Annotated in this window: 57 protein-coding genes (2 of these 57 running past the window's edge); 37 read left to right on the forward strand and 20 right to left on the reverse strand. The window is 57.9% G+C overall.

The genetic code is table 11. The features are described from left to right. From QWI16_RS18365 to QWI16_RS18440, 16 genes are all read left to right on the forward strand, one after another. Positions 1-700: the end of a FimV/HubP family polar landmark protein gene (locus tag QWI16_RS18365; protein WP_302715455.1), read on the forward strand. The gene continues 2,408 nt to the left of window position 1, outside the view; only the last 700 of its 3,108 coding nucleotides appear in the window; the start codon falls outside the window, past its left edge; its stop codon occupies positions 698-700. Between the two features lie 143 nt (positions 701-843). Continuing rightward, positions 844-1,680 (forward strand): tRNA pseudouridine(38-40) synthase TruA, encoded by an 837-nt coding sequence (gene truA / locus QWI16_RS18370; RefSeq protein WP_370659945.1) that lies wholly within the window; start codon positions 844-846, stop codon positions 1,678-1,680. Between the two features lie 47 nt (positions 1,681-1,727). Next, on the forward strand, positions 1,728-2,339 hold the full coding sequence (locus tag QWI16_RS18375) for a phosphoribosylanthranilate isomerase (protein WP_302715612.1): 612 nt from the start codon (positions 1,728-1,730) through the stop codon (positions 2,337-2,339). A gap of 19 nt (positions 2,340-2,358) precedes the next feature. Then, complete coding sequence (trpB, locus tag QWI16_RS18380) at positions 2,359-3,582, forward strand: tryptophan synthase subunit beta (RefSeq protein WP_302715460.1); 1,224 nt, start codon at positions 2,359-2,361, stop codon at positions 3,580-3,582. A gap of 21 nt (positions 3,583-3,603) precedes the next feature. Then, entirely contained in the window at positions 3,604-4,413 is an 810-nt protein-coding gene (trpA, locus tag QWI16_RS18385) for a tryptophan synthase subunit alpha (protein WP_302715462.1), read from the forward strand. Positions 4,414-4,461: 48 nt separating this feature from the next. Then, on the forward strand, positions 4,462-5,328 hold the full coding sequence (gene accD / locus QWI16_RS18390; protein ID WP_302715464.1) for an acetyl-CoA carboxylase, carboxyltransferase subunit beta: 867 nt from the start codon (positions 4,462-4,464) through the stop codon (positions 5,326-5,328). Positions 5,329-5,336: 8 nt separating this feature from the next. Then, a complete protein-coding gene (folC, locus tag QWI16_RS18395) occupies positions 5,337-6,587 on the forward strand; it encodes a bifunctional tetrahydrofolate synthase/dihydrofolate synthase (RefSeq protein WP_302715467.1) in 1,251 nt (416 codons plus the stop codon). 51 nt (positions 6,588-6,638) lie between these two features. Next, positions 6,639-7,283 (forward strand): SPOR domain-containing protein, encoded by a 645-nt coding sequence (locus QWI16_RS18400; protein ID WP_302715469.1) that lies wholly within the window; start codon positions 6,639-6,641, stop codon positions 7,281-7,283. A 94-nt stretch (positions 7,284-7,377) separates the two neighbouring features. Beyond that, on the forward strand, positions 7,378-7,884 hold the full coding sequence (locus tag QWI16_RS18405) for a CvpA family protein (protein ID WP_302715472.1): 507 nt from the start codon (positions 7,378-7,380) through the stop codon (positions 7,882-7,884). A 102-nt stretch (positions 7,885-7,986) separates the two neighbouring features. Beyond that, complete coding sequence (gene purF, locus QWI16_RS18410) at positions 7,987-9,528, forward strand: amidophosphoribosyltransferase (RefSeq protein ID WP_302715474.1); 1,542 nt, start codon at positions 7,987-7,989, stop codon at positions 9,526-9,528. Positions 9,529-9,540: 12 nt separating this feature from the next. Further along, entirely contained in the window at positions 9,541-10,743 is a 1,203-nt protein-coding gene (locus QWI16_RS18415; RefSeq protein WP_302715478.1) for an O-succinylhomoserine sulfhydrylase, read from the forward strand. A gap of 33 nt (positions 10,744-10,776) precedes the next feature. Continuing rightward, positions 10,777-11,697, forward strand: a complete 921-nt coding sequence (locus tag QWI16_RS18420) for an AAA family ATPase (protein WP_302715481.1) — start codon at positions 10,777-10,779, stop codon at positions 11,695-11,697. A gap of 120 nt (positions 11,698-11,817) precedes the next feature. Next, positions 11,818-12,657 (forward strand): hypothetical protein, encoded by an 840-nt coding sequence (locus QWI16_RS18425; RefSeq protein ID WP_302715484.1) that lies wholly within the window; start codon positions 11,818-11,820, stop codon positions 12,655-12,657. Positions 12,658-12,715: 58 nt separating this feature from the next. Then, positions 12,716-13,684 (forward strand): DUF58 domain-containing protein, encoded by a 969-nt coding sequence (locus QWI16_RS18430; protein WP_302715487.1) that lies wholly within the window; start codon positions 12,716-12,718, stop codon positions 13,682-13,684. Then, positions 13,684-15,675: a transglutaminase TgpA family protein gene (locus QWI16_RS18435; RefSeq protein WP_302715489.1), complete on the forward strand. Its 1,992-nt coding sequence runs from the start codon at positions 13,684-13,686 to the stop codon at positions 15,673-15,675. Before QWI16_RS18430 ends, QWI16_RS18435 begins: the two co-directional genes overlap by 1 nt. A gap of 376 nt (positions 15,676-16,051) precedes the next feature. Beyond that, positions 16,052-17,359, forward strand: a complete 1,308-nt coding sequence (locus QWI16_RS18440) for an ammonium transporter (RefSeq protein WP_302715491.1) — start codon at positions 16,052-16,054, stop codon at positions 17,357-17,359. Between the two features lie 37 nt (positions 17,360-17,396). Here the strand turns inward: QWI16_RS18440 and QWI16_RS18445 are convergent, their stop codons facing one another. The 7 genes from QWI16_RS18445 to QWI16_RS18475 all read right to left on the reverse strand — a co-directional run bounded on the left by QWI16_RS18445 (position 17,397) and on the right by QWI16_RS18475 (position 22,019). Next, positions 17,397-18,170 carry a TrmH family RNA methyltransferase gene (locus QWI16_RS18445; RefSeq protein ID WP_302715493.1) on the reverse strand — a complete coding sequence of 258 codons (774 nt, stop codon included), beginning with the start codon at positions 18,168-18,170 and terminating at the stop codon, positions 17,397-17,399. A gap of 42 nt (positions 18,171-18,212) precedes the next feature. Beyond that, a complete protein-coding gene (locus QWI16_RS18450; protein WP_302715495.1) occupies positions 18,213-18,629 on the reverse strand; it encodes a CBS domain-containing protein in 417 nt (138 codons plus the stop codon). A 47-nt stretch (positions 18,630-18,676) separates the two neighbouring features. Further along, positions 18,677-19,435 (reverse strand): pyridoxine 5'-phosphate synthase, encoded by a 759-nt coding sequence (locus tag QWI16_RS18455; RefSeq protein WP_302715497.1) that lies wholly within the window; start codon positions 19,433-19,435, stop codon positions 18,677-18,679. Then, complete coding sequence (locus QWI16_RS18460) at positions 19,432-20,073, reverse strand: peptidylprolyl isomerase (protein WP_302715500.1); 642 nt, start codon at positions 20,071-20,073, stop codon at positions 19,432-19,434. The genes QWI16_RS18455 and QWI16_RS18460 overlap by 4 nt, the downstream gene beginning before the upstream one ends. 8 nt (positions 20,074-20,081) lie before the next feature. Beyond that, complete coding sequence (locus QWI16_RS18465) at positions 20,082-20,783, reverse strand: TIGR04211 family SH3 domain-containing protein (RefSeq protein WP_302715503.1); 702 nt, start codon at positions 20,781-20,783, stop codon at positions 20,082-20,084. 149 nt (positions 20,784-20,932) lie between these two features. Next, positions 20,933-21,232, reverse strand: a complete 300-nt coding sequence (locus QWI16_RS18470; protein WP_302715506.1) for a YciI family protein — start codon at positions 21,230-21,232, stop codon at positions 20,933-20,935. A gap of 13 nt (positions 21,233-21,245) precedes the next feature. Then, the gene (locus QWI16_RS18475; protein ID WP_302715508.1) at positions 21,246-22,019 is read right to left on the reverse strand and encodes a VC0807 family protein; all 774 of its coding nucleotides are present in this window, start codon (positions 22,017-22,019) and stop codon (positions 21,246-21,248) included. 128 nt (positions 22,020-22,147) lie between these two features. Between QWI16_RS18475 and QWI16_RS18480 the strand changes: the two genes are divergently transcribed. The 5 genes from QWI16_RS18480 to QWI16_RS18500 all read left to right on the forward strand — a co-directional run bounded on the left by QWI16_RS18480 (position 22,148) and on the right by QWI16_RS18500 (position 26,358). Further along, positions 22,148-22,981, forward strand: coding sequence for a PHP domain-containing protein (locus QWI16_RS18480; RefSeq protein WP_302715509.1), 834 nt, complete (start codon positions 22,148-22,150; stop codon positions 22,979-22,981). A gap of 84 nt (positions 22,982-23,065) precedes the next feature. Then, the gene (locus QWI16_RS18485; RefSeq protein WP_302715511.1) at positions 23,066-23,692 is read left to right on the forward strand and encodes an L-threonylcarbamoyladenylate synthase; all 627 of its coding nucleotides are present in this window, start codon (positions 23,066-23,068) and stop codon (positions 23,690-23,692) included. 110 nt (positions 23,693-23,802) lie between these two features. Then, positions 23,803-24,672: a segregation and condensation protein A gene (locus tag QWI16_RS18490; protein ID WP_302715514.1), complete on the forward strand. Its 870-nt coding sequence runs from the start codon at positions 23,803-23,805 to the stop codon at positions 24,670-24,672. Positions 24,673-24,674: 2 nt separating this feature from the next. Continuing rightward, the gene (scpB, locus tag QWI16_RS18495) at positions 24,675-25,451 is read left to right on the forward strand and encodes an SMC-Scp complex subunit ScpB (protein ID WP_302715517.1); all 777 of its coding nucleotides are present in this window, start codon (positions 24,675-24,677) and stop codon (positions 25,449-25,451) included. 10 nt (positions 25,452-25,461) lie between these two features. Continuing rightward, positions 25,462-26,358 (forward strand): pseudouridine synthase, encoded by an 897-nt coding sequence (locus QWI16_RS18500; RefSeq protein WP_302715519.1) that lies wholly within the window; start codon positions 25,462-25,464, stop codon positions 26,356-26,358. 69 nt (positions 26,359-26,427) lie between these two features. Here the strand turns inward: QWI16_RS18500 and QWI16_RS18505 are convergent, their stop codons facing one another. From QWI16_RS18505 to QWI16_RS18515, 3 genes are all read right to left on the reverse strand, one after another. Further along, entirely contained in the window at positions 26,428-27,360 is a 933-nt protein-coding gene (locus tag QWI16_RS18505) for a GGDEF domain-containing protein (protein WP_302715522.1), read from the reverse strand. Positions 27,361-27,598: 238 nt separating this feature from the next. Next, positions 27,599-28,990, reverse strand: coding sequence for an ATP-binding protein (locus QWI16_RS18510; protein ID WP_302715525.1), 1,392 nt, complete (start codon positions 28,988-28,990; stop codon positions 27,599-27,601). After that, complete coding sequence (locus QWI16_RS18515) at positions 28,987-29,712, reverse strand: response regulator transcription factor (RefSeq protein ID WP_302715526.1); 726 nt, start codon at positions 29,710-29,712, stop codon at positions 28,987-28,989. Before QWI16_RS18515 ends, QWI16_RS18510 begins: the two co-directional genes overlap by 4 nt. Before the next feature lie 215 nt (positions 29,713-29,927). On the opposite strand from QWI16_RS18515, the gene QWI16_RS18520 reads away from it, so the two are divergent. Next, complete coding sequence (locus tag QWI16_RS18520) at positions 29,928-30,461, forward strand: flavodoxin (protein WP_302715527.1); 534 nt, start codon at positions 29,928-29,930, stop codon at positions 30,459-30,461. 26 nt (positions 30,462-30,487) lie between these two features. Here QWI16_RS18520 and cmoB read toward each other — a convergent pair whose 3' ends face one another. Together cmoB and cmoA are read right to left on the reverse strand one after the other, a co-directional pair. Next, positions 30,488-31,459, reverse strand: a complete 972-nt coding sequence (gene cmoB / locus QWI16_RS18525; RefSeq protein WP_302715530.1) for a tRNA 5-methoxyuridine(34)/uridine 5-oxyacetic acid(34) synthase CmoB — start codon at positions 31,457-31,459, stop codon at positions 30,488-30,490. After that, the gene (gene cmoA, locus QWI16_RS18530; protein ID WP_302715531.1) at positions 31,456-32,187 is read right to left on the reverse strand and encodes a carboxy-S-adenosyl-L-methionine synthase CmoA; all 732 of its coding nucleotides are present in this window, start codon (positions 32,185-32,187) and stop codon (positions 31,456-31,458) included. The genes cmoB and cmoA overlap by 4 nt, the downstream gene beginning before the upstream one ends. Positions 32,188-32,361: 174 nt before the next feature. Between cmoA and QWI16_RS18535 the strand changes: the two genes are divergently transcribed. The 6 genes from QWI16_RS18535 (at position 32,362) to QWI16_RS18560 (ending at position 39,071) form a co-directional block, all read left to right on the forward strand. After that, complete coding sequence (locus QWI16_RS18535; protein WP_302715532.1) at positions 32,362-34,113, forward strand: bifunctional diguanylate cyclase/phosphodiesterase; 1,752 nt, start codon at positions 32,362-32,364, stop codon at positions 34,111-34,113. A gap of 61 nt (positions 34,114-34,174) precedes the next feature. Then, on the forward strand, positions 34,175-35,815 hold the full coding sequence (locus tag QWI16_RS18540) for a tetratricopeptide repeat-containing response regulator (RefSeq protein ID WP_302715533.1): 1,641 nt from the start codon (positions 34,175-34,177) through the stop codon (positions 35,813-35,815). A 4-nt stretch (positions 35,816-35,819) separates the two neighbouring features. Next, positions 35,820-36,512: a sensor histidine kinase gene (locus tag QWI16_RS18545; RefSeq protein ID WP_302715535.1), complete on the forward strand. Its 693-nt coding sequence runs from the start codon at positions 35,820-35,822 to the stop codon at positions 36,510-36,512. A gap of 63 nt (positions 36,513-36,575) precedes the next feature. After that, positions 36,576-37,445, forward strand: a complete 870-nt coding sequence (locus tag QWI16_RS18550; protein ID WP_302715537.1) for an FHA domain-containing protein — start codon at positions 36,576-36,578, stop codon at positions 37,443-37,445. 147 nt (positions 37,446-37,592) lie between these two features. After that, positions 37,593-38,726 carry a DUF5610 domain-containing protein gene (locus QWI16_RS18555; RefSeq protein ID WP_302715540.1) on the forward strand — a complete coding sequence of 378 codons (1,134 nt, stop codon included), beginning with the start codon at positions 37,593-37,595 and terminating at the stop codon, positions 38,724-38,726. A gap of 102 nt (positions 38,727-38,828) precedes the next feature. Then, entirely contained in the window at positions 38,829-39,071 is a 243-nt protein-coding gene (locus QWI16_RS18560; RefSeq protein ID WP_302715542.1) for a glutaredoxin family protein, read from the forward strand. Here QWI16_RS18560 and QWI16_RS18565 read toward each other — a convergent pair. Beyond that, a complete protein-coding gene (locus tag QWI16_RS18565) occupies positions 39,049-40,296 on the reverse strand; it encodes an EAL and HDOD domain-containing protein (RefSeq protein WP_302715545.1) in 1,248 nt (415 codons plus the stop codon). The genes QWI16_RS18560 and QWI16_RS18565 overlap by 23 nt on opposite strands. A 184-nt stretch (positions 40,297-40,480) precedes the next feature. Between QWI16_RS18565 and QWI16_RS18570 the strand changes: the two genes are divergently transcribed. Then, positions 40,481-41,434 carry a chemotaxis protein CheV gene (locus tag QWI16_RS18570; RefSeq protein ID WP_302715548.1) on the forward strand — a complete coding sequence of 318 codons (954 nt, stop codon included), beginning with the start codon at positions 40,481-40,483 and terminating at the stop codon, positions 41,432-41,434. 45 nt (positions 41,435-41,479) lie between these two features. On the opposite strand, the gene QWI16_RS18575 is transcribed toward QWI16_RS18570, so the two are convergent. Next, the gene (locus QWI16_RS18575; protein ID WP_302715551.1) at positions 41,480-43,489 is read right to left on the reverse strand and encodes a transglycosylase SLT domain-containing protein; all 2,010 of its coding nucleotides are present in this window, start codon (positions 43,487-43,489) and stop codon (positions 41,480-41,482) included. A 324-nt stretch (positions 43,490-43,813) separates the two neighbouring features. Between QWI16_RS18575 and QWI16_RS18580 the strand changes: the two genes are divergently transcribed. Beyond that, positions 43,814-45,739 carry an ATP-binding cassette domain-containing protein gene (locus tag QWI16_RS18580; RefSeq protein WP_302715553.1) on the forward strand — a complete coding sequence of 642 codons (1,926 nt, stop codon included), beginning with the start codon at positions 43,814-43,816 and terminating at the stop codon, positions 45,737-45,739. 3 nt (positions 45,740-45,742) lie between these two features. On the opposite strand, the gene QWI16_RS18585 is transcribed toward QWI16_RS18580, so the two are convergent. Further along, on the reverse strand, positions 45,743-46,186 hold the full coding sequence (locus tag QWI16_RS18585; protein ID WP_302715555.1) for a universal stress protein: 444 nt from the start codon (positions 46,184-46,186) through the stop codon (positions 45,743-45,745). Between the two features lie 125 nt (positions 46,187-46,311). Here QWI16_RS18585 and QWI16_RS18590 point away from each other — a divergent pair, with 125 nt between their 5' ends. Beyond that, positions 46,312-46,812, forward strand: a complete 501-nt coding sequence (locus tag QWI16_RS18590) for a hypothetical protein (protein ID WP_302715557.1) — start codon at positions 46,312-46,314, stop codon at positions 46,810-46,812. Here the strand turns inward: QWI16_RS18590 and QWI16_RS18595 are convergent. Continuing rightward, complete coding sequence (locus QWI16_RS18595) at positions 46,779-47,555, reverse strand: hypothetical protein (protein WP_302715560.1); 777 nt, start codon at positions 47,553-47,555, stop codon at positions 46,779-46,781. The genes QWI16_RS18590 and QWI16_RS18595 overlap by 34 nt on opposite strands. 345 nt (positions 47,556-47,900) lie before the next feature. Here QWI16_RS18595 and topA point away from each other — a divergent pair, with 345 nt between their 5' ends. From topA to QWI16_RS18610, 3 genes are all read left to right on the forward strand, one after another. Next, positions 47,901-50,525 carry a type I DNA topoisomerase gene (topA, locus tag QWI16_RS18600; RefSeq protein ID WP_302715562.1) on the forward strand — a complete coding sequence of 875 codons (2,625 nt, stop codon included), beginning with the start codon at positions 47,901-47,903 and terminating at the stop codon, positions 50,523-50,525. A gap of 6 nt (positions 50,526-50,531) precedes the next feature. After that, positions 50,532-51,020 (forward strand): DUF6586 family protein, encoded by a 489-nt coding sequence (locus tag QWI16_RS18605; RefSeq protein WP_302715564.1) that lies wholly within the window; start codon positions 50,532-50,534, stop codon positions 51,018-51,020. Positions 51,021-51,156: 136 nt separating this feature from the next. Then, the gene (locus QWI16_RS18610; RefSeq protein ID WP_302715565.1) at positions 51,157-51,456 is read left to right on the forward strand and encodes a hypothetical protein; all 300 of its coding nucleotides are present in this window, start codon (positions 51,157-51,159) and stop codon (positions 51,454-51,456) included. 24 nt (positions 51,457-51,480) lie between these two features. On the opposite strand, the gene QWI16_RS18615 is transcribed toward QWI16_RS18610, so the two are convergent. Then, entirely contained in the window at positions 51,481-51,876 is a 396-nt protein-coding gene (locus QWI16_RS18615; protein ID WP_302715568.1) for a cell division inhibitor SulA, read from the reverse strand. Next, entirely contained in the window at positions 51,869-52,471 is a 603-nt protein-coding gene (lexA, locus tag QWI16_RS18620) for a transcriptional repressor LexA (protein WP_302715613.1), read from the reverse strand. Before lexA ends, QWI16_RS18615 begins: the two co-directional genes overlap by 8 nt. Positions 52,472-52,697: 226 nt before the next feature. Here lexA and QWI16_RS18625 point away from each other — a divergent pair, with 226 nt between their 5' ends. The 3 genes from QWI16_RS18625 (at position 52,698) to QWI16_RS18635 (ending at position 54,720) form a co-directional block, all read left to right on the forward strand. Next, positions 52,698-53,792 carry a mechanosensitive ion channel family protein gene (locus QWI16_RS18625; protein WP_302715571.1) on the forward strand — a complete coding sequence of 365 codons (1,095 nt, stop codon included), beginning with the start codon at positions 52,698-52,700 and terminating at the stop codon, positions 53,790-53,792. Beyond that, positions 53,789-54,316 (forward strand): hypoxanthine-guanine phosphoribosyltransferase, encoded by a 528-nt coding sequence (locus tag QWI16_RS18630; protein ID WP_302715572.1) that lies wholly within the window; start codon positions 53,789-53,791, stop codon positions 54,314-54,316. The genes QWI16_RS18625 and QWI16_RS18630 overlap by 4 nt, the downstream gene beginning before the upstream one ends. Positions 54,317-54,507: 191 nt before the next feature. Next, a complete protein-coding gene (locus QWI16_RS18635; RefSeq protein WP_302715574.1) occupies positions 54,508-54,720 on the forward strand; it encodes a cold-shock protein in 213 nt (70 codons plus the stop codon). Positions 54,721-54,754: 34 nt separating this feature from the next. Here the strand turns inward: QWI16_RS18635 and QWI16_RS18640 are convergent, their stop codons facing one another. Both QWI16_RS18640 and mfd read right to left on the reverse strand, forming a co-directional pair. Further along, positions 54,755-55,795, reverse strand: a complete 1,041-nt coding sequence (locus QWI16_RS18640) for a CsiV family protein (protein ID WP_302715575.1) — start codon at positions 55,793-55,795, stop codon at positions 54,755-54,757. 59 nt (positions 55,796-55,854) lie between these two features. Continuing rightward, on the reverse strand, positions 55,855-55,919 hold the final stretch of the coding sequence (mfd, locus tag QWI16_RS18645) for a transcription-repair coupling factor (RefSeq protein WP_302715577.1). The gene runs 3,388 nt beyond the window's last position; the window shows 65 of its 3,453 coding nt (coding positions 3,389-3,453); its start codon lies beyond the right edge, outside the window; the stop codon is at positions 55,855-55,857.

Consider the following 55,919-nt stretch of genomic DNA (forward strand, 5'->3'; position numbering starts at 1 on the left):
GTCTCTGGATGAGGCGCCGAGCGCTGAGAAAGATAAGGCGGAAGATGCCGGTGAAGTGGCCCTGAATGATGAGGCGCCTCTGCTGGATGAAGATCTCGATTTCAGCTTTGAAGAATCCACTGGCGAGGACGACGAACCAGAACTGGAAACCGCTTACTCAGAGCCGGAGCCCTACGCGCCCTCTGCAGCGCCATCCGGAGCTGACGAAGAGCCGGAGCCGCCCACGCTCGACCTAGCGGAAGACGATGCAGACGATTTCGATCTCGATCAGGCGATGGGCGATCTGGATCTGGAAGCACTGGATCGCGAAATGGCTGATTTGGACGCTCCGGAGCCCGAGCCTTTGGCTCAGCCCGAAAACGAGGCGCCACAGGCTAAGCCGCAATCCGACGCCGGTGCTGACGCCTTTGATGTCTCCGAAGACGATGCCTTTGATCAAGCGCTTGAGGGGGTAGATGACTCTCTGGAACTGGACGATCTTCCCTCGCCCGAATCAGTCAACGAGCCCGGCGATGATGACGAGGATCTGGACTTTTTGGCTGATGCCGACGAAGTCGCCACCAAGCTCGATCTCGCCCGTGCTTATATCGACATGGGCGATATGGACGGCGCGCGTGATATTTTGTCAGAGGTTACTGAAGAAGGTAACGAGCAGCAGCGTCAGGACGCCCAGGCTCTGCTGGAAAAAGTCGACAGCTAGCCGCTGCTTGTCTATCAAGGGCCTTGCGTGCGTCAGCGCGCAGGGCCTTTTTATTATTTGTCTGTCTATAGCGGAATACCAATTTGAGCTTTGAGTACACTCGCAACTGCGAAGTTTTAGCGGATACGCCCTGGCCGTCAGCCATGCGCCGGGTGGCCCTGGCTGTGGAGTACAGCGGCAGTGGGTTTCGCGGCTTTCAGGTGCAGCCTAGAGGCATCAGCACGGTACAGGGCGCGCTGCATAAGGCCCTGTCAGCGGTTGCCGATGAGCCGATTACCCTGGTGTGCGCCGGCCGCACCGATGCCGGCGTGCATGCCACCAATCAGATCGTCCATTTTGACACTCTGGCCGTCAGGCCCGAGAGAGCCTGGGTCAGAGGGGTCAGACCTCATTTGCCCGATGGTGTTGGCGTGCGCTGGGCACGTGAGGTTAAACCGCAGTTTCACGCGCGCTTCAGCGCCCGCTCGAGAGCCTACCGCTACCTCTTGACTGACGCCAGCGCTCGCCCGGCGCTGCTGCACGATCAGGTGACCTGGTCGCGCCGCGCCCTGAATGTCGAGGCGATGCGTGAGGCGGCCCAGGCGCTGGTCGGTGAGCACGACTTTACCTCTTATCGCGCGGTGCAATGCCAGGCTCGGTCACCCGTGCGCACCATAGAACACTTACATCTGGTGCGCCGCGGCGACCTGATTGTACTCGAGGTGAAAGCCAACGCCTTTTTGCACCATATGGTGCGCAACATCGTTGGCGTACTCATGGCCATAGGTGCTGGCGAAAAGCCTGTTGACTGGGCGGGTGAGGTGCTGCGGGCGCGAGATCGCCGCACGGGCGGCATGACGGCACCGCCTTTTGGTTTGTATCTCGTGGAAGTGGATTACGAGTCCGAGTTTGACCTGCCCAGGGCGCTGCCCGGCCCATTGTTCTTTCCCCAGCCAGTGGGCGCCTTGGGCGATTCTGACTCAGCGGTAAATTTCTGCTAAGATTCGCCCTCTCAAATTCAATAGACAGGGTAATCCCTTTGGCTGAGGTGCGCGTAAAAATCTGTGGTATGACCAGCGTCGCGCAGGCCGAGCAGGCGGTAGCAGCGGGCGCGGACGCTATTGGGCTGGTGTTTTATGAGAAGAGCCCGCGCCACGTGAACCTCGCCCTTGCGGCCGATATCGCCAGCGCCTGTGGCCCATTTGTGACGGTAGTGGGGCTGTTTGTCGATACGCCGCGCGAGCAACTGGATGCCATATTGCGAGCGGTTCCCCTTCACCTGCTGCAGTTCCACGGCAATGAGCCGGCCGAGATGTGCGAGGCCTACGGACGTCCCTACATGAAGGCGCTCAGAATGCGTCCGGAAATGGATGTGAATGGGGCACTTGTCCAATACCCCACGGCGGCAGGAGTGCTCCTGGATGCCTACCGGCCCGGTGTGCCCGGCGGCACGGGGGAGACCTTTGACTGGGAACGCTTCCCTGAAACAAGCCCGCGCCCTCTGGTCTTGGCCGGCGGCCTGACGCCCGACAATGTGGCAGAAGCTGTGGCGGTCACCCGCTGCTATGGTGTCGATGTCAGCGGCGGCGTCGAGTCCTCGCCAGGGGTTAAAGACCCGGCGCTGGTTGAGCAATTTATTACTAATGCCAAACGTGGCTAAGCCTTAAGTGAGTTGACCTGTGAATGATGTAAACAAGCAAACCGTGGATTACAGTGCTTTTCCCGATGAGCGCGGTCACTTCGGCCAGTTCGGTGGTCGTTTCGTGTCTGAGACATTGATCTACGCGCTGGATGAGTTGCAAGAAATTTATGCCGGCCTCAAGGATAACCCCGAGTTCCAGGCCGAGTTTGATCGTGATCTGGCCCACTATGTCGGCCGGCCGTCGCCGCTGTATCACGCCGAGCGCTGGAGCCGAGAGCTTGGCGGTGCGCAGATTTATCTTAAGCGCGAAGACCTCAACCACACCGGTGCTCACAAGGTGAACAACACCATCGGCCAGGCGCTCTTGGCGAAAATGACCGGTAAGAGCCGCGTGATTGCTGAGACCGGTGCCGGTCAGCACGGTGTGGCAACGGCCACTGTCGCTGCCAGACTGGGCCTCAAATGTCAGGTGTATATGGGCGCTGAAGATGTGCGCCGCCAGGCACTTAACGTCTATCGGATGAAGTTGCTCGGCGCCGAGGTGATTCCTGTCACCTCCGGCTCAAAAACCCTGAAAGATGCTATGAATGAAGCGCTACGCGACTGGTCCACCAACGTAGACGATACTTTTTATATTATCGGCACTGTTGCCGGCCCGCATCCCTATCCGCAGCTGGTGCGCGACTTCCAGGCGGTTATCGGCCGCGAAGCCCGGGCCCAGTGTCTGGAGAGGACCGGCAAGCTGCCTGACGCCCTGGTGGCCTGTGTGGGCGGAGGTTCCAACGCCATCGGCTTGTTTCACCCGTTTTTGCGCGATGAGTCGGTTGCCATGTACGGCGTTGAAGCCGGTGGTGACGGTGTTGATACGGGTCGCCATGCCGCACCATTGAATGACGGTATCCCTGGGGTCTTGCACGGCAACCGCACCTATTTGATGGAAGACGAGAACGGTCAGATTATCGAGACTCACTCGGTATCCGCGGGCCTCGACTACCCAGGCGTAGGCCCGGAACACGCCTGGCTCAAGGACCTCGGCCGGGTGAAATACGTGGCGATCAACGATGCCGAAGCTCTGGCGGCGTTTCGCAAGACAACGCGCACCGAGGGTATCATGCCCGCCCTTGAGAGCAGTCACGCTCTGGCCTACGCCGAAAAACTGGCACCGACCATGGATAAAGAGCAAATTATTATCGTCAATTTGTCCGGTCGGGGCGACAAAGACATTTTAACCGTTGCCGATATTGACGGCATTACGGTCTGACCGGGTGATGGAAAAGAATCAATGAGTCGAATCAGTCAGCAGTTTGAGCAGTTATCCAGCGCCGGTCGCAAAGCCTTGGTGGCCTACATTGTCAATGGCGATCCCGTGCGCGAAGCCACTTTGCCCACCATGCACAAAATGGTAGAGGCGGGCGTGGACATTATTGAATTGGGTGTGCCTTTTTCCGACCCTATGGCCGAGGGGCCTGTTATCCAGAAGGGCCACGAGCGAGCGTTGGTCCACCGTGTCAGCCTGACCGACACCATTGCCATGGTGGCTGAATTTCGCAAAACCAACCAGCACACGCCAGTGTTGTTAATGGGCTACGCCAACCCGGTCGAGCGCATGGGCTACGCCAGTTTCGCCGAGCGTGCGGCCAGCGCCGGAGTGGATGGTTTGCTCACGGTCGACCTGCCTCCCGAGGAGTTGGAAGGCCTCAAGCAAGAGCTGGCCAGCCGCGATATGGACAATATCTTTTTGTTGGCGCCCACCACCCGGGTAGAGCGGGCCCGCGAGATCGCCGCGCACGCCAGCGGGTTTTTGTACTATGTGTCACTCAAAGGGGTGACCGGGGCAGGGCACCTGGATATCGAGTCGGTCAAGCGCAAGCTGGACGAGTTCGGCAAGCTTACTGACCTGCCGATGTGCGTGGGTTTTGGCATCAAAGATGCCGCCAGCGCCAGCGCTGTGGCCAAGTTAGCCGATGGTGTGGTCATCGGCAGTGTGTTGGTTGATGCCATGGGCAAGATGGCTGGTCGCCCGGCGGGCGAGGTGGCCGATGCCGTAGGTGCTATTATCAGTGATATCCGCCAGGCGTTGGATAATCTGTAATTGGGGTAAGGTCGCCGCGCGCGGCTCACTAGATCGAGAGAGAGAACAATGAGTTGGCTTGAAAAACTGGTTCCCAGTGTTGTCCGCGCCGAAGGTAAAAAAGGCGCCAGCAAAGTGCCTGAGGGCCTTTGGAAGAAATGCGTGAAATGTTCTGCCGTGCTCTACCGGCCGGAGCTTGAGCGCAACTTGGATGTCTGTCCGAAGTGCGATCATCACATGCGTATCGGTGCGCGCCGTCGCCTGGATATTTTTCTCGATGAAACCGGCCGGCAGGAAATCGCTGCCGAGGTGGAGCCCATCGATCGTCTCAAGTTTAAAGACGTCAAAAAGTACAAGGACCGCCTGAGCAGTGCGCAGAAGTCCACTGGAGAGAAAGACGCCATCGTCGCTATGAAGGGTGAACTGAAAGGTATGCCGGTGGTGGCTGTGGCGTTTGAGTTTGCCTTTCACGGTGGCTCTATGGGCTATGTTGTGGGTGAGCGCTTTACCCGCGCGGCGAAAATCGCGCTGGAGGAAAACATCCCGCTGGTGTGCTTTCCCGCAACCGGTGGTGCTCGCATGCAGGAGGCTCTGATTTCTCTGATGCAAATGGCCAAAACCTCGGCGGTTATTGAAAAACTCAAGGGGCAGGGCACACCTTATTTTTCCATCATGACCGATCCGGTCTACGGTGGCGTTTCCGCTTCTCTGGCTCTGCTCGGGGATATCAACGCCGCCGAACCCGGCGCGAGGGCGGGTTTTGCCGGCCCGGCCATTATCGAGCAGACCATTCGCCAGAAACTGCCCAAAGGCTTCCAGCGCGCTGAGTTTTTGCTTGAACACGGCGCTATCGATATGATCATTCACCGCAGTGATATTCGCGATAAAGTGGCCGGCCTAATCGCCAAATTCACCCGGCGTGCGGAAGTGTCCTGACCACCTCAGTGAATCGTCAAAACCTTTGTGAATGGCTCGCTTGGTTAGAGCGGGCCCATCCCAGCGAAATTGACCTCGGTCTCGAGCGTATCCGCCAGGTGGCGGACAGACTCTCACTCGGCTCGGATGCCCGCGTTCTTACAGTCGCCGGCACCAATGGCAAAGGCTCGTGTGTGACCTTTGCCTCGGCGCTTATTCAAGGTAGTGGGCGCAAGGTCGGCACTTATACCTCTCCCCACATTCTCCACTACTGTGAACGGGTACGCATCGACGGTGTACCAGTGAGCGAGGCGCAGATGTGTGAGGCTTTCACCGCAGTGGATGAAGCCAGAGGAGAGGTGTCTCTCACTTACTTTGAGTTCGGTACCCTGGCGGCGCTCTGGCTGTTCGCGCGGCATCAGGTAGATGTGATGGTGCTCGAGGTGGGCCTGGGCGGACGATTGGACGCGGTCAATATCATTGATGCGGATGTGGCTGTGATCACCAGTATAGCGATCGATCACGAGGTCTGGCTTGGCTCTGATCGCGAAGCCATTGGCCGGGAGAAAGCCGGCATCGCCCGCAGCGGGCGCCCGCTGATTTGCGCAGACCGGGAGCCGCCCGAGTCCGTCCTGAGTGCTGCCCGTCACCTGGGCGCGCCTGTCGAGCGAATCGGTGTGGATTTTGAAATTACCGAGCAAGCCTCCGGCTACATGTTTTGCCGGGGCGATCGGCGCGTGAACTTGCCATCGTTGCACCTGCCCGCTGCCAGCGTCGCCGCCGCCATAGTCGCAGTAGAGACATTAGGCATTGCCATTGATGAGCTGGCACTGGTGCGCCTGGCGAATCAGACGCAGCTGCCTGGGCGCATGCAGCGTCTGCGCTCTGGGCGGGTAAGCTATATGTTGGATGTGGCTCATAATCCGGCCGCCACAGAGTATCTGGCAGCCAAACTCAGGGTTCAGCGACCGGCAGGTCGACTTCACTGTGTCTTTGCCGTAATGGCGGATAAGGACATCGACGGCGTCTTGGCGCCGCTGACACCGCTAGTGGATACTTGGTATCTGGCGCAGCTGAGCGATGTTCCGCGAGCCGCAGCGCCCGAAGCGCTGGCCGACAGATTGGCGAATGCCAAGGCCAATGTGGTGCAAGTCGGCTCAATGGCAACTTGCCTCGCCCAGGCGGCAGCTGTTGCCGGCGACGATGATCTGGTGCTGGTGTGCGGCTCGTTTTTTACCGTATCGGCGGCCCTGGCGCTATTGATCCCGGACGGCAGCTAACGGACTTGGTATCATGGCCCTTTCCCCATAACACTGGGCGCTGGAGGACAGGTGAACGACGGGTTAAAACAACGGTTGATTGGTGCCTTGGTGCTGACGGGCATCGCGGTGATCTTTCTCCCCGGCTTTTTTAAAGAGCAGCAGCTGCATCAGGTAGATACCCGCAGTCAGATTCCTCCACGACCCGAAACCCGGCCGATTGTGATCGAGGCTCCCCGGCCTGTGCAGGACAATCAGCTTCCTGAGGATCCGGACACGCTGTTTATGCCCGAGAGCGACCAGCCGGTAGCCGATGATTTGGCGCAGCTGGAGCAGTCCTACGCCACTAGCAGCAGTGCGCTGTCATCTGACGAGTCCCGGGAGGCGGTCTCGTCCTCTTCCTCTTCCGAGGTGATGGCCTCGTCCAGTGAGATGCTGGCCGCCTCTTCAGCCCCTGATTCCGACCCGCTGGCCACACCCGAAGCCTGGGTGGTCCAGGTGGCGAGCTTACGTTCGGCTGAATCGGCGCAGCAGCTGCGTAAAAAGCTGCAGGAGCGAGGTTACAAAGCCTATGTGCGCCTGGCCCAGACCTCGCAGGGACAGGTGAGTCGGGTGTTTATCGGCCCAAAAATCGATAAAGCCCTGGCGGAAGCCGTCAAAGCCGAAATCGACCCGGCGTTCAAGGTTAATTCACTGGTATTGAAGTTCGCTCCTTGAGTGCCCACTCGCCCCTCAGCGATGGTCAGGGTATGCCCGGCAGCCTGGCTCTGTTAGAATCTGCGCCTTCTCAAGTCCCGGAGTTATCCTGCGCATGAATTGGGCAGACTGGACCATTGTCGGCATACTGTCTGTATCCTGCTTGATCAGTATCAAGCGTGGTTTTGTCAAGGAAGCTCTCTCTCTGGCGGTGTGGATTGCCGCTTTTGTGATCGCGCTGATATTCGGCGATCGTCTCGCCACCCTCATGACCGGTCTGATCGACACGCCCTCGCTGCGCGCTATTGCGGCTTTTGCCATACTCTTCGCAGCGACGCTCGTGGTGGGCGCCATGGTGAATTACTTGATTGGCGAGCTGGTCCGCATGACGGGGCTATCGGGCACGGATCGGTTGTTTGGCATGGTGTTCGGCTTGGTCAGAGGCGCTATTTTGGTGATGGCTCTGGTCATATTGATGCCTTCGGTGATTCCTGTCGACAATGATGTATGGTGGCGCGAATCGGCACTCATTCCCCGTTTTCTGGTCTTTGAACACTGGGCCAGAGAGACAAGCGCCGAGGTGAGCGCCTGGGTGATGTCTCTTTTTGCGGAGCATTCGTGAACCCGGGCCCTTTTGATCATTGATGTGGGCTCGACGTGAACGGCTCCTGAGTTATTAACTGGTACACAACGTTAATTCGTTAGCAACAAAGGTGAGGCAACTATGTGCGGTATTGTTGGCATTGTCGGTAAGCGCGACGTCAATACTCAGTTATACGATGCGCTGACTATCCTCCAGCACCGTGGCCAGGATGCCGCCGGTATTGTCACATGCCAGGGTGGCAAACTCGCCCAGCAAAAAGCCAACGGCCTGGTGCGCGATGTTTTCCGCACCCGCCATATGCAGCGCTTGGTGGGTAATGTGGGCATTGGCCATGTGCGTTACCCTACCGCAGGCAGCTCTGGCCCTGCACTGGCTCAGCCTTTTTACGTCAACTCGCCGTATGGTATTGCGCTGGCGCACAACGGTAACCTCGTCAATGCCGATGAGCTGAGTGAAGAGCTGTTTAAAACCGACTTGCGGCACGTCAATACCGACTCAGACTCCGAAGTGCTGCTCAACGTCTTTGCCCACGAATTGCAGCTGCAGGGTAAGTTGGTGCCGGCTGAAGAGGACGTTTTTGCGGCCGTTGAAGGCGTACACAAGCGGGTCAGCGGTGGCTACGCCGTGGTGGCGCTTATCGCTCGCTACGGCATTGTGGCCTTTCGCGACCCCAACGGTATCCGCCCCCTCGTGTACGGCAAGCGGGAGACGGAGAAGGGCGAAGAGTACATGGTCGCCTCCGAAAGTGTTGCGCTGGATGTTCTGGGTTTCGATCTGATTGGCGATGTTGCCCCCGGCGAGGCCATTTACATTACCTTTGATGGTCAGTTGCATCGCAAACAGTGTGCGGCGAATACTCGCCTCACGCCGTGTATTTTTGAACATGTGTATTTCGCCCGCCCGGATTCCATCATGGATGGGGTGTCCGTTTACAAAGCGCGGCTGCGTCAGGGTGAAAAGCTGGCCGAGCAGATTTTGCGCGAGCGCCCCGATCACGATATCGACGTGGTCGTCCCGATCCCCGATAGCTCGCGAGTGGCAGGGCAGGCGCTGGCCTATAAAATCGGTGTTAAATTTCGCGAAGGGCTGATTAAAAACCGCTACATCGGCCGCACTTTTATCATGCCGGGCCAGCAGATGCGGAAAAAGTCCGTGCGTCAGAAGCTCAACGCCATCGAACTGGAGTTTCGCGGGAAAAATGTGCTCCTGGTCGATGATTCCATTGTCCGCGGCACCACATGCCAGCAGATAATCCAGATGGCGCGCGAGGCGGGTGCGGCCAAAGTCTACTTTGCCTCGGCCGCACCGGCTGTCGTCTATCCGAATGTGTACGGCATTGATATGCCAACCACAAAAGAACTGATTGCCCACGGTCGCAGCCACGATGAGGTCTGCCGTGAAATCGGCGCCGACTGGTTGGTCTATCAGGACCTTGACGATCTAAAAGCGGCCTCTGCCGAGGGCGGCAGTGGAGTGACGGAGTTTGACTGCGCGGTGTTTGACGGCGAGTATATTACCGGTGACGTGGATAAGGCTTATTTGGAAAAACTCGAAGCCTCGCGTCACGAGGGGAAAGCCAAAAAGAAAAAAGAGCTGCGGGCCAAGGAGGAAGAAAGTCCCATCGGCTTGCACAATGACACTGAAGATATGCATATCCACTGACGGGATGAAGCAATGACGGACAAGATTGACCGGCAAGAGGCATTGGCGCACGCCGGTATCGACACTCTGGCGGTGAGGGCCGGCCAGGTTCGCAGCGCCGAGGGCGAGCACAGCGAAGCGCTCTACCTTACCTCCAGCTATGTGTTTGAAAGTGCCGCTGAGGCGGCCGCGAGATTCGGTGGCGATCAACCGGGCAATGTCTATTCGCGCTACACCAATCCCACAGTGCGCACCTTGGAAGAACGTATTGCTGCTATGGAGGGCTGCGAACGCGCCGTGGCGACGGCCTCGGGTATGTCCGCTATTTTGTCCACTTGTATGGCTCTGCTGAAGGCGGGCGATCATATTGTCTGTTCACGCAGTGTGTTCGGCACCACTAGCGTGCTGTTTACCAAGTACATGGCGCGCTTTGGGGTCGACACCCGCTTTGTCGACCCCACCGACTATGACCAATGGCGTGGTGCGTTTACCGAGAAGACCCGTCTGGTGTTTGTCGAGACGCCGTCTAATCCACTGTGCGATGTGGTGGACTTGGCCCAATTGGCCGAGATAACACACAGCCGCGGTGCGCTGCTGGTAGTAGACAACTGTTTCTGCACACCCGCCCTGCAAAAGCCGGTACTGTTCGGCGCGGATCTGGTGATTCACTCGGCGACCAAATACATCGACGGTCAAGGGCGCTGCCTCGGTGGCTTGGTGGCCGGCGCCGCCGAGCATATTGACGAGGTACTGGCTTTTATCCGCAGCGCCGGCCCCACCATGAGTGCGTTTAATGCCTGGGTGTTTCTCAAGGGGCTGGAAACCTTGCGGTTGCGCATGGATGCTCACAGCGCCAGCGCCCTGACCCTGGCGCACTGGCTGCAGGCGCAGCCCGCTGTGGAGAAAGTCTTCTATGCCGGTTTGCCGGATCATCCGGGGCATGAGCTCGCCAGGGCGCAACAGCGCGCTTTTGGTGGGGTCCTGTCGTTTCGGGTAAAGGGCGGTCGCGAGGCAGCCTGGCAGGTAATCGACAGCACGCGTATTGTCTCCCTCACGGCCAACCTTGGGGACGCCAAAACCACAATCGTGCATCCGGCGACCACCACCCATGGCCGACTGAGCGATGAGCAAAAAGCGGCAGCCGGTATCAGCGATAACCTGATTCGCGTGGCGGTGGGGCTCGAGGATGTGCAGGACATTCAGGCTGATCTCGAGCGCGGCTTGAGCAGTCTCTGAGTGGACAAGCTTATTTTAACGGTGCGGTGATTCATGCGGGCGAGTATTGAAGAGATTGTTCACGAAGTTGGCAAGGTGTTGCTGGGCAAGGAGAGCGAAATCAAGTTGGCACTGGCTTGCCTGTTCGCTGACGGACACCTGCTGATTGAAGACTTACCCGGCATGGGAAAGACAACACTGGGTCATGCCCTGGCGCGCGTGGTGGGGCTGCAGTATCAACGGGTGCAGTTTACCAGCGATATGCTGCCAGCGGATATTGTCGGCGTGTCGGTGTTTGAGGCAGCGGCCAGCAAGTTCAGTTTTCACCCGGGCCCGGTGTTTACCCAGGTGTTGTTGGCCGATGAGATCAACCGCACCACACCAAAAACCCAGAGCGCACTGCTCGAGGCTATGGAAGAGTACCAAGTTACCGTCGATGGCCAGAGCCGGGCTTTGCCCGAGCCATTTTTTGTCATCGCCACGCAAAACCCCCAGTCGCAAATGGGGACTTTTCCTTTGCCCGAGTCGCAGCTTGACCGCTTTCTGATGCGCATCAGTCTCGGCTACCCGGACCCGGCCGCCGAGTTGGAGCTGTTTAAAGGTGGCGACTCGCGCCGCCATATTGCCAGCCTCAGAGTACTGCTGTCAGCCGAGGGTTTGGTGGACATTAAATCTGCCGTGGGCACGGTCAAGGCCTCGGACACGCTGATCGGTTATCTGCAGCGGCTGGTTCATGCCACCCGACACGACAGTCAATTCAATTATGGCTTATCCCCTCGTGGCGCTTTGGCGCTCTTGCACGGCGCCAAGGCCTGGGCCTATATGCAAGACCGCGATTACGTGGTCCCCGAAGACATTCAGGCCGTGCTGCCGGCGGTGGTGACGCACAGAGTCACGGCCGCTGGCAGCGGCGCCAGCGCAGGTGGCTCGATTGATCAGTTGCTGCAAAGTGTGGACATTCTCTCGCCCCACTGAAGCGCCGTTTCCTCTCTGGTGAAGACCTGCCCACTCGACAAGCTGCTGTTTGCAAGCTATAGAAGAGTAAAGGCGTTTTAATAAGCGTCGACTGTGGCCGTTAGAGCCAGTGGCGGAACTATGGCAGCGACATTTTTCGGGCAGTATCTGCAAATCAAAGGCATTGTCGGGCGTGATCAGCTGCGCGCGGCTTTAAGCTATCAGTTGCAACGCAACAAGTCTTTGGGGCAGCTCGCAGTGGAATCGGGGTTACTCAATACATCGCAGAGTTCACAGATCAATCTGCGCCAACGCGACACAGACCTGATGTTTGGCGAGCTGGCCGAAACTTTGGGGTGGTTGAGCGCTGAGGACGTCGAAACCCTGCTTGAGCGTCAGCGGCTAGAGCATATGACTCTCGGTCAGGCGTTGGTTGAGTCCGGCTGCCTCTCGGAGGCCAAGTTGCAGGATTTGCTGGCTGACTACCACTACTGGAATACCCGCAATCAACGCGAATGCAATCGTCGAGTGGCGGAGAGTTCACTGGCGCCTCAGGTCGATGGGTTTACCTATTTGCTTGGGCGTCAGTTGCAGCGCGTTTTTGGGCTGCGCTCGCAGCCGAGTTATGTTCTCGCTAAGCGCCCTCTGGCCCTGCCAGAGTGGTCCTGGAGGCTTGGGCGGGAGAGCGCTGTCGCCCTGGTGGGGGTTGAGCCGGCGCCTTCGTTTATGCAAACCCTTGCCGAGCGACAAAGCCTGGTTCGCGCCATGGAGTTGGTGGGCCAGGGCCGCTATCACTCAATTTATTCTGCTGATATAAACGCAGAGGATTTCTTCAACCGTCTGCTGTTAGAGCTCGCTGACGACAGTCAGCTTGAAGTCTTAGGGCGCGAGGCCAAGCTTGGTGGGCCGGCTAAAGAGAGTTTATGTGTGGGTTATTCGGTTGAAGGGGAGCCCCTGCAGGTGTATTTCTGTGCGGCTTGAACAATAAGCCCGGCCTTATGGTAACCTCTTAGCTGATCTTTTGGCGGGCGGTTGTGTTGTGAGTGAACCGATTAAATACCGGTTGGAGTCCTTCTTTTGGCGCTGGGCGCAGCGGCGCTCGCCGAGAGCCTCAGCCGTCACCCTTCGTCACCGCTCCATCTATGTATTGCCGAGCAAAGCTGGCTTGGGTTTTTTTCTGGCGATGCTGCTGCTGTGGCTGCTCGGCACTAACTATCAGAACAACCTGATCCTGGCCGTTAGCTTTATGCTGATCGCTCTGTTTTTGGTGGCGATCTTACACGCGTTTCGCAATCTCGCCGGCTTGCGTGTGGAGGGCTTGCCGGCAGAGCCGGGGTTTGTCGGCGAGCGGGTGGAGCTGGCTGTCGAGCTAACACCGGCACGGGGCTGCCGGGCGGACAATCTGCTACTGGCTCTTGCTCCCGAGCTGGAAGTGCGCGCCGATGTGGCCCAGGGCAAGCGTCAATTGGTGCACTTGCCGCTGCGCGCCGAAAAGCGCGGTTGGCTGCGCCCGCCGCGCCTACTCATCAAAAGCTACTATCCGCTGGGTATTACCCGAGTCTGGTCCTGGGTCCACCTGGAGGCCAGAGTTCTGGTGTATCCGAAACCTTTGCCAGCCAGCTTGATCAGCGCGTCGGGTGGCGGTGAGCTGGGGGATGAGGGGCAAAGGTTAAAAGCTGAGGATGACTTTATCGGCTTTAGCCAGTATCAGCCGGGCGCCTCCATGGCGCAGGTGGCCTGGAAGCTTTACGCACGGGGTGCCGGTTTGCACCTGAAGCAATACGGCGGAGCCGAGCAAGAAAGCCTCTGGCTCGATTTTGACGCCGTTCAGGGCGATGTCGAGCAACGTCTGTCCGGTCTGTGCTTTCTGGCACTCAAGTGGCACCGTCAGGGCAGGGACTATGGTTTGAAGCTGCCCTCAGGAACCTTAAATCCGGCCACGGGTGATGAGCACCTGCATCGAGTGCTGAAAGCCCTGGCGCTCTACAACCTGCCGGAGACTGACTAGTGCGCGGCCCGGCGTCCATTTCTTCGAGTGCACTGAAGTGGCTGCTGCTGTCCCAGCTGCTGGTATTGCTGCCGCTCACGCCTCATTTGCCCCTGTGGCTGGTGGTCATCGCCGGGGCGATGATGCTCTGGCGCTGGCAGCTGCATCGGGGGCGTTGGTTTTACCCGGGGCGATGGCAGCGAGCCCTTTTGGCGGTGGTGGTCAGCGGTTTGCTGTTTGCCAACTTTCGCGGCAGCTTTGGTGTGGAAACTATGCTGTCGCTCTTGGTGGCCGGCTTTGTGCTAAAGCTCACCGAGCTGCGCAGCCGCAGCGACGTCTATCTACTCTGCTTTTTGACCTACTTTGTTATCGGCACCCAGCTGCTGTTTCTGACGGGGTTTCTCGGTGCGCTCTACAGTTTTTGCTGTCTTGCAGCGATAACCGGCACCTTGGTGATGACCAATGCCAGCGCCGGCGGCCAAGGGGATTATCGCCCCTGGCGGACACTGGGTGGGCTAATGCTGCAGGCGCTGCCTGTGATGCTGGTGTTGTTTTTGGTGGTGCCCCGTATGGGCTCACTCTGGACTGTGCCACTGAACAAATCCGCCGGGGTGACCGGCGTCAGTGACACCATGTCCCCCGGGGATTTCTCCAATCTTCTGCAATCGGACGAACCGGCTTTTCGAGTAACCTTCAATGGTGATTTGCCCACCGCCGGTGAGCGCTATTGGCGGGCACTGGTGCTGGACCATTTCGATGGGCGGGAGTGGGGGCAGGGGCTTTTTCAGGGGGTGAATGCGGGCCGGCGCAGTGCCTGGGATCAATGGCATGAAGAGCTTGAACCGCTCGGCAGGCAACTCAGTTACGAGATTATGCTTGAGCCGACGGCAAAGCATTGGCTTTATACCCTGGCCATACCACAGAGCTTTGATGATGATATTTACGTCAGCCGCGGCTTTACCTTGTTTCAGAGAAAGCCGGTGTTTCAGCGCAAACAGTATTCGGTGGTCTCCGCGCTCGAGTATCGCGCACAATCGTCGGGTTTGGACGATAGGGAAAGACGCAGCGCACTCGCGTTACCGGATGGCTACAATCCCCTGACTCGTCGATTGGCTGCCGAGTGGGCAGAACAAGAGGGCAGCCCCGAGGCTCTGATTCAGCGCTTTTTGCAGTTTGTGCAACGCCGATTTCACTACACTTTGCAGCCCCCTGTGTTGGGCGAGCATAGCGTGGATGAGTTCCTCTGGGAGACGCAAACCGGCTTTTGTGAGCACTTTGCCGGCAGTTTTGTTTTTTTCATGCGCGCCGCCGGTGTCCCCGCCAGGGTGGTGGTGGGGTACCAGGGAGGGCAGGTCAATCCCCACGAGGGCTATTTGACAGTGCGCCAGCTTGATGCCCACGCCTGGACAGAAGTCTGGCTTGAGGGCCAAGGTTGGCGGCGCATTGACCCCACCGCCGCGGTCGCACCTCAGAGGATTGATCGCGGTGTTGAGTATTCTCTCAGTGAGCAGGATTCGGCGCTTTTGGGCAACGCACTGTCCCGGCGTTTTGCCCTGCTGGCCAGAGCGCAACTGCAGTGGGATGCCTTTAACTATCGCTGGCACCGTTGGGTGATGGAGTACGATCAAGTCCAGCAGCAGGCTTTTTTCCAGCGCCTTCTCGGTAGTGCTGTGCCCTGGAAGGTGGTAACGGCGACTCTCGCTGCGCTGGCGCTGATTATCGGCATCATTTTGCTCTGGCTGCTGTGGCGTCGCCGCCCTGAGGTATTGCCCGCCGAGCAAAGGCTCTATCAGCGCTTTTGTCGCAAGTTGGCCAAAGCCGGTTACCCACGCGGCACGGGGGAGAGCCCTTCAAACTATGCCCGCCGTGTGGCCACTGCTCGGCCCGAGCACGCTAGCCAGCTGTGGCGCGTAGCGATCTTGTTTGAGCAAGTGGCTTACGCCGGGAATCCACGCGCTTTGCCCGAATTCAAGCGCTTGGTCCGCCGCCTCCAGCTCCGCTCAGGTCGCTGAACACAGCCTGGTCTCCTATTACGAGAATTCTCTGTGCGCACCGCACACTTCTTTCGTTACTCCTCGATCGCCTATTAATCACTCTGTTGGTGCGCTGTTAGCTTGGGTCGCACCAAAATGGATCTGATGAAGTTTTTCTGTTCAAAAGTGGTGCATGGATTTGTTCATTAATTGTGCACAATATCGCTAAGCCTATGATATTTATGAACTAATTTAGTGGGCACAAAACGTGCATATTTGTGCGCCACGCACAGACCTAAAGCATAGATAAAAAAGTGCGCTCTGACGTCATTTATTTGCCTGATTTCTGTGCACACATTGTTTACAGCCAATGACAGGGCGCCACTGCTCTGTACCGCGAGTTTGAGGAGATACCATGAGTGTTCGACCCGGAACCCTATTTCGATTCACCAGCGCCCTGGCGCTGCTGGCGCTAAGTCCACTGGTCTTAGCCCAGGATTTGGATGGCGGCAATACGGCCTGGATTCTGACGGCCACCGCGCTGGTGCTGTTTATGACCCTGCCTGGACTGTCCCTTTTCTATGGGGGGCTGGTACGCAGTAAAAATATTCTTTCGGTGCTGATGCAGTGTTTTGCGATCGCTTGCATCGCCTCGCTGCTATGGCTTGTGGCCGGTTACAGTTTGAGCTTTGGCGAGGGCAGTGCGTACATTGGTGATCTGAGTCGGGTGCTCTTTTCCGGTATGGGCAAAGATAGCTTGTCCGGGGATATTCCCGAATCACTTTTTGCTCTGTTCCAAATGACTTTTGCGATTATCACGCCGGCGCTCATTGTCGGGGCCTTCGCTGAGAGAATGAAGTTCTCCTCCATGCTGATTTTCTCCGCTCTCTGGTTGCTGGCTGTCTATGTGCCGGTTTGCCATTGGGTATGGGGTGGCGGCTTCCTCGGTCAGTGGGGCTTGCTGGATTTCGCCGGTGGTACCGTGGTGCACATTACTGCTGGTGTGGCAGCGCTGGTCGCCGCGCTTGTGCTGGGTAAGCGCGATGGTTTTGAAACCGTCGCCATGCCGCCACACAATATGACCATGACCGTCACTGGTGCCGGTATGCTTTGGGTGGGCTGGTTTGGCTTCAACGGCGGCAGTGCTTTGGCCGCCAATGGTGATGCGGCGATGGCCATGTTGGTCACGCATATCTCGGCCGCCGCCGGGTCCCTGGCCTGGATGACCATTGAGTGGATCAAGTTTAGAAAGCCCAGTGTTCTCGGTATTGTGACCGGCATGGTGGCCGGCTTGGGTACTATTACGCCGGCTTCGGGTTTTGTCGGCCCCGGCGGGGCGCTGGTGATTGGTTTGAGCGCCGGTATTATTTGTTTTTACATGACTCAGATGATGAAACGCGTCTGGAAAATAGATGACTCTCTGGATGTCTTTCCCGTGCACGGTGTGGGCGGCATCCTAGGCACCTTATTGGCCGGGGTGTTTGCCTCGCCGAATCTCGGGGTCTTCAGTGGTCACGGGTTCTCGGATGCTGTCAGTGGCATGGGCGGGCAAGTCTGGGTCCAGTTTCTCGGTGTGGTGATAACCTTTGGTTACACCGCGATTATTACGTATGTGTTGCTGAAGCTCACAGGCGTACTCACTTCTGGTCTCAGAGTGTCCCGCGAAGAAGAGCTGGTGGGTCTGGACATTACCATGCACGAAGAAGAGGGCTACAAGCTCTAGGATTGCTCAGATGAGAAGCCCGCGCCAGCGGGCTTTTTTAATGGCGCCGAAAGGCAATTAAAGCCGCGGTAACGGCGACATTTAGCGATTCCACGCCATTGTTCATGGGTATTTTTACCCATCGGTCACACTGCGTCTCCACGGTTTTGCTCACGCCTTTGGTTTCATTGCCCAGCACAAAAACCTGTTTGCCGTGCGGGCAATCGCCGAGTGTCCGTTGTGCGTGGGATGACAAGCCGACAACCGCGTAACCCCGTTGTTTGAATCGCCCCAGTGCGTCTTCCAGTGAGCCGGAGATGCGGATGATGGGGGCACGAAACACCGTTCCGGCGCTCGCCTTAATCACCAGAGGATCAATCTGGGCACAGCCCTTGGCGGGCAGCAAAATGCCAGAGATATTGCCTGCGCAGGCTGAGCGGATAATCATCCCGAGATTTTGCGGGTTGGTAATACCATCGAGTGCAAGCAGGTCGCTTTGTGGTTGATCAGCGCTGTCGAGAAACTGATCGAAGGTGGTAAAGCCGGGACAGATCAGATCAACGGCAACGCCTTGGTCCTGCTTGCTGTTCTTGGAAATGCGGGAAAGGGCTGAGCGCGAGTGATGACAGATCTCGGCGCCATGTTGGCTGGCGAGCTGGTGAATCTCCGTTAAAATCCCAGCGGGTTTGTTGCTCTCGGCCACGTGCAGTCTGTGCACTCGGATTCCGCTCAGTTGCAGGGCTTCGAGCACCGGTTTGCGACCGTAAATGGTCAGTAGGGTGTCGTAAAACTGCTTCTTTGCCAGGTAGGCTTCGCTATCGCCCCGGTTCATGGTGTGGGTGTGCTCCTCGCCAGTTGCGGCAGCGAGAATACGCTACTTTGCCCTGAGATAACAGTCCTCGTCATTGTCCAGTAGAGCGGCGAGCACGTCGCGGCGGGTAATGAGTCCCACCAGCTTACCATCGCTGATGACGGGGTAATTTTTCGGCTTGTGGCGAATCATCACTTGAGCGATTTCGACAATCGAGTTACCCGGCTCAAAACTGACGACCTCTGTTTGCATAACATTGGACACCACCGGCGGGTCCTCGCAGTAGAACGCTCCCTGCAGGATTTCTTTGATGCAGTCCTGCTCGGAGACAAAGCCGATGACCTGACGATGCTCGTCGATAACCGGCGCTCCGGTAACGCCTGCGGCGAGTAGCTTGTGAACCACCTGCAGCAGATTGGTATCCCTGTTAAAGGCCACCGGGTCGGTCTGCATATAGTCGCGCACGAGGATTGAATGCATGGGAACACTCCTATAGGCAAAGGTGTTAACCCAAGTGTAGTCCAGCCTTAGCGCGACTGCTGGCAGATGGCAAGATAGGCCTGGATGGCGGCGGGCATTCCCAGGCGCAGGGCATCTACCGTCAGCGCGTGGCCGATGGAGACCTCGGCAATCGCGGGAATCGTTAAAAAGTCGCTCAGGTTGTCCAGGTTGAGGTCGTGCCCGGCGTTGACACCGAGACCAGAGGATACGGCTTGCTCGGCTGCCCGTCGGTATTGGCTGAGCAGCGTTTCCCCCTGGGCTGTGCCGTGTTGAAGGGCGTAGGGCCCCGTGTAGAGCTCAATCCGATCGACGCCCAGCTCGCCGGCAAGGCGAATTTGCACTGGGTCCGGATCCATAAACAGGCTGATACGAACGCCCATCGCCTGCAGTTTGGCAACAATAGGGGCGAGTGCATCGCTGGCACTCGTCAGATCAAAACCGTGGTCGGAGGTGAGCTGGTCGTTGCTGTCCGGCACCAGCGTACATTGGTCGGGCTGTGTTTGCTCGACCAGTGCCATCAGGCCTGGGTAGTCGCCGTGTGCCTTGGCGAAAGGGTTACCTTCAATGTTAAATTCCCTCTTCGGTGTGCGTTTGACCAGCTCGGCTAGATTTCGCACATCGCCGGAGCGGATGTGGCGTTGATCGGGTCTCGGATGGACGGTCAGTCCCGCGGCACCTTGGTCGAGGCAGAGTTGTCCAAACTCCAAAACATCGGGAAAGTTGCCCTCGCGTGAATTGCGAATCAGGGCAATTTTGTTCAAGTTAACGCTAAGCGCTGTGCTCACTCGGCAATCATCCCCTTGAGCTTGGAGGTGGGTTTACTCTGTTCCATATGTTTGCCTCGGCTGGCCTTGAGAATGCGCACCGCGGCGTTGGGCGCGTCGGGGTAGGCACGGAAGACACCGCGCGGCTCGGCGACAATCGCCTCGACCACAGACTCGCCTTCTATGACCTTGCCGAAGACGGCGTAACCAGGTTTGTTCTCGTTGCCATCGAGCGATTCGTTGTGATTAAGGTTGATAAAGAACTGGCTGGTGGCACTGTCGATGGCATTGGTTCGCGCCATAGACAGGGTGAGGTAGAGGTTTTTCAGACCATTGTCCGACTCGTTCTTGATGGGTTCGGCCGTTTCCTTGCGTTTGAAGTCAAACGTAAAGCCACCGCCTTGCACCACAAACCCGGGGATTACCCGGTGAAAAATCGTGCCGTCATAAAAGCCACTGTCCACATAGTGTAGAAAATTGGCGACTGTGATGGGCGCCTCTTTGGGGTAGAGCTCCACAAGCATCGTGCCGAGATCGGTTTTCAGTGTGACGTAATTTTCGCTTTTTCCGGCTTGTGCGGCGAGGCTCGCACTGCTTGCAAAGACCAGAACAAGCACGGCGCTCAAGCGATAAAGCCATTGGGTAAAGACAGAGTTCATAGTTGATGTTAGCCCCATTCAGATCGGCGCTTGCGCCGTCCCAGTGATTGTAAAAGAAGAGAGACGATGACGCCGGCAATCAGTATGCCAGCGCCAAAAATCCACTCGCGGTAGCGGCTGTTGTTGGTCAGACGCGCGTTTTCTGTCTTCAGCACTTCGGCGCGAGTTTGGAGTAGCTGGTAGTTTTCATTGAGTTTTTTGTACTGCTCGTTGAGTGCGACAGCGTTGGCTGACAGCTTGCGCAAGTTTGCGTAGGCCTCTTGGGTTTGCGAGAGTTGTTCTCGTATTTCGGCAAGCTCCTCGCTCATCGCGCGGTTTTCCTGATCCAGGCGCTCATTGGTTTCCAGCAATTCACTCTGGTCGCCGTCGAGCTGGCTCATTTTTTCTTGCAGGCGGCGTAACTTAATTGCTGCAGTGGGTTCGTCGAGCAGATACTGAGAGCGAATCCAGCCCTCCAATCCGTCATCGGTCCGCACCAGCGACCAGGGCGTGTCACTGTCATCGGTGTCGGTGCGAATCAACTCCAGCTCAGTGCCGCTCAGCAATCCGCGATGGACGATTCGATACTGGTTGCCCATGCCACTGCGAAGCGGCACGCGCAATTCGTCGGCAATATAACGAGCCTCGGCAAACACCCATTGTGAGGCCAACAGACTGACCGCTATGAGTGCACAGCGAATGACTTTTGCTGATCGGGTTAAGTGACGCACAAAAAGTACCTTTTTATCATCGGGGTGATCGGGGTCGGGCCAGACAATGCCAGACAACGATTGTAGCGTAAAGACGCCTGCTTCCCTGTCAACCCTGTCACGCTAGTGGTCCATGCGGCTCAAACTAAAAAGCGTCGTGGCATGGGCCTTCAAGGCAACACTTTCTTAAAAGGTTTCACCGTGACGCGCTCATAGACCCCGGCCGACACGTAGGGGTCGGCATCGGCCCAGCTTTGCGCTTGCGCAAGTGAGTCAAATTCGGCCACTACCAATGAGCCGGTAAAACCGGCCTGACCCGGGTCATTGGCGTCTACAGCCGGGTGGGGGCCCGCCAGGATCAGGCGACCCTGATCGCGCAGCTGGTTCAGCCGCGCGAGGTGATCTGGTCTGGCCTTGGCGCGCAGGGGCAGGCTGTCGGTGACGTCTTCACTGATAATGGCATACAACATAACGGCTATTCTCTCAATGCGCGTTGATAACGTCTTCAAAATCCAGCTCAGTGAGCTGGCGAATCCGCCGAAACAAGTACAGTAGGGCGACCACCATCACCATAGTTGCCGGCAGGGCAATCACTGGAAAACTAAGGGCAGTCATTTTACCGAGCTCGGCATTAAACTGCGCTGTACCCGGAGGGCTTTGCAGTAGCCACTTGGCGAGTACGTAGTTCAAAAAAGAGGAGAGAAAGAACGAGCCGGCCACCATAAACGAGGCGTTGCGCAGGGCACGGTCAAAAGCGCTTTGGTTGTTGGTGCTGCTGAGCCGCTCGGCGATCAGATCGGTCTTGAGCACCTTGTCGTTGTAAAGAAAGGTGCGCACCAGAGGAAAGCGTGTTTTCATTGAAGCCAGTGTAGCCAGGCCGATCAGCCCCGGGATGGCCGCTTCCTTGATCGCAATGTATTCGGGGTCCAGCTCCAGCAGGCTGATGCCCCCCGTCAGTAGAATACTGATGGCGCCGAGCGCGGAAAACGCATTGAATTCTCGCCGGGTAATAAAATCCTTGAGCCCGTAGATCAGGGGAAAGGCCAGGGCGACGACCAGCGCAGCGGTGGTACCGAGGTATTCATCGGCACTGAGTTTGGTCAAAATCAGCGTTGGAATAACGATATTAAGGAGCAGGTTTGCCAACAGGCTCTCGCGTTTTGCCGGTTTAGCTGAGGAGCTGGGGCCTTGCTGATCGGCAGTGGAGGTGGGTGCAGAGGCGGTATTGTCGGGTTTATCGGTTGCCGTATCGGTCATTGTGCGTAGCGACTGCCTGATCGGTATAGTGTGGAGGGGCGACTTGATAAGCCCCGAAAAGGCGCAATTATAAGCCACAACCGCTTTCGGCGGCAAAAGATGAAGACCAGAGAAAATGAGGTGAAGGGTTGAAGGTCGATTTGCACATGCACAGCCATTGTTCCGATGGGGTCCTGTCGCCCACCGAGCTGATGGAACGCGCGTTTGCGCAGGGCGTGCAGCTGCTGGCATTAACGGATCACGATACCTTGGCCGGGGTTGAAGAGGCCCGTGAACGGGCCCAGTCGCTGGGGATGCAGCTGGTCAGCGGTATCGAGTTTTCGACCCGCTGGGGCAGCATGGGTATTCATATCGTCGGGCTCGGTTTGGCGCTTGAACGGCCGGCGCTGCACGCCACCGTAGCCGCACAGCGCCGTGCTCGCGCTGAGCGCAACGAGGAGATTGGCCGGCGGCTGGAAAAAATAGGCGTGGTCGACGCCTACGAGCGTGCCCGCGAGTTGGCGGGGGAAGTCGAGCCCGGCAGGCCGCATTTTGCGGAGTTGTTGGTGCGTGACGGCAAGGTGGTCGATAGCGCGCGCGCCTTTAAAAAGTACCTCGGTTCGGGCAAGCTCGGCGACGTGCGCCAGCAGTGGCCTCCGATGGCCGATATCGTAGCGGCAATTCGGGCGGCGGATGGCGTGGCGGTGCTTGCGCACCCGGCCAAATACGCCCTGACCCGCACCAAACTGCGTGCGCTGATGAGTGACTTCGCGGCCGCAGGTGGTCAAGCGGTTGAGATAATCAGTGGTCAGCAGGCCTCAGGTATTGCCGAGAACCTCGCCTCTTTGGCCAGGGAGTTTGAGCTGGAAGCCTCGGTGGGCAGCGATTTTCATCGGCCGGGTCACCCTTGGCAGGAACTTGGCTGCCCCGGGGCCTTGCCCGCCTCGGTAACGCCGGTTTGGCACCGCTGGGCGCCTGGATAAGATGGTTTGTAACCGGGACGGGTGAAACCTATAATGGCCGTTTCGGGCCGCGAGGCCCCACAGCCTGCGATAAAGGAAGCTAAAGTGGCGCAGTTCTTTCAAATACATCCCGAAAACCCGCAGCCGCGTCTGATTTCCCAAGCCGTGGATATCATCCGCCGGGGCGGCATTGTCGTCTATCCTACTGATTCGGCCTATGCTCTTGGTTGTCACATTGGCGATAAAATGGCTCTGGATCGGATTCGTCTGATGCGGCGCCTGGATAAAGACCACAACTTTACCCTGATGTGCCGAGACCTGTCGGAGATTGCCACCTACGCCCGGGTCGACAATCAGGTGTTTCGCTTGCTGAAAACCCATACACCCGGCCCCTATACCTTTATTCTCGAGGGTACCTCCGAAGTGCCGCGCCGCTTGCGTCATCCCAAGCGAAAAACCATCGGCCTTCGGATTCCCGATAACCGGATTGCTCTGGCACTGCTTGAAGAGCTGAACGAGCCTTTGATGAGCAGCACGCTCTTGCTGCCGGGCGATGAGTATCCCTTGACCGATCCCTACGATATTCGCGACCTGCTGGAACATCAGGTGGAGCTCGTCATTGATGGGGGGTTTTGCGGCCTGGAGCCCACCACCGTCGTCGGATTAACCGAGGGCGTGCCCGAGTTGCGGCGCCAGGGCAAGGGTGATTTTTCAGTGCTGCTGGCGGGTTAGCTTCTCGTGCCTATGAAAGCTCACTATAATGCCGCCTTTTGTCCGCTTCTGAGTGCGGCCAAGGGCGTGCGATCTACCGTGCGCAGCAGGGGAAACAGGTGACCAATCCCATGACAGAGCCGCAACAACCAGACTCGTCAGAGAACGGGCAGGACGCTGCCGAGCCGCAGGCCCATCTTGAGCGAGAGGCGCACCCTGAGCAGGGGGAGATGCCTTTTGCCATAGTGCAGGGCAAGGCTTATACCCAGTTGCCCAAAGATTTGTACATTCCACCGGATGCGCTTGAGGTCTTTCTTGAGGCCTTTGAGGGTCCGCTGGATTTGCTGCTCTATCTGATCCGCCGGCAGAATTTGGACATCCTCGATGTCGATGTGTCTGAAATAACCGCCCAGTACATGGCGTATGTGGAGCTGATGGACGCGGCTCACTTTGAGCTGGCGGCGGAGTATCTGGTCATGGCGGCTATGCTGGCGGAGATTAAATCCCGTATGCTGCTGCCGCGTTCGGTGGAAGAAGAGGAAGAGGGCGAGGACCCGCGTGCCTCGCTGATCCGTCGCCTGCAGGAGTACGAGCGCTTCAAACTCGCCGCCGAAGACATAGACGAGCTGCCCCGTGTTGGTCGCGATGTTCACCAGGGCCGAGCCGAGGCACCGGATCGCAACCTCACCCGCCCCGAACCCGAGGTAGAGCTGCAGGAAATCCTCTTGGCGCTGTCTGAAGTCTTGCGCCGCGCGGATATGTTTGAAAGTCACCACGTGGAAATGGAGCGGCTCTCCACCCGCGAGCGCATGGCCCAGGTGCTTGATCGGCTCGCGGGGAAAACTTTTGTGCCTTTTGTCAGCCTTTTTACCGTACAAGAGGGGCGCCTCGGTGTGGTCGTGACCTTTTTGGCAGTAATGGAGTTGATCAAAGAGTCTCTGGTGGAAATCGTGCAGAGCGAATCTTTTGGCCCGATCCATGTAAAGGCAAAAACACAGTAATTATGGATATCAAACAACTACAAGCCATTGTTGAGGGCGCGCTTCTGGCCGCCGGTGAACCGCTTTCGCTAAAGCGGTTGGAAACGCTCTTTGATGAGGGGGAGGCGCCGGAAAAAGAACAGTTTATGGCCGCGTTGGAGGCCATTGGCGAACAGTGCGCAGGTCGCGGTTTTGAGCTGAAAGAAGTCGCCAGTGGCTGGCGCCTGCAGGTGCGTGAAGAAATGGCGCCCTGGGTGAATCGTCTGTGGGAGGAAAAACCGCAAAAGTACTCGCGGGCGCTACTGGAGACACTGGCTTTGATTGCCTATCGTCAACCCATCACCCGCGGCGATATTGAAGAGATCCGCGGTGTGGCGGTCAGCTCGCACATTATCAAGACCCTGGCCGAGCGCGAGTGGATCAAGGTGGTTGGTCAGCGCGATGTGCCAGGGCGCCCGTCGCTCTATGCCACCACGCGCCAGTTTCTCGATTACTTTAATCTCAAGAGCCTGGACCAACTGCCCACCCTGAGCGAGATTCGCGATATTGACGAAATCAACGCCGCGCTCGATCTTGACGGAGGTCAGGGGGGCGCAGAGGATGAGGGTGAAGATCGCCTCGGCGAGCCGGCCCAGCCCGGCGAGATGGACGATACCGCTTATGAGCACGATGACGATGCCGAGGTGGCAGAGGTTTCATCCGAATCAGACGAATACGAATCAGACGAAGCACCGGCCGATGCCGGTGACGAAGTGCCCTCGGCGGAAGACCCGGCCGATACTGAACAGCGGAGCGCCTGACGGCGATACTATGGTGAAAAAGAATGCGCCCGAGCAGGGCGAACAGCCGGTCCCGGTGGCCGGCGATGAAAAGCTCCAGAAAGTTCTGGCGCGGGCTGGCTGCGGATCGCGGCGGGAAATGGAGCGCGCCATTGTTGCCGGCGAGGTGCAGGTAAACGACCGCACCGCCACTTTGGGTGATCGTGTCACCGACTCCGATAAAATCGTGTTTCGCGGCAAGAGCATCAAGAACAAAAGCGTGCGCAGCAAGCGCCGTGTGATTCTCTACAATAAGCCCGAGGGTGAGATCTGTTCGCGCCAGGACCCGGAGGGGCGGCGCACAGTTTTCGATGCCTTGCCGAGTTCGGGCGAGCGCTGGATCTCAGTGGGCCGGCTGGATTTCAACACCAGTGGCCTGCTGTTGTTTACCAACGACGGTGATCTTGCCAATAAGTTGATGCATCCCTCCTCGGTGATCGACCGTGAATACCTGGTGCGTATTCAGGGTGAGGTGGACGATGCCATGAAAAAGCGTCTGCTCGAAGGTGTATTGCTCGACGATGGGGTCGCTCGCTTTACCGATATTGTCGATGGTGCTGGCGAGTCGCGTAACCGCTGGTTCTACTGCGTGGTCATGGAGGGGCGCAATCGCGAGGTTCGCAGGCTCTGGGAGTCTCAGGGCGTGCGGGTGAGCCGGCTCAAGCGAGTGCGCTACGGCAATATTTTTATTCCCTCACATGTGCGGGTCGGTCAGTGGCTTGAGCTCAATAACCGTGAGATTGCCGACTTGTGTCTTACTGCGGGTCTCGAGCCTGAGCGGGTCAAGCCTGACGCACCGGATACCCACAAGCAGCGCGAGCGGCACGAGCGCAAGCTCAGGGCCGGTCGCAACAAGCGTCCCGCCCGCCCGGCCAAGCCCAAGTCATAAATTTGTGGTGCGGGATTTTTGCCCGCTCTTTGCGATATTTGCTGTGGCGCAACTGGTTAGCAGGGATCTCTACTGGGTGACCGCTTTTAAGGTATGCGCTGGCGCTTCGCAGCAGGAGCGGTTGCGCCCGGCGCGCTTGGCGCTGTAAAGCGCCCGATCGGCGCGCTCAACCAATGCGGTCAGTGGCTCCGCGGGGTCGACACAGGCGCTGACACCAATGCTGGCTGTGGGCGCAATGGCTGTGTCGGCGTGGCGAATCTTCAGTTTTTCGATGGCGCGGCGCAGCCTCTCTGCGGTAATCAAGGCGCCAGCCGCGCCCGTGGCGCTCAAGAGCAGGGCAAACTCCTCCCCCCCGTAGCGGAACGTCATATCGGTGCTGCGACTGACCTGTTCAATGGTTTTGGCGACCTTGGCAATGACCTGGTCGCCGCAGCCGTGGCCGAAGCGATCGTTTACCTGTTTAAAGTGGTCAATGTCGACCATCAGCAGAGCAAAGGGTTTGCCATTGCGCTGCAGCAGTTGGTGCTCGCGCTCGAGAGCTTTTTCCATGGCAGCGCGATTTCCCACCCTTGTCAGCGGATCCACCAGCGCCATTTGCATGGCTTGGCGGTACTGCTGGGCATTGCGTAGCGGAAAGGCGAGAGACGCCAGTAGCGTTTCCAGCGACTTCTGTTCATCGTCGCTGAACCGAGTTTTACGGAAAAAGGTCACACTGCCCAGGTCGGCGTCCGGTAAGGTCATATTGTAGAGACAGCGATGAACCGCTCTATGCCCCAGTTTGAATTTGCCGCAACTCTCGCTCTCATAGGATAGGCCGTTGTAGTCCACCAGCTGTCGTGAGTAGCGGAAAAACAGTGATAAGAGTTCACCGGTGTCCAAAGTGGTTTGCAGGGCATGGGCCAGCCGAGTGCGCACATCGAGTAGGGCGGAGGTGGCCAGGGGGTCACTGAACAGCCCCCCGTTCAGGGCTTCGGCGCTGCTGGTCTGGGACAGATCTCGCATAATCTCGCTACTCTTCTCGGGGCGGCCAACCATTGGCGCGCCGCAACGCCTCAGGCGTTAATCGTGGTTCGTACCGAGTGCTTAAGCGATTTCTGTGCCAGGAAGATTTTCTCGGGTAAAGTCTTTTAAAATCAGAGCTTTAGGTGTTGGTCGTAGCTTCTGTTATAAGCTTGGTGTCAAGCCGATGACTCTTTTTTCCGTCTCGGGCGGTAAACTCTTGCCGCCAGTCAAAAAAGTGTCAGCTTGCTAGAGCGGGCAGGGTAATACTCACACTGAGACCGCCACCGGGGCGATTGTGAGCGCTAATTTGTCCGCCGTGAAGGGCAACCGTGCGCTGGGCGATCGCAAGACCGAGGCCATAGCCCCCACTCTCGCGGTCGCGAGCCTGATCCGTACGATAGAAAGGCTGAAAAATATCCGCCAGTTGATTCTCCGGTACGCCGGGGCCGGTATCGTCGACGACGATGCGCAGAACGGCGTCGTCGCGGCTAACATGCGTGGTGATTTCACCGCCGTTTGGTGTGTACCGCAAAGCGTTGCGCAATACATTGTCAAAGACGCCGTAGAGCATATTGCCGTGCGTGGCGACCAGGGCTTCGCTCAGGGGGTTGTCCAGCCTGAGGCTCACGCTTTGGCGCTCGGCCTCGCTCTCAAGACTTTCCTGCAAGGCGTTGAGCAGGGCTGTCAGATCCATGGTGTCATCCAGCGCCCAGCCGCCATCGTCAAGAACGGGCAGCGCCAGAATGTCGGAGATCACGTCGTTGAGGTAGTCGGCGGCCTGTTTTATCCGGTCCAGCTCTTTGTCTACAACCCCCTGGCTACGCTGTTGCGCTAACGCCAGCGCTACCTGCAGCCGTGCCAGCGGCGTGCGCAGCTCGTGCGAGACGTCTTTGATCAGACGCTTTTGTTCGGCCATCGCCTTTTCCAGCCGCTCGGTCATGTGGTCGAAGTCGTGGGCGAGGGAGGCGATCTCATCGTGGCGCTTATCAAAGCGCTGGCTGATGCGCACGCTCAAATCCCCTTTGGCGATGGAGCGGGTTGCTTTTTGGAGGGTGGACAGCCCGCGGGCCAAGTGACGGGCGAGAAAAAAACAGGCCGTGCCGCTGACCAAAATTGAAGTGAGAATCAGTGGCCAGATATTGTTGATAAACAGCTGCCAGACAATATCGCCGGATTTTTTCTCGCCCTTGCTCGCCGAGAGCGTAAAAATTTTCACGCCTTTGCCGTCATTGAGGGTGACGTGCCGACCCCAGGTTTTCTCGTCTTCGACAATGACCTTGTCAAAGGGGTGGCTGGGATTGAGCTTGTGAACAAGGTGCTGAACGCCCGGTGGCAGGGGGCGGCCCAGCAAATCGTGGTTATTGGAATCGACGATATAAAAATGGCGTATCGACCATTCGGGCATGCTCCGCATGTCCGCCAGTACCTGGGCCGAGTTGCGGTTGATGGCCGAGCCCACCATTTGATAGAGAAACCGGAGGCCGGGCTCGTACTCGCGATCGTCCCGCAGCCTTTGCAGGTTATTGTCCGGATTGATGTCGCGCCAGTGCACGGACACGACTGAGGTGACGATGATGATCGCGGTAATGCACCAGAAGGTCAGGAAGACCCTGAGGTAAAGCCGGGTCATTTGGCCGCGGGCGCCTCGCTGGCACGGGTTAGCATGTAGCCTGCGCCACGCACGTTAATGATCTGGTCCTTGCTGGCGCCAGCGGCGGCGAGCTTTTTGCGGATGTTGCTGACGTGCACATCGATGCTGCGGTCGTAGGGGGTGAGTTTGCGGCCCAGCGCCTGTTCGGTCAGGTCATCCTTACTGATCACTTGCCCGGCCTGGCGTACCAGCAGTTCCAGCACACTGAATTCGGTTCCGGTCAGCGGCAGCTGGGTTTGGTCCCAGTAGGCCGAGCGGCTGCCAAGCTGCAGTACCAGATGGTCCACCTGCAAGGTGTCGGCCTCGGGTTGAATCCTCTGGCTGGCGGCTGTGCGACGCAGCACCGCTCTGAGTCGGGCGACGAGTTCACGGGGATCGCAGGGCTTGGGCAGGTAATCGTCGGCTCCGATCTCCAAGCCGATTACCCGATCAATGGTATCGCCCTTGGCGGTCAGCATGATAACCGGGGTCTCCTGCTGACCCAGCTCGGCGCTCTGGCGCAGCTTTTTTAAGACATCAAAGCCGCTGTGTCTGGGTAGCATAACGTCGAGGATCATGGCGGTGTACTGGTTCTCCCGCGCCATCTCCAGAGCCTGGCTGCCGTCGTAGGCAACGGATACCGAAAAGCCCTCGGCGTTCAGGTACTCTTGCAGTAGCTCTGACAGTTCCCTGTCGTCGTCGATAAGTAAAATGTCAGCCATGTCGACCTCTGCTATTGATTCCGGTGGAGCCTGTTCCGCCGCGCTCTGCGCCGGGCAAGTTTGCATGAGCCTGACGCCTGTGTCATTGCCCGCGTTCGGCGGTTAACCTTTCTTAACCTGGCGGGCCGCGTCTCGCTGCCCTTGCGTGTCTTGGTCTTTGCTGGGAAAATCCGCGACCTGAGATCGCACCCATCAACCCTAAAGGTAAGTTTGCAGTGGCCATTATCGGGCTTTTTTTTGGCAGTGACGAGGGCAATACCGAACAGGTCGCCCTGCGTATTCAAAAACGTCTCGGCGCGGACGTGGTTCAGTTGCACGATATAGCCGATGTCACGCAACTGGAGTTTACCCAGTACGAGCGTATTATTCTCGGTATTCCCACCTGGGATTTTGGCCAGATACAGTCGGATTGGGAAGAGTTTTGGGACGATCTGGCGGAGGTGGACTTCTCCGGTAAGACGGTAGCGCTATTTGGCTTGGGCGATCAGTTCGGCTACGGCGACTATTTTCTCGATGCCATGGGCATGTTGCACGATGTGATCGACGCCACTGGCCCGCAGCGCATCGGCTACTGGCCCTTGGAGGGCTATGAGTTCGAGGCCTCCAAGGCCGAGCGCGACGGCGAGTTTGTTGGCCTGGCTATTGATGAGGATCAGCAGGAGCATTTGACCGCCGAGCGGCTGGATCGCTGGTGTGAGCAGATTCATCGCGAGTTCGGCCTGGATACCCCACTGTCTCTTGGTGATTGATTCAGCGGGCAGCGGTACTCGCCGGGTCAATAGGGCACTTCGGCGACAAACACGGCTCTGATGGGGCCGGGGTAACCCTCAATGGTTTTGCCCGGATCGCTCGGGTCGAGAAAGTTGGCCAGCGAGTGGTAGCGCATCCAGTCGGTGGTGCGCTGTTCTTCAATGGTGGTGGGGCAGATATCCACTCCCCGGGGGTTGACCAGCCCACACTTTCGCATCCAGCCGAGCAGGGTGGGGGCACTCGGTAAAAACCACACGTTGTTCATCATGGCGTAGCGCCCCGAGGGCACCAGCACCTGGCCATCCTCTCCTTCGATAATCAGGGTTTCCAGCACTAGCTGTCCGCCGGGGCGCAGGGTGTCTTTGAGCTCGCGCAAGTGATCCATGGGGGATCGCCGGTGATAGAAAACCCCCATGGAAAAAGTGGTGTCGAAGGCTTTGAGCTCAGCGGGCAGCTGCTCAATGCCCAGTGGCAGCACATCGATCGGCTGTTCACCCAGCATTTTTTTGATAGCGGCAAACTGGACAACAAAACGCGGTGACGGGTCTATGCCGACCACCCGGGCGGCGCCATCGCCCAGCATGCGCCAGCCGTGGTAACCGTTGCCGCAGCCTACATCCAGCACCAGGCGACGGTGCAGCGGCGCTATGGCATCGCGCAGCCTCTCCCATTTCCAATCAGAGCGCCACTCCGTGTCGATGTGAATCCCGTGCAGATAATAGGGCCCCTTGCGCCAGGGGATCAGGCGTTCGAGTGCTGCTTTGAGTCGCGCGCACGTGGGTTCGTCAATGTCGCTGTCGACGCGCACCTCGGTGCCTAATTCCAGTCGCTCGGGGGCGATATCGGGCAGCGCGTGGAGCGCATCCAACCAGTCGGGCAGGTCACCGTAGCGGGTGGTCGACAGGCCGCGGGCAATCTCCATCGGCAGTTGGTCGGCCCAGTCGGCAAGCTTTGGGTTGTCACGCAAGAAGTCGTACAGCGGTTGGTAATCAATCATTTAATGGCGATCATCGAGGCAAAGTTGAGACACTGAAACCAAACGTCCACACTGGCGAAACCCGCTGCCTTTAGGCGGTTTCGATGCTGCTCCAGTGACTCGGGGATAAGCACGTTGTCGATGGCGGTGCGTTTTTGCGCGATTTCGAGCTCACTGTAGCCATTGGCGCGCTTAAATTCGTGATGCAGCTCGGTCATCAGCGCCTGGTGGGGGGCGTCGGCAAAAGCGACCTTCTCGGACAGAATCAAAACACCACCCGGGTTCAGTCCTTCGGCAATGCGCTTGAGCAGCAGGTCCCGCTCCTCGATAGGGACAAATTGCAGGGTAAAGTTGAGTACCACCAGTGAAGCTCTGGCGATCTCCATATCCTGCAGCCGGGCCTGCACCAATTCGACGGGAACCTCCTGGCTGTCGGCATCCATAATTTGTCGGGCCCGGGCGATCATTGCCGGGGAGTTGTCCACTGCCACAATCCGGCAGTTGGCCGCGCGAATGCGGTGGCGCATGGCCAGGGTTGCCGCCCCCAGGGAGCAGCCCAGGTCGTAGCACTGGGAGTCGGCGGCGGCGTAGCGCTCAGCCAAGGTCCCGATCATGTTGAGGATCGTCGGGTAACCGGGCACTGATCGCTTGATCATATCGGGAAAAACATCCACGACCCGCTGATCAAAGCTAAAGCGGTCCACCTGGGCGAGGGGGTTGGCGTAGAGGTTGTCGCGCGAGTCGCTCATGCTGAAATTCTGCTGGGTAAAGGGCCCCGGCATTTTAGCGGCCTAATCCTCACCACTCAATGCCGGCTTGGTTGAGCGCTTTATTTCTGTCACAGAGATGTCACACTTCCTGCGGATAATTCCGCCATGCAGTCTTCACCCGCTTTACATATGCCCATTTCAAGGGAGGACGCTGTGGTGCAGCACCTCCAGAGTCACTTGCAAGATATCATCGACAAGCAGCAGCTGTACGCCGTCTTTCAGCCGGTCATCAACGTCATCAACTGCACGATTGTAGGCTATGAGGCGTTGATTCGTGGGCCCTCAGGGTCGGGGCTGGAGCGGCCGGATCAGCTGTTTGCCGCGGCCGCCGGTGCCGGGCAACTGGCGCGTCTGGAGTACGCCTGCCGCGAGGCCGCCTGCCTGAGTTTTATGGCGCAACAGCTGCCGGGCAAGTTGTTTTTGAACATGACGCCTCTGTCCTTTACCGACAGTCAGTATCGCGATGGGGTCACCATGGCAATACTCAGGCGGCTGAAGCTCGACCCCGAGCGCGTAGTGTTTGAGCTGACCGAGAAACAACCCATGGAGGAATACGAGCTGCTGAGCAGTGCCTGCGAGCACTTCCAGCGTCAGGGCTTTGCTGTGGCTATTGACGATCTCGGAGCCGGTTACGCCGGTCTGCGTATCTGGAGCGAACTCAATCCTGATTACGTCAAGATCGACCGCCACTTTGTCAGTGGCATTGAGCGCAGTGCGGTAAAGCGCGAGTTTGTGCGTTTTATGATGGACATCGCCCACCGCATCGGTAACAAAGTCATTGCCGAAGGCATAGAAACCGCCGACGAGTTCAAAACCTTGGTGTCCATGGGTATTGAGTACATGCAGGGCTACTACATTGCCAGGCCCTCAAGGGAGCCGACCTTGCAAATGCCCGAGCACGTCAATGAAGCGCGGGCAACGGCCATGCCGCTGTCTCGAGACACTTTTCATCACACATTGCGCGAAGTGACCGTGACCGAGCGCGGCATTACTCCCGAGATCAGTGCAGGCGAAGTGGTAAAAATGTTCCGCTCGGACGTGCGCCTCACCTGCTTGCCAGTCGTGACCGAAGATCAAAAACCTCTGGGTATGATCAGCCGCTCGGAGCTGCTCAATACCTTTTCCTGGCGCTACTCCTACGAATTGCACGCCAACAAGCCGATTTCCGGCTTTATCAGTGCGCGCACACTGATGATGGACATCAACAGCGATCTTAATTCTGCGGGACGACTGGTCACTGAGGATCCGGCGCAGAATTTGAGCGTTGATATTATCGTCTGTGAGCGGGATCGCTACGTGGGTGTGGCCAAAGTGCGCAATATCCTGCGCAGCATTGCCGATGAAAAACTCCGCGCGGCCCGACACTCCAACCCGTTAACGGCCTTGCCGGGCAATGTACCTCTCTATGAGTGGATTGACCGGTTGCTCTGTCAGCGTGCGGATTTTATCGTAGCCTATTGCGACATCAATCATTTCAAGCCTTTTAACGATGCCTTTGGGTACAGTTGTGGCGATGACGTGATCATTTTGTTGGGGCAGTTGCTGCGTCAGGTGGTGGACCCGGAGTTGGATTTTATCGGTCACGTGGGCGGCGATGATTTTGTCGTGGTCTTTAAAAGTCGCGACTGGCAGGCGCGCTGCGAACAGTTGCTTGAGCGTTTCTCCCAGTCTGTCGAGACCCAAATGCCTCCCGAACAGCTCGACTATTGGATTGAAGACCGTCACGGCCAGCGGCGCCGGTTCGGTCCGCTCACCATCGCCATCGGCTGTGTTCATCCGGATCCTGAGCAGTGCTTTACCCACCATCAAGTCGCTATGCTGCTGGCCGATGCCAAGCACCGTGCCAAGGCGCTTGGAGGGCAGCAGTTGTTTGTCTCGCGTCGGCGCTCTCCCGAGACGGCCTAGCTGGTTTCCAGCCTCCCACACTTAGGCTATGCTTGGGGCAACCCAAAGACGAGACGAGCCTATGAGCCCATCGGGATTTGCCAAAACCCGGGTGCTGGTTGTCGATGATTTTGACAACTTCCGAATGACCGTGATGCGCATGCTGCAGGAGTTTGGTGCCGAGCAGGTGGACACCGCATCGAGTGGCAGCGACGCCCTGCGTAAATGCCGCGCCGCTTTCTATGACTTGGTGCTGTGCGATTACAACCTGGGCCACGGCAAAAGTGGGCAGCAAGTGCTTGAGCAGTTGCGCCATGAAAAGTTGCTAAAGAACAGCGCGCTTTTTGTGCTTATTTCGGCCGAATCCAGTAAAAATATTGTTATGGCCGCCTATGACTATGAACCCGATGCCTACCTGACCAAGCCTATAACCGCCATGACACTGCAGCAGCGTCTGGAGCGGCTGTTCCGCCAGCGAGCGGAAATGAAACCCATCTATGACGCTCTGGACGAGGACAATATCAATGCGGCAATTGATCGTTGCCGCGGCCTGATTGATAGCAACAGCCGCTACCGGTCTCACTGTCAAAAGCTGTTGGGTCAGCTGTTGTTATCCAGCGGCAACTATGTGGCAGCGGAGGGACTGTACCGGCAAGTGTTAGACTCGCGTGAGCTGGACTGGGCTCAAGTGGGCCTAGCAGCCGCTAAGAAAGGCCAGAATGACTGGATGGCTGCGCAGCAATGGGTTGAGCAGGCGCTTGGTGTTAGCGATATGTGCATGCCAGCCTACGATTTACTGGCCAGTATCCAGCTAGAGAGAGGTGATTTTGCCGCTCAGCAGAAAACCTTGGAAAAAGCGGTGGATATTTCGCCACTGTCGGTGATCCGTCAGCAAAACCTCGGTGCGCTTGCCTTTCGCAATCAAGATATGGCGGTGGCAACTCAGGCTTACAAGAGCAGCGTTAAACTCGGTGAGCACTCCTGCTACGACACGCCGCAAGTGCATTTGCAATTTGTGCGCGCCTGCTCGGAGCTGAGCCGCCGCGACCCTGAGCAGGGCAAGGCCTACGCACGCGATGTGATGCGTGTGCTTGGCGAGTTTGAAAATCGCTTTGGCGGTGGCTTTGATAATCGCCTGTTGTTGCACTCGGCGGCCTGTGCCTTTAAAGCGGCCACGGGCGATGTGGCTGGTGCAAAGAGCCTGCTCGGGGATCTGCGCGAGCGCACTGAGGGCCAGACCGCCGCGCTTGAGGCGCGCATCGATTGGGTCAGCGCCTGCGATGCGATGGGGGAGCGTGAGCAACGCGATGAGTTGATCAAAGCCCTGTTGGATGAATTCAAAGGCGATCAACAGGCGCTCGAGAGCATTGACCGCGTACTTGAATCTCCGGTCAGCGATAAGAACCGCAAGCGGGTGGCCGACATCAACAAAAAGGGGATTGCCTGTTACGATTCCGCTGATTTTACAGGCGCCGTTGCCTGTTTTACCCAGGCTGCGGCGGAGTTTCCCAAGCATGTCGGTATCGAGCTGAATTTGTTGCAGGCACTACTCGGTTCATTGGAGGCGGAGCAGGGCGGTGCCGAACAACTGGATAAGGCCCTGGCGACCCGCGATCGGCTCGAGCAGCGCGTGCCGGTCGGGCATGCGCAAGCGTCTCGCTATGCGCAATTAAAAGCCAAGCTGGCCGAGCTTGCCCATCAATTTTCCAGCGACGGACAGTGACACTATGACAGAACAACATTTACCGGTTGATTTTTCCTTTGTGCTGGCTTCGAGTGTTCACGATATGAAAAACTCTGTCGGCATGCTCATGCAGACGCTGGAGCAAATTTCGGCGAGCCTGAGTCCGCAAGATCCGCAGCAGCGCGACCAGCTGGCCGTGCTTGGGTATGAGGCGGCCAGGATTAACGGCGAGCTGATCCAGCTTCTGGCGCTCTATCGCATGGAGAATAAGCGCATGCTGGTGCAGATCGACGAGCACTACCTTGATGAAATCATTAACGAGCAACTCGCGCGCAACGACATTCTTTTTCGCTCCCGTTCGATTGATGTCGAGGTGGATTGCCCGGAGGATGTGTGTTGGTATCTCGATGCTGAACTCCTGGGCAGTGTGGTGAATAACTTGCTGGTCAATGCTGCCCGCTATTGCAAGTCGCGCATCAAGATTGCCGCTGCCATCGTGAACGATGAGCTGCATCTGGTGATCGCGGATGACGGCAGGGGTTACCCCGACTTTATGCTCAAAGAGCCCATGGCGACATCGAACAGTGTTTCTTTCAGTCAGGGCAACACCAATCTCGGATTGCTGTTTGCCGGTGAGATCGCGCGTTTGCACCGCCGTGGTGAACAGGTCGGGCGGATTGAGCTGGCCAACCAGGGGGTGTTGCCGGGCGGCGAAATTCGCGTGATCCTGCCTTGAAAACTGGCTATCTCTGTTGCATTATCAAGGACTGATTAACGCGGGCAGATAGGGAACCGGTCAATGCTGAAAATCCGCTTCAAGAATAAAAAGTACAGCGCGGTATGGCTGGTAGAGCCCAGTGTCAGTATCGGTCGGGATCGGGCCAACGAGCTGGTGGTCAGCGCGCCCAATGTGGCGGATAAACACCTGACCATCGAGGTGGAGCACGAAAACCTTGAACTGGTTAACCTGGTGCCCGGCTCTGCGGTCGAGGTCAACGGCGAAGAAATCACCGATCGAAGAGTACTTAAACCCACCGACGTTATTTCCCTCTCCGGAGTCGAGCTGGAAATCATCGATCCTAAAGACGACTCCGCTCAGGCGCCTGCCGAACGTCAGCAAACCAACCCCCGTACCCCGAAGGCGACCGGCTGGGCCCTGAAAGCCAATCATACCGCCCTGGGCAATCGGGTTTATCCGCTCAAGCCCAGCAATGTCGTCGGCCGCTCCAGCGACTGCGACATCTCATTAGCGGCGGCTCACTTATCGCGCCGTCACGCGCAGCTTACAGTGATTGAAGGCGTGCTCTACGTGCGCGATCTGGGCTCGGCAAATGGCACCTTTCTCAACGGTAAGCAGATTACCGAGGCAAGGGTAAAACGAGGTGACGAGCTGCGATTTGATACCTTGAGCTTTGGCGTCATTGGCCCGGCCGACGACATGGCCAAAACCACCATACGCCCGTTGGATAAGGCCGCCAAGCCGGCGGCCCCGACCCGCCCACGCACTGCGCCCAAATCTTCACCGGTGGCCGGCGGCGATCCGGTTAAGCCGGCCGCGTCACAGCCGGAGCCGGCAGCAGACAAACCGCGCTATGGCACGGCCGGCTTGGCGGTGCTGGTGGTCCTGACGGTGATCGTGGTGGCTGCGCTCTATCTCACCCGGGGTTGATCGCCCCCAAGGCCACCTCGCGGCCCCTTATACGACTTGCGCCTGAGGTATTTTGCGGCTTAGGTCTCAATTGTCTATCAAAACCGTTAAGTTTTGCCGCAAGCGGCCGTTAACCCCAGGGAAAGCGATGCAACCCCGAGGCCCGCTATGCTTGGCAAAACCCTTACCGATCTGACATCCGTCCACTCTGCGCTGCGCAGTCAGGGTAATCCCGTGTCCATTAAGCCGCAGGAGTTGCTGCAGCAGCGAGCTGAGGCCAATATGCCCGGTGGCGCTGAGAAGCCGGCGGGCTTTAAGCCTCTGACCGCCGAGCAGGCGGCGGGCAATATTCTCGGTTTTATCGAGCGGCAGCTGGAGCGCGATCTCGCGGCCGGCGCCGATAAGGCCGCTTTGCAGTCGCGGCTGGAGGCGGGACTCGCTGGTTTTAAAAAGGGTTTTAACGAAGCCAAAGAGCAACTGGAAGCCCTCGGGCAGCTGAGCCCTGCTGTGGCGAAAGACATCGGCAAAACCTATGACTTGGTGACCGGTGGCGTGGAAGATTTGGCTGGCAAATTTGGTCTCTCGCAAAGCGACGAGCCCGTATGGTCCGCCCCGCCGCCCGGCTCTGCCATCAATGCGCGCTACGAGTACGCTTCTGCCCAGAGCTTTAACTTTGAAGTTCGCACCCGCGAGGGTGATGTGATAACCATCGAGGCGGCCTCCAGTCGCGGCGACAGTGCTTCCTGGTATCAGAATGACAGCGGCGCTGGCTTTGCCCAGGCGTCGGTGTCGAGCAGTGAATACCGGATCTCGGTCGAGGGCGACATCAACGACGAGGAGCGCGCTGCTCTGGACTCCCTGCTGGGGCAGGTGAATCAGCTCGCCGACGAATTTTTCACCGGCGATCTGGAGACGGCGTTCAACAACGCCTTGTCACTCGGTTATGACAAAGAGCAGATCAGCGGTTTTGCCCTGAACCTCACTCGGGTGGAAATACAGCGAGCCAGCGTGGCTTACCGGCCCGAGACCGGCGCTCAGGACTTGGCAGGTAGCCTGGCGCCTGTGGGCCATTTTATTCGGGATCTGCAGGACTCTCTGGCAACGGCCAGTCAGTTCGCCGAACCGAACAGCCTGCTGCAGTCGATGATTGAGGCCATGTACGCCGATGATCAGCGCCCGGGCAACAGTGACGGCCGGCGATTTGTCGACTTTGTCAGCCGTTTGCTTGAGACACCGCTGGTCTCGGGCGCTGCTACTGACGAACCTGAAGCTAACCCCGCTGCTCCGGATACCGGCGCCTAGGTTCTAGCCATTGAGAGGTGCTTGCTGGGCATCCCAGAAGGTGCGGTAAAATGGTAGGCTTGCGATATTAGCCTTTTCGAGGCGATGGTCGGCGGAGTCCCAATGCTACAGCTTACCTTTTATACCACTGCAGGCTGCCACCTGTGTGAACAGGCGAAGGCCATGATTGCCGAGTTGCCTGAGCCGGTGCGCCTGGTCGAATTTGATATTGCTTGTGATGACAGGATGATAGAGCGCTATGGATTGCGTATACCTCTACTAAAAACCCCTGCGGGTGAGGAGTTGGGCTGGCCCTTCACGGCCGAGCAGGTGCTCAGCTTGCTCAGCGACCGGGTAGAGTGCTGATCTCGGCGCGAATAGCGTGCTGAGTATCGTCGACCCACTCGAGTGTTGTTAAATACAGTGACGAGAGGACGCCCGGGTCGATGTTCTGTTGTGCCAGAAACGTCCAGTCGATAGCGTTCCAGTCACCGTGATCATAGGCGATCGCCGCCTGCAAAAACTTTCCCTCTTCTCCTTCAAAGCGCAACAGGGCGGCCATTAACGAGTCGCTTAACTGAATGCCGTTAAGGACCTTCTCCAGAGGTGCGTCCATAAAGGCATCGAGCATGGAGAGCAGGCCCACGGTAAAGAAAGAGTCGCACTGGTTGGCAGGCCGCGTGTGTGCGGCCATAAGCTCACACAGTTTGGCGCGGGTGAGCGCTTTGACGGAGAGCTCGGCGGGCTTGTCACCGAGTTTGGCCATGGCGAGCAAGCCAATCCAGTTTTTGATGATTTTCAAACCCAACAGGGTCAGTGCCTGGCGCAGCGACTCGATGGTTCGCGGCAGGCCAAAAGCGGCGGAGTTAACCAGGCGCAGGAGTTTGTAGCTCAACACTGGGTCGCGGGAGATGACGTCTTCCACTTCGCTAAACACCACTTCCCGGTCGTTGAGTTTGGCCAGTAGCTGCAGAACGGCTTGCTTGCTTTCACTTAGTCGTTGCCCTGTCAGGACTTTAGGCTTTTCGAGAAAATAGCCTTGAAACAGGTCGCACCCCAGCTCGCGGCAGTGCTCCAGCATGTCAAAGGTTTCGATTTTTTCGGCGAGTACCTGTAGTCCCAGATGTTTTAACTTGTGAATATGCTCGTTTAGCTGCTGGGTGTTGAGTGCCAACACATCGAGTTTGACGATATCGGCGTAGGGCAAAAGCTGTTCGGACTGAGCTGTCCATTCAAAGTCGTCGAGGGCTATGGCAAAACCCTGTTCCCGCAGGGATTTCAGCCGATGCAGAAGTCGTGCATCCACATATTCGCCCTCCAACACTTCGATCACCAGTTGCGAGGTGTCAAAGGGCAGGTTGGCCTCCATCAGGGCGCCGGTAAAATTCACAAACGCCTTGTGTTCACCCACGACTTTCTCAATGGATAGCTCGGTAAAGGTGTTGAGCAAAACCTGAGAGCTGGCAATATTGCCGTCGGTCACTTTGGCCCGGTTATCGCCATCGGTGCGATAGAGCAGCTCGTAGGCCACTACTGCCATGTCGCGATTAAAAATAGGCTGGCGCGCCAGCAGTGGATACTCGTCAGACATTCCCGCGCTCAAAGTATGTTATCTCACCAGCACTGTTCTTGCCGGAGCTTGGTTCTCTGATTGTAGGATAAATTGCCTCTTGGCGGGAAAATTTTCTTTTACCTTCGTCGCCCTGCTCGCCCGGGTGATGTATTCTTAGAGGGCGGGGCGCAAGGGCCCGGCACAGTGATTTTGTGGGGTGATTATGTCTCGTATTCTCGACAGCGTTGATCAGCGCACCAATTTGGTGGGTGAGAATCGTCTTGAGCTGCTTATCTTCAAGCTGCGCGGAGAGCAGCGTTTCGCCATCAATGTCTTCAAGGTGCAGGAAGTTGTCAAATTGCCTGCCCTGCGTCCAGTACCCCACAGTCATCCGCACGTCTGCGGTGTGGCCCATTTGCGCGGCAAAACCGTGCCGGTGATTGATCTCGGGCGCGCTATAGGCGTCGGCCCCACACCCAAGGACGCAGAGTCCAACCTGATAGTCGCCGAGTACAACCGCTCGGTGCAGGCCTTTCTGATCGGCTCAGTGGATCGCATTGTGAATCTCAACTGGGAAGCGATCTTACCGCCACCCAAAGGGGCGGGCAGGGCGCACTACCTCACAGCCATTACCCATCAGGACGACGACATTGTCGAAATTCTGGATGTCGAGCGAGTACTCGCCGATATCATCCCCTACAACACAAGGGTTTCCGAGCAGGTTCTCAATGTCAGTCTGGCTGATCAGGCCCGCGCTCGAGGCCTAAAGGCGTTGGTGGCGGAGGACTCGCCTACGGCCGTCAATCAGGTTCGCGAGACTCTGCGCGATTTGGGCATAGACGTTGTAGCCGTGCAGGATGGGTTGCAGGCGCTACGCAAACTTAAAGCGCTTGCAGCCAGTGGCGCAGATGTGACTCAGGATTTTGTTATGCTGATTACTGATGCGGAAATGCCCGAGATGGATGGCTATCGTTTGACAGCTGAAATCCGCGCCGATGCTGCGCTCAAAGATCTGCACATCATCATGCACACCTCTTTGAGCGGCAGCTTTAACAGCGCCATGGTGGAGAAGGTGGGTTGCGATGCGTTTCTGTCCAAGTTCGCCCCCGACGAGCTGGCGCGGGTGGTGCAAAAGCGCCTGGAGGCGTATCTGGCGGAGCAAACCGCTCGCCGATAGCCTCAGGCACTATGACTAGCATGCTAGGGGTTTTTCAACAGTCTGCTAGAGCGATTTGCCCGCTTCCCCTTTGGTGATGAACGGCTTTTTGTCGCCGAGGCGGTAGCCGTAGATCACTGAGTAGGCCAGTACATTCTGCACGTAGCCGCGTGTCTCCCGATAGGGAATGGTCTCAATCCAAATGTCGAAGGGCAGCTGAGCGCTCTTGTCTTTATTCAGCCACTGCTTTACGCGGTTGGGGCCGGCATTGTAGGCCGCAGCAGCGAGAATCCGATTGCCATCAAACTGGTTTAACAGCTGGCCGAGATAGCGCCCGCCCAGCGCGATATTGGTTTCGGGTTTGAGCAAATCGTAGGTCGAAAAGCTCATGCCCGAGCGGCTCGCTGTTTGGCGCGCCGTAGATGGGAGCAGCTGCATTAGCCCCAGGGCGCCTGCTGAGGAGCGGGCATCCGGGGTGAAGGCGCTTTCCTGCCGGGCAATCGCAAACAGCAGATGCGGTGCGATGGCCGTGTCTTTGGCGGTGGTCTGGACCTGCTCGTGGTAGGCGAGCGGGAAACGGGTCTCGAGGTCGTCCCAGTAGCTGGCCTGGATCATGGCCTGAATACCGTTTCTGTGCCAACCCCAGCTTTCGGCCAGCTTGCCGGCAGCCATGACTTCGGCCTCATTCATATCGCGCGTGGTGTGATACCACTCCCTTCGCGCATTGAGGTTCTCGCCAATAATAAACAGCTCTTTTGCGCGCACCACACCGGGATTGTCAGAAACCATCAGGCTGACATCGGCCGCAACATCCACAGGCTTATCCACCAGCTCGTAATCTTGCTGCAAGCGGTCGGCCGAGAGAAAGCCATAAAAAGAGCGGGTTTTGGCCACCTCGGTATAGAGCTCAAGGGCTTGTTCGGTGCCATCGCTGCCGGCAGTTTGCTCCAGGGCGCGGGCATTCCAGTAGCGCCAGCGCTCGGAGTTCTGCTCTTCGGCTGGCAGCTGGGCTATCCACTTGGAGACTCGCGCCCAGTCCTGCTTGCGCAGGGCATCGCGTACCAGCCACTCGGTCACATCCTCTGAGCTCAGCGCCGGCGTGGCGGCGAGTAGGGCCTCGGTTTGTTCGGTGTAGCCCTGGCGCAGCAGGCGCACGGCAATGTAGCGCTGGGTGTCGAGGCGGGCGCTGTCGTCGAACAATTGTTGGGCGTCGTAGCGGTGCCACAAGTCGATGGCTTGGCTGGCATCGCGCAGGGCCAAACGCTGCAGGCCGTGTAAAATGATTTGCTGCATCTTGTCGCTCTGGCCGGAGAACCGGCTCATGTTTGCCAGGGCCCGCGGGGTGCGATCTACTTCATAATACAGGTCGGCCAGAGCGCGAACCTCAGGCGACATTTGTTTTGAAATGTAGCGCGCCAAAGAGCGTTGCCGCGCCTCCATGGTCTTGGCAAATCGCTGCCAGGCAATGTCGTCGGTCAGGCGTTCAGCGTCCATCCAGGCGGCAAACAGCGGATCACAGGCTTTGGGCTGCGAGCGATCCACGTTCCACAGCTCGCCAACCTCGTCGAGCGCGCTCTGGTCGCCGGTGTTCAGCCTTGCACGCAGGGCAAAGCACTCGAGCTCGGTAGAGCTGTTATCCGGGTTGTAATAGGTCAGTACGTCTTCCCAGCGCCGCTGCTCGGCGAGCTTTTCGACCCATTGACGTTCGAGCTTTTCGGCGAGATAGGAGCCGGGGTAATCCCGCAAAAAACGGTCAATATCCGTCTCCGGCATTTGCGCCAGGCGCCGAACAATGTAGCGGTATTCCAAATAGGGCTTGAGCGGGTAGTGTTCAAGCTGCGTGAGCAACTTGCGATACTCACCGTAGTGGCTTTGGCTCAGGGCTTTTTGCGCCTGGCCGTAGAGTTTGCGTTGTTCGGTCTTGTCGGCAATGGCGCTCGGAGCTGCACGGCTTTCAGCCGCCGCAGCCGAGCCTGAAAAAAAGGCGAGAGCAAGCCCCAGTGCGAGGGTGCCTGTGAGAGCGCCCGGCGTGAAAGTCCTTGGGCGGGGTTGGCGTCCAGGGTTGAAAAGCCGCATGGGATACCTCTTTGGCTTGGCTGCATCAACGACCGTTAAGATGCCAGAGTGAGGCGCTGTGGCGTCCTCAGGATTCTGTCATGGTTCATCTTATAATTTTGGGCGGCATGTGGGCCGAACGCTTTGGCCAGATGCAAGCTTACTTCTGCTTTTCCTGGCTGAGTTCAGTGCGCTATCTGCCGCGAGTATTTACAGGTATCATGCTGCCACTTTTTACCGGGCAAATGCAACTTTTTTTGCCTTATTACGCACTTTAGAAAAAACGCATAACGCGCTGATTTTTCGCTATATAAAGAGTGCATTTTGGGAAACAGATAGGGTTTTATGGCGTTAATTACGGTGGACAAGGCCGAGCTCAACTACGGCCTGCAGGTACTTCTGGACAAGGTGGATTTTACCCTCGAAAAAGGCCAGCGCTGGTGCTTGATTGGGCGCAATGGGGCGGGTAAATCGAGCTTCCTCAAGGTGATTGGCGGCGAAGTGACGCTCGATGGCGGCTCAGTTAACGTCGATCGCGGTGTGCGCATTGCCAGGTTGGCGCAGGATTTACCTGATGCCGACGAAAAACAGGTCTTTGACGTGGTCGCCTCTGGCCTGCCGAAGGTGGGGGAACTATTGAGCCGCTACTACCACCTGACCTCGCAGGGCGAGGCCGAGCACAGCCACGACTGGGTAGAACAGCTCTCCGCGGTGCAGTCGCAACTCGAAGCCAATGACGGCTGGGATCTGCAGCAGCGGGTTGAGACAGTGCTCAGCCGATTGCGTCTCGACGGTCGGGTGCGCATGTCGTCGCTCTCCGGTGGTTGGCGCCGCCGTGTGTCCCTGGCTCAGGCGCTGGTGATCGAGCCCGATGTCCTCTTGCTGGATGAGCCCACCAACCACCTCGATGTGGGCGCTATCGAGTGGTTGGAAGCCGAGCTAAAGGCTTTTGACGGCGCTATTTTGTTTATCACCCACGACCGGGCCCTGCTGCAGTCGGTCGCCACCCACATCGCCGAGCTCGATCGCGGTCACCTTCGCTCCTGGAGCGGCGATTACCGCAGTTATCTGGAATACCGCGAGCGCGCTCTGGCCGAGGAGGCCAGGCACAATGAGCTGTTTGATAAAAAGCTCGCTCAGGAAGAGGTCTGGATTCGCCAGGGCATCAAGGCTCGCCGCACCCGCAACGAGGGGCGTGTCAGGGCTCTTAAAGCCATGCGTGAAGAGCACAGTGCGCGGAGAGTGCAGCAGGGCACGGCTACCTTTGATCTGGCCGAGGCAGGTTTGTCCGGCAAGCTGGTAGCAGAGCTCGACAATGTCAGTTTCGCCTACGCCGGCAAGCCGATTATCCGCGAGTTTTCCTCGCGCATTCTGCGCGGCGACCGGATTGGTCTGGTGGGGCCCAATGGCGCAGGGAAGAGCACCTTGCTGCGGCTGATACTCGGTGAACTTGCACCGGACTCGGGTAAGGTCAAGCTCGGCACCAACCTGACGGTGGCCTACTTTGACCAACTGCGAGATCAACTGGATTTGAATAAAAGCGCCGTCGACAACGTCTCTGAAGGCCGCGATACCATCGAGATAGGTGGCAAGTCCAAGCACATTATTTCTTATCTCAGCGACTTTCTGTTTTCCGGCGAGCGGGCCCGCACCCCGGTGCGGGCCCTGTCCGGTGGCGAGCGCAACCGGGTTTTACTGGCCAAGCTATTCAGCAAAACGGCCAACATTCTGGTGCTCGACGAACCGACCAACGACTTGGATGTCGAGACCCTGGAGTTACTGGAAGAGGTGTTGGATCAATTTAAAGGCACTGTGTTATTGGTCAGCCACGACCGGGCCTTCTTGAACAATCTTGTGACCAGCGTGATCGCTTTTGAAGGCGGCGGCACGGTCCGTGAGTATGTAGGCGGTTATGATGACTGGTTGCGTCAGGGCGGTCAGTGGGTTGAGCCCCAGGCCCCCGAGGCGGTTCCCGGTGATTTGCCCGGCGAGGCGCAAAACGATAGCGAAAATGCGCCCGCCTCGGCTTCGGTAAAGCCGGCAAAAAAGAAGCTCTCGTATAAGCTTCAGCGCGAGTTTGATGCATTGCCGGCGAAAATAGAGGCGCTCGAGGGGGAACTCGACGTCCTCCAGGCAAAAGCCGGTGATCCCAATTTTTATGCCGGCGACGCCGATGCCATTGATGAGCATCTTCAGGCCTTGGCGGCCGTTCAGCAGGAGCTGGACGCCTGTTTTGAGCGCTGGGCCGAGCTCGAGGAAATGGGCGGCTGAGGCTTAGGCCTCTTTGCGCTTGACCCGAATGGCGAGCACATCGCAGCCGGCGCCGTGCAGCACACTGTTGGAGGTCGAGCCGAGCAGCAGGGCAAAGCCCTTGCGCCCGTGGCTGCCCACGGCGATCAGATCGGCGCCGATCTGGCTGGCCAAATGGTGCAACTCGGTCGCCGGTTGCCCCACCAGCACATGCTCCTGTTCCACCTGGCAGTCGGCGTTTTTAATCAGTCGCAACAGTTCCTGTTCGGCCTTGATTTGCAACTGATCCTGAACCTCGGACAAATCGATGGGCATGTCCCCGCCGTAGGCGAATGTCAGCGGCTCGATGACGTGGGCAATGGTCAGCTTCGCGCCACAGACGCGGGCGATGGCCGCAGCTTTTTGCAAAATTTCCGGGCATTCCTCGGTAAGGTCCAGTCCGACCAGTATGTGATGGTATGCGTCCATAGCAATTGCTCCGCCTTGGTTCTAGAGGCCGTGTTGAGTAGGTTGATTGTGCGTGCAGTAAATAAACCCACTCAAAGGGCCTAAACTATGGATGATTTTTTCAGCTTTCGCTATAGGTATAGCAGATGAGTGCAGTGGTTGTCATAGTGGTGCTTCTGGTGGTGGCGATGATTGTCGGCCCGCTGGCGATGATGCGTCCGACCCCCGCGCAGAAACGCCGGGACAGCTTGCGCCTGGCCGCCCGCGAGCTCGGCTTGGGGGTTGGTTTTAAGCGCCTGCCGGCTCGTGCCACCGATACGGCGGAGCCAGAATCGGTGCCCGTATATAGCTTGCAGGTCAAAGGCGGCTCGCACTGGCTGCTGGTACGTACCGATTACGCCCATGAAATGCACTTGCTGCAATGGTGGCAGCCGGTCGGCGCGCCGGCGCCAGAGGCGGTAACCGCTTACCTGCGAGAATCTCTGCCCAAGCTCCCCTCGGATGTGGCTGCCCTCGGGGGGCAGTCCTCACAGCTGCAAGTGTTCTGGAAAGAGCGTGGCGATGCCGAAGTGGTGGCGAGCATTGCCGAGTTTCTGCGTGGCCTGGCGCAGGCTCAGGGCTCACCGCCGGTGGTGGAGGCTCGGTAGCCGGCAGCGGCAGGGTCCGGCTCGTCAGGCTCCGATGCCGCTAGGTCGTATTCGGCGAACAAGTCCCTGTCGATAAACGCTCTTTCGTGGCGAACAATGCCGCTTAACTGGCGTACCATTTCCAGGCGCCGCGGATCGGGGTTGCGCGAGCCCTGCAGCAGGTCCTGAGCCTTTTGAAAGTAATTCAGGGCGCTGATGAGCCTTTCGGCGGCCCGCGCTTCGTAGCCTGCGGCAATCAGTGAAAGAACGCTGATTTGCAGGCGCGCCCAATCGATCTGCTGAATCAGCTCCTGGGCCTGGTCGTTCGCTAAAACCTCGCTGGCGAGGCGCTGGTGAATAAAGCGCGAGGCCTGGGCGAGCGCGCTTTGCAATTGGTGAATTTCCGAGTCGCTGTGGCAAAGGCGGTTCACCTGACGCTGAACATTGCCGGTGTTGAGTTGTTGCTGGCGCGTGTTGGCCAGTTCAAGGCGCGCCTGCAGCGGCGCTTTATTGTGCCGCTCCAGGTCGCACAAATCCTGGGTGATGGCGATGATTTCCTGGTTCAGCTGGCGCGCCACGCCCAGACCCTCGACCGCGCGCAGGCTCGCCTCCAGTGCGTCTTCCACCGTTTCCAACTTGCCATAGAGGCGCTGTTGTTGCCTGGCCAGCTGGCGCAACTGGCGCTGGCGCAAGTTGACGGCATTGACGATCACCAGGGCCGTCAGAGTGACAAGAATCAGGGTAATGACGATGGGAGTGGGCATCGGCAAAAAAATCTGTGTTGGGGCACACCGGGCCATGGGCCGGATTTCCAGGCTGCGCCCTGAATTTGTCCTGGTGTTAAAAAGTTCAATAAAATCATGCGGCTAAGAGGTGATTGCAGACTTGACCGAAACCGCTAAAGTCACTCTCCTCATGGCGCATAATCTAGCATTATCCCGAGTAAAAAGAGAAGCTGTGATTTAACTCGCGCTTGACCGGGGCGCATACAGGACTTATATATGCCCCCCTCGCGGTGTTCCTTGTGCTTGTCGCACGGGTGACTACCGCCTAGGCTTTTAGACAAAAGCGGATACTGACCGACCTGAAAGAAGGATTATCGAGCGCGTATGGGTAAATCTCTGGTTATTGTAGAGTCGCCAGCCAAGGCCAAGACGATTAACAAGTATCTCGGCCGAGACTATATCGTCAAATCCAGCGTTGGCCACATTCGCGACCTGCCCACCAGTGGCAGCGGCAAAAAGGTCGACCCCAAAGAAAGAGCCAAGCAGGCGGCCAAGACCCGCAAGATGTCCCCCGAGGACAAGGCCAAGTACAAAGAACAAAAAGCCCATCAGCAGCTAATCAACCGTATGGGCATCGACCCCGAACACGATTGGGAGGCCCACTACGAAATATTGCCCGGTAAAGAAAAAGTCGTCAGTGAACTAAAGCAGCTGGCCGAAAAAGCCGACACCGTCTATCTGGCAACGGACTTGGACCGCGAGGGGGAAGCCATTGCTTGGCACCTGCGCGAGGCCATTGGTGGCGATGAAGACCGGTTTCGTCGGGTGGTGTTCAACGAAATCACCAAAACCGCGATTCAAAATGCTTTTGAGCGCCCAGGGCCCATTGATATTGATCGGGTCAACGCTCAGCAGGCCCGCCGGTTTCTCGATCGCGTGGTGGGCTATATGGTCTCTCCGCTGCTGTGGGAAAAAATTGCCCGTGGTCTGTCAGCCGGTCGGGTGCAATCGGTCGCTGCCAAGCTGGTGGTCGAGCGCGAGCGGGAAATTCGAGCGTTCATCCCAGAGGAATACTGGAATATCTTCGCCGACCTGGCCGCAAGCGGTGGCGAGAAGGTTCGCTTTGAAGTCAAAAAGCACGCTGGCAACGCGTTCAAGCCTACCAGCGAAGCGCAGGCCATGGCGGCCGTAGCGGCCTTAAAAGAAGCGAGTTACGAGGTTACCGCCCGCGAGGACAAACCCACTCAGTCCAAGCCCTCTGCGCCTTTTATAACTTCCACCTTGCAGCAGGCGGCGAGCACGCGGCTTGGCTTTGGCGTGAAGAAAACCATGATGCTCGCCCAGCGTCTCTATGAAGCGGGCTACATTACCTATATGCGTACCGACTCGACCAACCTGAGTCGGGAAGCGGTAGCCAGCTGCCGAGACTATATTAAAGACCAGTACGGTGACCGCTACTTGCCGAAAGAGCCTCAGGTGTACTCCAGTAAAAGCGGCGCCCAAGAGGCTCACGAAGCCATCCGCCCCTCAAGCGTCACTGTGCTAACCGCGCACCTGAATGGCATGGAGCGCGATGCCGAGCGGCTTTACGCCTTGATTTGGGCGCAGTTTGTCGCCTGCCAGATGAGCCCGGCCGAATACACCAGCACCAACATTACCGTCGCCGCTGGGGACTACGAGCTTCGCACCCGCGGCCGGGTCATCCGCTTCGATGGTTTTACTAAGGTGCTGCCACAAATCAGTAAAAAAGAAGAAGACGTGGTCTTGCCCGAGGTCAAAGTGGGGCAACTTTTGCCTCTGCAAAAGCTCGACCCTTCGCAGCATTTCACCAAACCACCAGCGCGCTTTAGCGAGGCGAGTCTGGTAAAAGAGCTGGAAAAGCGCGGTATCGGTCGGCCTTCTACTTACGCCTCGATTATCTCCACGATCCAGGATCGCGGTTACGTGCGCTTGGAAAACCGGCGTTTTTACGCCGAAAAAATGGGCGATATCGTCACCGAAAGGCTGAACGAAAGCTTTGAAGATTTAATGGATTACAGTTTTACCGCGAACATGGAGCAGTCTCTGGATGTGGTGGCCGAAGGCGGCAAAAACTGGCGGGAACTACTCGACGAATTCTACTCGGGGTTCGTGAACAAGCTTAAGCAGGCGCAGAGTAAAGAGCGCGGCGGCATGCGCGCAAACGATCCGACCAATACCGATATCGAGTGCGATAAATGCAGCCGCCCGATGCAGATTCGCACCGGTTCAACGGGGGTGTTTCTTGGCTGCTCGGGCTATGCTTTGCCGCCCAAAGAGCGCTGCAAAAATACCATGAACCTCGTCTCCGGTGACGAGGCGATTGATGTCGAGGCAGACGAAGAGGCCGAATCGCGTCAACTGCGCTCCAAACGTCGCTGCAAACTCTGCAACAGCGCCATGGACAATTATCTACTGGATGAAAAGCGCAAGCTGCACATTTGTGGCAACAACCCAGATTGTCCCGGTTACGAAGTAGAGCTCGGGACATTTAAGCTCAAAGGTTACGAAGGCCCGACCCTCGAGTGCGACAAATGCGGCAGCGAAATGCAGCTCAAGACCGGCCGCTTTGGCAAGTACTTTGGCTGCACCAACGACGAGTGCAAAAACACTCGCAAACTGCTCCGTAACGGCGAAGCCGCGCCTCCGAAAATGGACCCAGTGCCCATGCCGGAGCTGCAGTGCCAGAAAGTGGACGACACATACGTGCTGCGCGACGGCGCCTCGGGCCTGTTTTTGGCGGCCAGCGGCTTCCCCAAAAATCGGGAAACCCGCGCGCCCCTGGTGGCTGAGCTGTTGCCGCACAAATCGGAAATCGATCCCAAGTACCGGTTCCTGTTTTCCGCGCCCACCGAAGACCCGGACGGCGTGGCGACGGTGGTGCGCTTTAGCCGTAAAACCAAGGAGCAGTACGTACAGTCTGAGGTGGATGGCAAGGCAACCGGCTGGAAAGCGTTTTACACCGGTGGTAAATGGGTGGCAAACAAGTAGACCCTTATGTCGGCATCGATTGTCTCTTTGGTGAACCAGCGTCTGAGCTGCGCCAGGCTGCTGTTGCAAGACCGTAACAGCGCCAGAAACCCCGTGCATGGCAAAGCCCTGGAAGACGCCTGTGTTTTTCACTTGTGCTGTGCGTATCGCCACTATGTGCGCGAGCTGGCTGGTTACTACGGGGTCAAGTTCATTGCCGGCATAGACAACGAGCGCGCCGCTGCCAAGGCGTTGGCGCAGCTCGACAAACATCCGGCGGAAATCCAGGAGTTGTGTCACTTACGTGAGCAGCCTGGCAGCTGGCTGAGCCGCTTGCTTGCCCACTATGAGCTCTGCTGGGTTCTGCCAGCGCCGCCACCTTTGGACAACGTCATAGCCCTCACGGATCTCGATCGCGTGCCGAGCGATCCATTAACGCCGGAGCAGATTGCCGAGGCCTGCGAACACATGCAGGCGATCATCGAGCGGCACAGAGAATCCAGCGTCGAGTGTTGATTCGCCGTCACCTGGGCGCTCTTGTCTGGGCGTGCCCTGAGAAGGGTTACGGATTTAATCAGCGCGCAATTAGTGTTAGAATAGGTCTCTTTTGCAGCAAATACAGTGCCTGATGGCTCGCTCAGGTGGAGATTCTATGTCAGCCTCTTTGTACGAAATTGTCGAACTGGCCAATGGTGATGTGGTCCTGCAGCGCGCCGACGAAGAGGGCGAGCCCCTGTTGTGTATCCGTTTTTCCTCTGAGTCCCTGTCGTTTATGCGCGATGGCAAGTTCGATATTGCCAAGGCCATGATCGAGGCGGGTATGGAGGCAGCGGGTGATCTGGCCGATGCTGATCCCGATCCCGAGGAAATGGCCGCTTCCGAGCCGCCCGAGGGCGAAGAGCTGTTCCACGAAGGTCAAACCGAGCTCTACAACAAGCGCACTCTTCACTAGGGCTTATGGCGCCTGCTTTTTTAGCTAGCGCTCGCGCAGCAGAACGCCCTGACACCCCCCCAAGACGGCCGCACGTTCCAGTTGACCCAATTCGCGTTTGCCAAGCTTTCCCGGGCTGGCAATGACCGTGTGGCTATTGCCCAGAGCCAAAGCGTCCCAGCTGACCCACAACTGTTTCTCATCTTCTTTGCAGTGCACCAGGCGGAGCCTGGTGGTATCCACCCCAAATCGCTGCAGTAGCTCGCTCGGCAGGGGCTCGCGGGTGATCCAGGTAAGCCAGCGGCCATCTTGCTGACGGCTCAGATGAGCGATCATTGGCATAATCATGTCCCAAGAGTGGCGTGCCCCCTGGGTCAGTACCAGTTCGGTTAGCCCGCTGTCAGCGCTTTCGCGGGGTTGTGCAGTAGATAGATTACTCACGGCGAATCACTCCTACACTCAAGCCTTCAATGGAAAAGTCCTGATCGCGCAGGTCCACGCGGATCACTTCAAAGTCCGGATTCTCAGGCCACAGCTCTACCTGGGCACGGTTGCCTTCGCGTTTAAACCGTTTCACGGTCACTTCATTCTCAATGCGAGCCACGACAATCTGGCCGTTGTGCACCTGATCTGTGCGGTGCACGGCGAGCAAATCGCCGTCGAGAATACCGGCGTCGCGCATGCTCATACCGTTAACGCTGAGCAGGTAATGTGCTTCTGGCTTGAAGAAATTCGGCGGGATATTGCAGTAATCCTCAATGTGCTCCTGCGCGAGGATGGGGCTACCCGCAGCGACACGGCCGACAATCGGCAGACCCTCCTGGCCCTCGGGCAGGCGAATGCCGCGCGAGGCACCGGGAATCAGCTCGATGGCGCCTTTGCGTGCCAGCGCTTTGATGTGCTCTTCAGCGGCATTGGCCGACTTGTAGCCGAGCATGCGGGCGATTTCCGCCCGAGTCGGCGGATAGCCGGTTTCTTCGGCGTAGCTCTTGATCAGCTCGAGTACCTGCTGTTGCCTGGCGGTCAGGTTTTGCATGGTGAGTCCCTTAAGTCTGTCGGCCATTGAGCCTGTGTGGTTATACAGTATCTGTGATTATATACAGTTGTTTGCCGTGTGCAAGTGCTTTTCAAAGTCTCGCCAGAAGTGTCGTTTAACTCTATGAATTTTCGATAAAAAATACTGATGCTTAAGCCGTTTCTGCCACTGCGTGTACGGCTTGGTTTATACTGCCTGCCCGGTTTGCCCAGATAAGCGAGAGGTTATGGAAGCGCTGATAGAGTGGATTAAGCAGCTGGCCGCCGATGAGCGGCTTTGGTTGCTGCAGGTGTTTATTATTGTCTTTGTCACCCTGCTGCTGGCCGCCTTTGCCCGGCATATTCTCAGTGTGTTGATGAAACACGCCCACAAAACCCGCAACCGCTGGGACGACACCCTGGTGGAGTCGGCGCTGTCGCCGGTGCGCTGGCTTATCTGGTTGGTGGGTCTGTGCTGGGCGGCGCAGATTGCCCGCGACGTGACTGAGGACTCCATGCTCCAGTACGCCGATACCGTCTTGCGCATCGGCGTCATCGTCTTGCTGACCTGGTTTTTGGTGCGCCTCGTTAAGTACGGCGAGCGCAACTTCCTCGAGCCCGATGAAGGCAAACCTGCCGACCCGACCACCGTCATGGCGGTGGGAAAGCTGCTGCGCATCGCCATTGTCATAACCGCCGTGCTCGTGCTGTTACAGTCGCTCGGTTACAGCATCTCCGGGGTGCTGGCTTTTGGCGGTATTGGAGGTATCGCAGTGGGGTTTGCCGCCAAGGACCTACTGGCCAATTTCTTCGGCGGCCTTATGGTGTATATGGACAGGCCCTTCAAGGTTGGCGACTGGGTGCGCTCACCGGATAAGAACATTGAGGGTACCGTGGAGGAAATTGGCCTGCGCCTGACGCGGATTCGCACTTTCGATAAACGTCCCCTGTACGTGCCCAACCAGACGTTTACCCAAATTTCCGTCGAGAACCCCTCGCGGATGCTCAACCGGCGTATCTACGAGACCATCGGTATCCGCTACGACGATGCGGGCAAAATGGCCGCCATTGTTGCCGATGTCCGCAAGATGCTGCAGGAGCATGAAGAGATAGACGCCTCGCAGACGCTGATCGTCAACTTTAATGAGTTTGCCAATTCATCCCTCAACTTTTTCGTTTACGCCTTTACCAAGACCATCAATTGGATTCACTACCACGAGGTAAAGCAGGACGTGCTTTTGCAGATCATCGCTATCATTGAGTCCCACGATGCCGAGTGCGCCTTTCCCACGCGTACCTTGCATCTGGTCAATGACGCCTCGCCGGTGGAGGAGGGCGCGTGAGCCAATTAGAGGACGACTGCCTGTTTACCCAGGCCGAAATTGAGCGTGCGCTGGATGCCATGGCGGAGCAAATTAACCAGCACTTCAGCGCGCTCGCAGAGCCTCTGGTGGTGCTGGTCATTATGAAAGGTGCGCTGGTCACCGCCGGCGCACTGTTGCCGAGGCTCAAGCCGCGCCTGCTGCTCGACTATGTGCACGCAAGCCGCTATCGCGACAACAAGGCCGGGGTCGATTTGCACTGGAGCCATAAACCCAGCGCCGATTTGACCGGCCGCACGGTGTTGCTGGTGGACGACATTCTCGATGAGGGCGTCACTCTCAAGGCCATTCGCGATTATTGCCTGACTCAGGGGGCGAGCCGGGTGGGCAGTGCCGTGCTGGTGAAAAAACGCCGCGCCCAGCCGAGTCTTATGGAGGCGGACTTTGTCGCCCTCGAAGTGCCGGACCGCTTTGTCTACGGCTTCGGCATGGACAACAACGAGCTTGGCCGCAACGCACCGGGCATCTACGCACTCGCCGACTAAACCATTCCATAGAGCGGTGGCTGGGCATTGCCGCCCCGGTGCCGCAAAAGTCACATTCTGCCGCGAATCCACCGCCTATTGGCGCCTAATTGTGGACAATTGGCGGTCAATACAGTAAAAATTGCACTGATGGCTGTGGGGGCCATCCTCCTTCGGGAGTGGCTGTATATAAAAATAATGAGGTTAGGAGTATGTCTGAGCGTTTATCTGGCACCGTCAAGTGGTTCAACAACGCCCGCGGTTACGGGTTTATCACCCGTGGAGAGGGCAGTGAAGATGTGTTTGTTCACTACCGCAATATTCGAGGCGAGGGCTACCGCTCGCTGTCAGAAGGTCAATCTGTAGAATTTGCGGTGCAGCAGGGCGATAAAGGCCTGCAGGCCGACGATGTGGTGCAGTTATAGATCACCAGCATAGGGCGCCGCAGGCGCCCGCGGTTTACTGCAGTAAGCTGGCACTGCCCGCGGGGTTTTCCCGAGGTGTATTGTCCGCCTCTGGCTGTTCCGGTGGCGGCAGTTTGTAGGGTGTGATTTTGATCAGCAATCCCAGGCGTGGGTGATCCAGGTGGTGCAGCTCCGAGCTGCGCATCCGCCGGCGCTGTTGCAGGGTGACGATGCGCGTTGGTAAATAGGGCGCGGCGAGAAAATCCGGTAAGAGCTCGTCCGTCTCAGTGCCCTGCCAGCCCGTCATGTTCTGCACAGCCGGGTCGTTCGCGCCAAAGCCGTCACCGCCAAATCCATCATCGCCGTACTGCGTGCTGACATTGTCGCCGGCCTGGGCTTGTTCCAGGCGTTTGAGCGGATTCTCCGGCAGTGGTGGCCACTGGCTGCGAATCTGGCCCGCATTGATCTGAAATTCGCTGAACCACAAATCGCTGATCAGGTGCAGGTAGCGGGACACATTTATGTTGACGCTGCCCTCCAGTTCGCGGTGCTCGCCATAGCTCTCGCCGCCCTCGATCAGCACCCAGGGCGCATTCTTTTCACTCACCACATTTTGCCGCCAGGCCTCGTGAAACAGCACGCGGTAGCCAGGCTGGGCCTGAATTCTCTGCCTAACGGCGTTCAGGCCGCGCGCCGTCTCTGGCAGCCGATAAAACGCCGAGCGGGCGAGATCCACCGGCGCCACCTCCAGCGGTTCGTCCGCCGGCGTATCCGAGGCCAGTTCTCCGGTGGCCGATTGATTGTCTAACCCCGTTGCGCTGCCCACCGCATTTTGCGCTTCAGCTTGCTCCAGGGCGCGTTGGCGGCGCTTTTCGTACTCTTCGTTCGGGTCGCGCAGGTGGTTCCAGTTGAGCGGGTAGTCCAGCACGATGTCTTGTGGCCAGACCTCCGGGCTCGCGTCCAGCGGCCGGGCGTAGACCATCATTTCGATTTGATACCAGCCCTCGTGGCCCTCGTTCTGGGCCTGGGCTTTACCGACGAGCAGGGCCGCCATTGCCAAAAGAGCTGTCAGTGGTCGTTTTTGTAGTGCAGCCATGGGTGTTCGAGTTCCTCGCGAGCCAGACGCGCAGTCTAGCCTTAATTGATCGGTTGGGGCTATGGCGTTTGCAGCGTCTCCAATAAATCGGTCATCCGCTGCAGGCGATCCTCGGCCTCGGGCA

The organism is Gilvimarinus algae (genome assembly GCF_030518215.1).
GTDB classification, from domain to species: domain Bacteria; phylum Pseudomonadota; class Gammaproteobacteria; order Pseudomonadales; family Cellvibrionaceae; genus Gilvimarinus; species Gilvimarinus algae.

What these genes read in the sequence shown, in the direction of transcription:
- QWI16_RS18580 (WP_302715553.1), top strand. Translation starts at nt 43,814, where the DNA reads ATGGCGTTAATTACGGTGGACAAGGCCGAGCTCAACTACGGCCTGCAG.
- QWI16_RS18470 (WP_302715506.1), bottom strand. Translation starts at nt 21,232, where the DNA reads ATGTTGTATGCCATTATCAGTGAAGACGTCACCGACAGCCTGCCCCTG.
- scpB (WP_302715517.1), top strand. Translation starts at nt 24,675, where the DNA reads ATGGATATCAAACAACTACAAGCCATTGTTGAGGGCGCGCTTCTGGCC.
- QWI16_RS18565 (WP_302715545.1), bottom strand. Translation starts at nt 40,296, where the DNA reads ATGTCTGACGAGTATCCACTGCTGGCGCGCCAGCCTATTTTTAATCGC.
- QWI16_RS18550 (WP_302715537.1), top strand. Translation starts at nt 36,576, where the DNA reads ATGCTGAAAATCCGCTTCAAGAATAAAAAGTACAGCGCGGTATGGCTG.
- QWI16_RS18595 (WP_302715560.1), bottom strand. Translation starts at nt 47,555, where the DNA reads ATGCCCACTCCCATCGTCATTACCCTGATTCTTGTCACTCTGACGGCC.
- topA (WP_302715562.1), top strand. Translation starts at nt 47,901, where the DNA reads ATGGGTAAATCTCTGGTTATTGTAGAGTCGCCAGCCAAGGCCAAGACG.
- QWI16_RS18405 (WP_302715472.1), top strand. Translation starts at nt 7,378, where the DNA reads ATGAATTGGGCAGACTGGACCATTGTCGGCATACTGTCTGTATCCTGC.
- QWI16_RS18545 (WP_302715535.1), top strand. Translation starts at nt 35,820, where the DNA reads ATGACAGAACAACATTTACCGGTTGATTTTTCCTTTGTGCTGGCTTCG.
- QWI16_RS18475 (WP_302715508.1), bottom strand. Translation starts at nt 22,019, where the DNA reads ATGACCGATACGGCAACCGATAAACCCGACAATACCGCCTCTGCACCC.
- cmoB (WP_302715530.1), bottom strand. Translation starts at nt 31,459, where the DNA reads ATGATTGATTACCAACCGCTGTACGACTTCTTGCGTGACAACCCAAAG.
- QWI16_RS18500 (WP_302715519.1), top strand. Translation starts at nt 25,462, where the DNA reads ATGGTGAAAAAGAATGCGCCCGAGCAGGGCGAACAGCCGGTCCCGGTG.
- purF (WP_302715474.1), top strand. Translation starts at nt 7,987, where the DNA reads ATGTGCGGTATTGTTGGCATTGTCGGTAAGCGCGACGTCAATACTCAG.
- QWI16_RS18445 (WP_302715493.1), bottom strand. Translation starts at nt 18,170, where the DNA reads ATGAACCGGGGCGATAGCGAAGCCTACCTGGCAAAGAAGCAGTTTTAC.
- QWI16_RS18635 (WP_302715574.1), top strand. Translation starts at nt 54,508, where the DNA reads ATGTCTGAGCGTTTATCTGGCACCGTCAAGTGGTTCAACAACGCCCGC.
- accD (WP_302715464.1), top strand. Translation starts at nt 4,462, where the DNA reads ATGAGTTGGCTTGAAAAACTGGTTCCCAGTGTTGTCCGCGCCGAAGGT.
- trpA (WP_302715462.1), top strand. Translation starts at nt 3,604, where the DNA reads ATGAGTCGAATCAGTCAGCAGTTTGAGCAGTTATCCAGCGCCGGTCGC.
- QWI16_RS18450 (WP_302715495.1), bottom strand. Translation starts at nt 18,629, where the DNA reads ATGCATTCAATCCTCGTGCGCGACTATATGCAGACCGACCCGGTGGCC.
- QWI16_RS18575 (WP_302715551.1), bottom strand. Translation starts at nt 43,489, where the DNA reads ATGCGGCTTTTCAACCCTGGACGCCAACCCCGCCCAAGGACTTTCACG.
- QWI16_RS18420 (WP_302715481.1), top strand. Translation starts at nt 10,777, where the DNA reads ATGCGGGCGAGTATTGAAGAGATTGTTCACGAAGTTGGCAAGGTGTTG.
- QWI16_RS18605 (WP_302715564.1), top strand. Translation starts at nt 50,532, where the DNA reads ATGTCGGCATCGATTGTCTCTTTGGTGAACCAGCGTCTGAGCTGCGCC.
- QWI16_RS18590 (WP_302715557.1), top strand. Translation starts at nt 46,312, where the DNA reads ATGAGTGCAGTGGTTGTCATAGTGGTGCTTCTGGTGGTGGCGATGATT.
- cmoA (WP_302715531.1), bottom strand. Translation starts at nt 32,187, where the DNA reads ATGAGCGACTCGCGCGACAACCTCTACGCCAACCCCCTCGCCCAGGTG.
- QWI16_RS18515 (WP_302715526.1), bottom strand. Translation starts at nt 29,712, where the DNA reads ATGGCTGACATTTTACTTATCGACGACGACAGGGAACTGTCAGAGCTA.
- QWI16_RS18610 (WP_302715565.1), top strand. Translation starts at nt 51,157, where the DNA reads ATGTCAGCCTCTTTGTACGAAATTGTCGAACTGGCCAATGGTGATGTG.
- QWI16_RS18460 (WP_302715500.1), bottom strand. Translation starts at nt 20,073, where the DNA reads ATGAACTCTGTCTTTACCCAATGGCTTTATCGCTTGAGCGCCGTGCTT.
- QWI16_RS18560 (WP_302715542.1), top strand. Translation starts at nt 38,829, where the DNA reads ATGCTACAGCTTACCTTTTATACCACTGCAGGCTGCCACCTGTGTGAA.
- QWI16_RS18555 (WP_302715540.1), top strand. Translation starts at nt 37,593, where the DNA reads ATGCTTGGCAAAACCCTTACCGATCTGACATCCGTCCACTCTGCGCTG.
- QWI16_RS18440 (WP_302715491.1), top strand. Translation starts at nt 16,052, where the DNA reads ATGAGTGTTCGACCCGGAACCCTATTTCGATTCACCAGCGCCCTGGCG.
- QWI16_RS18640 (WP_302715575.1), bottom strand. Translation starts at nt 55,795, where the DNA reads ATGGCTGCACTACAAAAACGACCACTGACAGCTCTTTTGGCAATGGCG.
- truA (WP_370659945.1), top strand. Translation starts at nt 844, where the DNA reads ATGCGCCGGGTGGCCCTGGCTGTGGAGTACAGCGGCAGTGGGTTTCGC.
- QWI16_RS18585 (WP_302715555.1), bottom strand. Translation starts at nt 46,186, where the DNA reads ATGGACGCATACCATCACATACTGGTCGGACTGGACCTTACCGAGGAA.
- QWI16_RS18540 (WP_302715533.1), top strand. Translation starts at nt 34,175, where the DNA reads ATGAGCCCATCGGGATTTGCCAAAACCCGGGTGCTGGTTGTCGATGAT.
- QWI16_RS18425 (WP_302715484.1), top strand. Translation starts at nt 11,818, where the DNA reads ATGGCAGCGACATTTTTCGGGCAGTATCTGCAAATCAAAGGCATTGTC.
- QWI16_RS18490 (WP_302715514.1), top strand. Translation starts at nt 23,803, where the DNA reads ATGACAGAGCCGCAACAACCAGACTCGTCAGAGAACGGGCAGGACGCT.
- lexA (WP_302715613.1), bottom strand. Translation starts at nt 52,471, where the DNA reads ATGCAAAACCTGACCGCCAGGCAACAGCAGGTACTCGAGCTGATCAAG.
- QWI16_RS18510 (WP_302715525.1), bottom strand. Translation starts at nt 28,990, where the DNA reads ATGACCCGGCTTTACCTCAGGGTCTTCCTGACCTTCTGGTGCATTACC.
- QWI16_RS18415 (WP_302715478.1), top strand. Translation starts at nt 9,541, where the DNA reads ATGACGGACAAGATTGACCGGCAAGAGGCATTGGCGCACGCCGGTATC.
- QWI16_RS18625 (WP_302715571.1), top strand. Translation starts at nt 52,698, where the DNA reads ATGGAAGCGCTGATAGAGTGGATTAAGCAGCTGGCCGCCGATGAGCGG.
- QWI16_RS18505 (WP_302715522.1), bottom strand. Translation starts at nt 27,360, where the DNA reads ATGCGAGATCTGTCCCAGACCAGCAGCGCCGAAGCCCTGAACGGGGGG.
- QWI16_RS18570 (WP_302715548.1), top strand. Translation starts at nt 40,481, where the DNA reads ATGTCTCGTATTCTCGACAGCGTTGATCAGCGCACCAATTTGGTGGGT.